General features: G+C 61.3%; 52 protein-coding genes (2 of these 52 running past the window's edge). 15 read left to right on the plus strand and 37 right to left on the minus strand.

The features are described 5' to 3' along the window. The 3 genes in view from uvrA to EFB14_RS04760 are tightly spaced (at most 24 nt apart) and all read left to right on the plus strand, a layout consistent with a single transcriptional unit that may run on beyond the window. Positions 1-1,854, plus strand: partial view of an excinuclease ABC subunit UvrA gene (gene uvrA / locus EFB14_RS04750; RefSeq protein WP_126823162.1) — the 3' portion only. 1,068 nt of this gene lie to the left of the window's left edge; only the last 1,854 of its 2,922 coding nucleotides appear in the window; its start codon lies off the left edge, out of view; the stop codon is at positions 1,852-1,854. Then, complete coding sequence (locus EFB14_RS04755) at positions 1,851-2,312, plus strand: GNAT family N-acetyltransferase (RefSeq protein ID WP_126823164.1); 462 nt, start codon at positions 1,851-1,853, stop codon at positions 2,310-2,312. The genes uvrA and EFB14_RS04755 overlap by 4 nt, the downstream gene beginning before the upstream one ends. 24 nt (positions 2,313-2,336) lie before the next feature. Beyond that, positions 2,337-3,143, plus strand: coding sequence for a DUF72 domain-containing protein (locus EFB14_RS04760; RefSeq protein WP_126823166.1), 807 nt, complete (start codon positions 2,337-2,339; stop codon positions 3,141-3,143). 40 nt (positions 3,144-3,183) lie between these two features. Here the strand turns inward: EFB14_RS04760 and EFB14_RS04765 are convergent, their stop codons facing one another. Next, positions 3,184-4,653, minus strand: coding sequence for an NAD(P)H-hydrate dehydratase (locus EFB14_RS04765; RefSeq protein WP_210302728.1), 1,470 nt, complete (start codon positions 4,651-4,653; stop codon positions 3,184-3,186). 343 nt (positions 4,654-4,996) lie between these two features. Here EFB14_RS04765 and EFB14_RS04770 point away from each other — a divergent pair, with 343 nt between their 5' ends. From EFB14_RS04770 to hspQ, 3 genes are all read left to right on the plus strand, one after another. Beyond that, on the plus strand, positions 4,997-5,335 hold the full coding sequence (locus tag EFB14_RS04770) for a P-II family nitrogen regulator (RefSeq protein WP_003579240.1): 339 nt from the start codon (positions 4,997-4,999) through the stop codon (positions 5,333-5,335). An 88-nt stretch (positions 5,336-5,423) separates the two neighbouring features. Continuing rightward, positions 5,424-6,833, plus strand: coding sequence for a type I glutamate--ammonia ligase (glnA, locus tag EFB14_RS04775; RefSeq protein ID WP_008526560.1), 1,410 nt, complete (start codon positions 5,424-5,426; stop codon positions 6,831-6,833). A gap of 158 nt (positions 6,834-6,991) precedes the next feature. Beyond that, positions 6,992-7,321 carry a heat shock protein HspQ gene (gene hspQ / locus EFB14_RS04780; protein WP_126823168.1) on the plus strand — a complete coding sequence of 110 codons (330 nt, stop codon included), beginning with the start codon at positions 6,992-6,994 and terminating at the stop codon, positions 7,319-7,321. A gap of 114 nt (positions 7,322-7,435) precedes the next feature. Here the strand turns inward: hspQ and EFB14_RS04785 are convergent, their stop codons facing one another. Further along, positions 7,436-8,095 (minus strand): invasion associated locus B family protein, encoded by a 660-nt coding sequence (locus EFB14_RS04785; RefSeq protein ID WP_125850008.1) that lies wholly within the window; start codon positions 8,093-8,095, stop codon positions 7,436-7,438. A gap of 286 nt (positions 8,096-8,381) precedes the next feature. Here EFB14_RS04785 and EFB14_RS04790 point away from each other — a divergent pair, with 286 nt between their 5' ends. Together EFB14_RS04790 and EFB14_RS04795 are read left to right on the plus strand one after the other, a co-directional pair. Beyond that, entirely contained in the window at positions 8,382-10,184 is a 1,803-nt protein-coding gene (locus EFB14_RS04790) for an extracellular solute-binding protein (protein ID WP_126823170.1), read from the plus strand. Positions 10,185-10,238: 54 nt separating this feature from the next. Beyond that, a complete protein-coding gene (locus EFB14_RS04795; protein ID WP_126823172.1) occupies positions 10,239-10,910 on the plus strand; it encodes a DsbA family oxidoreductase in 672 nt (223 codons plus the stop codon). Positions 10,911-10,941: 31 nt separating this feature from the next. Here EFB14_RS04795 and EFB14_RS04800 read toward each other — a convergent pair whose 3' ends face one another. Genes EFB14_RS04800 through EFB14_RS04810 form a run of 3 tightly spaced genes read right to left on the minus strand, consistent with a single transcriptional unit; the run spans position 10,942 to position 15,231 of the window. Further along, positions 10,942-11,409, minus strand: coding sequence for an OsmC family protein (locus EFB14_RS04800; protein ID WP_126823174.1), 468 nt, complete (start codon positions 11,407-11,409; stop codon positions 10,942-10,944). 16 nt (positions 11,410-11,425) lie between these two features. Further along, complete coding sequence (gene mfd / locus EFB14_RS04805) at positions 11,426-14,929, minus strand: transcription-repair coupling factor (RefSeq protein WP_126823176.1); 3,504 nt, start codon at positions 14,927-14,929, stop codon at positions 11,426-11,428. Continuing rightward, positions 14,926-15,231, minus strand: coding sequence for an FAD assembly factor SdhE (locus EFB14_RS04810; protein ID WP_126823178.1), 306 nt, complete (start codon positions 15,229-15,231; stop codon positions 14,926-14,928). Before EFB14_RS04810 ends, mfd begins: the two co-directional genes overlap by 4 nt. Before the next feature lie 92 nt (positions 15,232-15,323). Between EFB14_RS04810 and recG the strand changes: the two genes are divergently transcribed. Further along, positions 15,324-17,429: an ATP-dependent DNA helicase RecG gene (gene recG / locus EFB14_RS04815; RefSeq protein WP_126823180.1), complete on the plus strand. Its 2,106-nt coding sequence runs from the start codon at positions 15,324-15,326 to the stop codon at positions 17,427-17,429. A gap of 81 nt (positions 17,430-17,510) precedes the next feature. Here recG and EFB14_RS04820 read toward each other — a convergent pair whose 3' ends face one another. The 14 genes from EFB14_RS04820 to pcsA all read right to left on the minus strand — a co-directional run bounded on the left by EFB14_RS04820 (position 17,511) and on the right by pcsA (position 33,785). Further along, entirely contained in the window at positions 17,511-18,218 is a 708-nt protein-coding gene (locus EFB14_RS04820; protein ID WP_126823182.1) for a DUF502 domain-containing protein, read from the minus strand. Between the two features lie 135 nt (positions 18,219-18,353). Next, the gene (gene glmS, locus EFB14_RS04825; RefSeq protein ID WP_126823184.1) at positions 18,354-20,180 is read right to left on the minus strand and encodes a glutamine--fructose-6-phosphate transaminase (isomerizing); all 1,827 of its coding nucleotides are present in this window, start codon (positions 20,178-20,180) and stop codon (positions 18,354-18,356) included. Positions 20,181-20,289: 109 nt separating this feature from the next. Beyond that, positions 20,290-21,651 carry a bifunctional UDP-N-acetylglucosamine diphosphorylase/glucosamine-1-phosphate N-acetyltransferase GlmU gene (glmU, locus tag EFB14_RS04830; RefSeq protein WP_126823186.1) on the minus strand — a complete coding sequence of 454 codons (1,362 nt, stop codon included), beginning with the start codon at positions 21,649-21,651 and terminating at the stop codon, positions 20,290-20,292. 163 nt (positions 21,652-21,814) lie between these two features. Next, a complete protein-coding gene (locus EFB14_RS04835) occupies positions 21,815-22,600 on the minus strand; it encodes a FadR/GntR family transcriptional regulator (protein ID WP_126823188.1) in 786 nt (261 codons plus the stop codon). A 13-nt stretch (positions 22,601-22,613) separates the two neighbouring features. Further along, positions 22,614-23,582 carry a galactofuranose ABC transporter, permease protein YjfF gene (gene yjfF / locus EFB14_RS04840; RefSeq protein ID WP_126823190.1) on the minus strand — a complete coding sequence of 323 codons (969 nt, stop codon included), beginning with the start codon at positions 23,580-23,582 and terminating at the stop codon, positions 22,614-22,616. After that, positions 23,579-24,592: an ABC transporter permease gene (locus EFB14_RS04845; RefSeq protein ID WP_126823192.1), complete on the minus strand. Its 1,014-nt coding sequence runs from the start codon at positions 24,590-24,592 to the stop codon at positions 23,579-23,581. Before EFB14_RS04845 ends, yjfF begins: the two co-directional genes overlap by 4 nt. Then, positions 24,589-26,112 (minus strand): galactofuranose ABC transporter, ATP-binding protein YtfR, encoded by a 1,524-nt coding sequence (gene ytfR, locus EFB14_RS04850; protein ID WP_126823194.1) that lies wholly within the window; start codon positions 26,110-26,112, stop codon positions 24,589-24,591. The genes EFB14_RS04845 and ytfR overlap by 4 nt, the downstream gene beginning before the upstream one ends. Positions 26,113-26,230: 118 nt before the next feature. Further along, positions 26,231-27,193: a galactofuranose ABC transporter, galactofuranose-binding protein YtfQ gene (ytfQ, locus tag EFB14_RS04855; protein ID WP_126823195.1), complete on the minus strand. Its 963-nt coding sequence runs from the start codon at positions 27,191-27,193 to the stop codon at positions 26,231-26,233. 142 nt (positions 27,194-27,335) lie between these two features. Continuing rightward, positions 27,336-28,412, minus strand: coding sequence for a BMP family ABC transporter substrate-binding protein (locus EFB14_RS04860; protein WP_126823197.1), 1,077 nt, complete (start codon positions 28,410-28,412; stop codon positions 27,336-27,338). A gap of 53 nt (positions 28,413-28,465) precedes the next feature. Continuing rightward, the gene (locus EFB14_RS04865) at positions 28,466-29,386 is read right to left on the minus strand and encodes an ABC transporter permease (protein WP_126823199.1); all 921 of its coding nucleotides are present in this window, start codon (positions 29,384-29,386) and stop codon (positions 28,466-28,468) included. Continuing rightward, positions 29,383-30,468 (minus strand): ABC transporter permease, encoded by a 1,086-nt coding sequence (locus EFB14_RS04870; protein WP_126823201.1) that lies wholly within the window; start codon positions 30,466-30,468, stop codon positions 29,383-29,385. The genes EFB14_RS04865 and EFB14_RS04870 overlap by 4 nt, the downstream gene beginning before the upstream one ends. Then, complete coding sequence (locus EFB14_RS04875; RefSeq protein WP_126823203.1) at positions 30,458-32,026, minus strand: ABC transporter ATP-binding protein; 1,569 nt, start codon at positions 32,024-32,026, stop codon at positions 30,458-30,460. Before EFB14_RS04875 ends, EFB14_RS04870 begins: the two co-directional genes overlap by 11 nt. Before the next feature lie 39 nt (positions 32,027-32,065). Next, the gene (locus EFB14_RS04880; RefSeq protein WP_126823205.1) at positions 32,066-33,046 is read right to left on the minus strand and encodes a quinone oxidoreductase family protein; all 981 of its coding nucleotides are present in this window, start codon (positions 33,044-33,046) and stop codon (positions 32,066-32,068) included. Positions 33,047-33,056: 10 nt separating this feature from the next. Next, positions 33,057-33,785: a phosphatidylcholine synthase gene (gene pcsA / locus EFB14_RS04885; RefSeq protein ID WP_126823207.1), complete on the minus strand. Its 729-nt coding sequence runs from the start codon at positions 33,783-33,785 to the stop codon at positions 33,057-33,059. Positions 33,786-34,128: 343 nt separating this feature from the next. Between pcsA and EFB14_RS04890 the strand changes: the two genes are divergently transcribed. Beyond that, positions 34,129-34,941, plus strand: coding sequence for a ferredoxin--NADP reductase (locus EFB14_RS04890; RefSeq protein WP_125844647.1), 813 nt, complete (start codon positions 34,129-34,131; stop codon positions 34,939-34,941). Between the two features lie 50 nt (positions 34,942-34,991). On the opposite strand, the gene EFB14_RS04895 is transcribed toward EFB14_RS04890, so the two are convergent. The 12 genes from EFB14_RS04895 to EFB14_RS04950 form a co-directional block, all read right to left on the minus strand. Continuing rightward, positions 34,992-35,606: a GntR family transcriptional regulator gene (locus tag EFB14_RS04895; protein WP_126823209.1), complete on the minus strand. Its 615-nt coding sequence runs from the start codon at positions 35,604-35,606 to the stop codon at positions 34,992-34,994. 111 nt (positions 35,607-35,717) lie between these two features. Continuing rightward, positions 35,718-36,089 carry a VOC family protein gene (locus EFB14_RS04900; protein WP_126823211.1) on the minus strand — a complete coding sequence of 124 codons (372 nt, stop codon included), beginning with the start codon at positions 36,087-36,089 and terminating at the stop codon, positions 35,718-35,720. A gap of 82 nt (positions 36,090-36,171) precedes the next feature. Next, positions 36,172-37,374, minus strand: coding sequence for an ABC transporter permease (locus tag EFB14_RS04905; RefSeq protein WP_126823213.1), 1,203 nt, complete (start codon positions 37,372-37,374; stop codon positions 36,172-36,174). After that, on the minus strand, positions 37,364-38,080 hold the full coding sequence (locus tag EFB14_RS04910) for an ABC transporter ATP-binding protein (RefSeq protein ID WP_126823215.1): 717 nt from the start codon (positions 38,078-38,080) through the stop codon (positions 37,364-37,366). The genes EFB14_RS04905 and EFB14_RS04910 overlap by 11 nt, the downstream gene beginning before the upstream one ends. 12 nt (positions 38,081-38,092) lie before the next feature. Continuing rightward, the gene (locus EFB14_RS04915; protein WP_126823217.1) at positions 38,093-39,382 is read right to left on the minus strand and encodes an efflux RND transporter periplasmic adaptor subunit; all 1,290 of its coding nucleotides are present in this window, start codon (positions 39,380-39,382) and stop codon (positions 38,093-38,095) included. Positions 39,383-39,605: 223 nt separating this feature from the next. Beyond that, positions 39,606-39,980, minus strand: coding sequence for a GFA family protein (locus tag EFB14_RS04920; protein ID WP_126823219.1), 375 nt, complete (start codon positions 39,978-39,980; stop codon positions 39,606-39,608). A gap of 9 nt (positions 39,981-39,989) precedes the next feature. Next, positions 39,990-40,199, minus strand: a complete 210-nt coding sequence (locus EFB14_RS04925) for a hypothetical protein (RefSeq protein WP_008526691.1) — start codon at positions 40,197-40,199, stop codon at positions 39,990-39,992. Between the two features lie 296 nt (positions 40,200-40,495). Further along, the gene (locus EFB14_RS04930; RefSeq protein WP_126823221.1) at positions 40,496-41,575 is read right to left on the minus strand and encodes an ABC transporter ATP-binding protein; all 1,080 of its coding nucleotides are present in this window, start codon (positions 41,573-41,575) and stop codon (positions 40,496-40,498) included. 30 nt (positions 41,576-41,605) lie between these two features. Then, complete coding sequence (locus EFB14_RS04935) at positions 41,606-42,655, minus strand: carbohydrate ABC transporter permease (RefSeq protein ID WP_126823223.1); 1,050 nt, start codon at positions 42,653-42,655, stop codon at positions 41,606-41,608. After that, positions 42,652-43,689, minus strand: coding sequence for a carbohydrate ABC transporter permease (locus EFB14_RS04940; RefSeq protein WP_126823225.1), 1,038 nt, complete (start codon positions 43,687-43,689; stop codon positions 42,652-42,654). Before EFB14_RS04940 ends, EFB14_RS04935 begins: the two co-directional genes overlap by 4 nt. An 11-nt stretch (positions 43,690-43,700) precedes the next feature. Further along, on the minus strand, positions 43,701-44,960 hold the full coding sequence (locus tag EFB14_RS04945; protein ID WP_126823227.1) for an ABC transporter substrate-binding protein: 1,260 nt from the start codon (positions 44,958-44,960) through the stop codon (positions 43,701-43,703). Positions 44,961-45,025: 65 nt separating this feature from the next. Then, positions 45,026-47,542 carry a hypothetical protein gene (locus EFB14_RS04950; protein ID WP_126823229.1) on the minus strand — a complete coding sequence of 839 codons (2,517 nt, stop codon included), beginning with the start codon at positions 47,540-47,542 and terminating at the stop codon, positions 45,026-45,028. A gap of 188 nt (positions 47,543-47,730) precedes the next feature. Between EFB14_RS04950 and EFB14_RS04955 the strand changes: the two genes are divergently transcribed. Continuing rightward, positions 47,731-48,783: a LacI family DNA-binding transcriptional regulator gene (locus tag EFB14_RS04955; protein WP_126823231.1), complete on the plus strand. Its 1,053-nt coding sequence runs from the start codon at positions 47,731-47,733 to the stop codon at positions 48,781-48,783. Between the two features lie 35 nt (positions 48,784-48,818). Further along, positions 48,819-49,349 (plus strand): NADPH-dependent FMN reductase, encoded by a 531-nt coding sequence (locus tag EFB14_RS04960; protein ID WP_126823233.1) that lies wholly within the window; start codon positions 48,819-48,821, stop codon positions 49,347-49,349. A gap of 21 nt (positions 49,350-49,370) precedes the next feature. Here EFB14_RS04960 and EFB14_RS04965 read toward each other — a convergent pair whose 3' ends face one another. Genes EFB14_RS04965 through EFB14_RS04985 form a run of 5 tightly spaced genes read right to left on the minus strand, consistent with a single transcriptional unit; the run spans position 49,371 to position 54,486 of the window. After that, positions 49,371-50,114: an ABC transporter ATP-binding protein gene (locus EFB14_RS04965; protein WP_126823235.1), complete on the minus strand. Its 744-nt coding sequence runs from the start codon at positions 50,112-50,114 to the stop codon at positions 49,371-49,373. Further along, positions 50,111-50,956, minus strand: coding sequence for an ABC transporter ATP-binding protein (locus EFB14_RS04970; RefSeq protein ID WP_126823237.1), 846 nt, complete (start codon positions 50,954-50,956; stop codon positions 50,111-50,113). The genes EFB14_RS04965 and EFB14_RS04970 overlap by 4 nt, the downstream gene beginning before the upstream one ends. Further along, positions 50,943-51,845: an ABC transporter permease gene (locus EFB14_RS04975; protein WP_126823239.1), complete on the minus strand. Its 903-nt coding sequence runs from the start codon at positions 51,843-51,845 to the stop codon at positions 50,943-50,945. The genes EFB14_RS04970 and EFB14_RS04975 overlap by 14 nt, the downstream gene beginning before the upstream one ends. Beyond that, positions 51,842-52,870 carry an ABC transporter permease gene (locus tag EFB14_RS04980; RefSeq protein WP_126823241.1) on the minus strand — a complete coding sequence of 343 codons (1,029 nt, stop codon included), beginning with the start codon at positions 52,868-52,870 and terminating at the stop codon, positions 51,842-51,844. Before EFB14_RS04980 ends, EFB14_RS04975 begins: the two co-directional genes overlap by 4 nt. A 20-nt stretch (positions 52,871-52,890) precedes the next feature. Then, the gene (locus EFB14_RS04985; RefSeq protein WP_126823243.1) at positions 52,891-54,486 is read right to left on the minus strand and encodes an ABC transporter substrate-binding protein; all 1,596 of its coding nucleotides are present in this window, start codon (positions 54,484-54,486) and stop codon (positions 52,891-52,893) included. 131 nt (positions 54,487-54,617) lie between these two features. Between EFB14_RS04985 and EFB14_RS04990 the strand changes: the two genes are divergently transcribed. From EFB14_RS04990 to kdgD, 3 genes are all read left to right on the plus strand, one after another. Then, positions 54,618-55,328 (plus strand): FadR/GntR family transcriptional regulator, encoded by a 711-nt coding sequence (locus EFB14_RS04990; RefSeq protein ID WP_126823245.1) that lies wholly within the window; start codon positions 54,618-54,620, stop codon positions 55,326-55,328. Positions 55,329-55,393: 65 nt separating this feature from the next. Continuing rightward, the gene (locus tag EFB14_RS04995) at positions 55,394-56,368 is read left to right on the plus strand and encodes a mannonate dehydratase (protein ID WP_126823247.1); all 975 of its coding nucleotides are present in this window, start codon (positions 55,394-55,396) and stop codon (positions 56,366-56,368) included. Between the two features lie 36 nt (positions 56,369-56,404). After that, the gene (gene kdgD, locus EFB14_RS05000; protein WP_126823249.1) at positions 56,405-57,331 is read left to right on the plus strand and encodes a 5-dehydro-4-deoxyglucarate dehydratase; all 927 of its coding nucleotides are present in this window, start codon (positions 56,405-56,407) and stop codon (positions 57,329-57,331) included. 62 nt (positions 57,332-57,393) lie between these two features. Here the strand turns inward: kdgD and EFB14_RS05005 are convergent, their stop codons facing one another. Then, a protein-coding gene (locus EFB14_RS05005) for an ABC transporter ATP-binding protein (RefSeq protein WP_425375424.1) crosses the window boundary here: on the minus strand, positions 57,394-57,545 show its end. Its footprint extends 1,057 nt past the window's final position; only the last 152 of its 1,209 coding nucleotides appear in the window; its start codon lies beyond the right edge, outside the window — the gene reads right to left on this strand; the stop codon is at positions 57,394-57,396.

Raw genomic sequence — 57,545 nt, forward strand, 5'->3', positions numbered from 1 at the left:
CGATGGAACGATCTGTCCGACGAGGTAAAAGACGTCATCCTCAAGGGCACCGATGACAAGATCGAGTTCCACTATGCCGACGGCGCCCGCTCTTATACGACCCACAAGAATTTCGAAGGCATCATCACCAATCTCGAGCGTCGCTGGAAGGAGACGGATTCGGCCTGGGCACGCGAGGATATCGAGCGGTTCATGTCGGCCGCCCCCTGCCCGGCCTGCAACGGCTATCGCCTGAAGCCGGAAGCGCTCGCCGTGAAGATCAATAGGTTGCATATCGGCGAAGTGACGGAGATGTCGATCCGCATCGCGCGCGACTGGTTCGAGGCGCTGCCGGCAAGCTTCAACGCCAAGCAGAACGAAATTGCCGTCCGGATCCTCAAGGAAATCCGCGACCGTTTGCGCTTCCTCAACGATGTCGGCCTGGAATATCTTAGCCTGTCGCGCAACTCAGGTACCTTGTCGGGCGGCGAGAGCCAGCGCATCCGTCTTGCCTCGCAAATCGGCTCGGGTCTGACGGGCGTGCTCTACGTACTCGACGAGCCTTCGATCGGCCTACATCAGAGGGACAATGCCCGGCTGCTCGACACGCTGAAGCACCTGCGTGACATCGGCAATACCGTCATCGTCGTCGAACATGACGAGGATGCGATCCTGACGGCCGACGACGTGGTCGATATCGGCCCGGCGGCCGGCATTCACGGCGGTCAGGTCATCGCGCACGGCACGCCGCAGGACATCATGGCCAATCCGAAGTCGCTGACGGGCAAATACCTCTCCGGCGAACTCGGCGTGCCGGTTCCCGATGAGCGCCGGAAGCCGAAGAAGGGCCGCGAGATCAAGGTGATCGGCGCGCGCGGCAACAATCTGAAGAACGTCACGGCATCGATCCCGCTCGGGGTGTTTACGGCGGTGACGGGCGTTTCCGGCGGCGGCAAATCCACCTTCCTGATCGAGACGCTCTATAAATCGGCGGCAAGGCGCGTCATGGGCGCGCGCGAGAACCCGGCCGATCACGACCGCATCGACGGTTTCGAGCATATCGACAAGGTGATCGACATCGACCAATCGCCGATCGGCCGCACGCCGCGCTCGAACCCGGCGACCTATACCGGCGCCTTCACGCCGATCCGCGACTGGTTCGCCGGTCTGCCGGAAGCCAAGGCGCGCGGCTACCAGCCGGGCCGCTTCTCTTTCAACGTCAAGGGCGGACGCTGCGAGGCCTGCCAAGGCGACGGCGTTATCAAGATCGAGATGCACTTCCTGCCGGATGTCTACGTCACCTGCGACGTCTGCCACGGCAAGCGCTATAATAGAGAAACGCTCGACGTCACCTTCAAGCAGAAGTCGATCGCCGACGTGCTCGACATGACGGTGGAGGAAGGCGTCGATTTCTTCGCGGCGGTGCCTGCCGTGCGCGACAAGCTGCAATCGCTGAAGGATGTCGGCCTCGGCTACATCAAGGTCGGTCAGCAGGCCAATACGCTTTCGGGCGGCGAAGCGCAGCGCGTCAAGCTCGCCAAGGAGCTGTCGAAACGCTCGACGGGACGCACGCTTTATATTCTCGACGAACCGACGACCGGCCTGCATTTCCACGATGTCGCCAAGTTGCTCGAAATGCTGCACGAGCTGGTGAACCAGGGCAATTCCGTGGTGGTTATCGAGCACAATCTGGAGGTCATCAAGACGGCTGACTGGATCCTCGACTTCGGGCCCGAAGGCGGCGACGGTGGCGGCGAGATCGTGGCAGTCGGCACGCCGGAGACGATCGTCAGGGAGAAGCGTTCCTATACCGGACAGTTCCTGAAGGAATTGCTGGAACGACGGCCGGCGAAGAAGGCGGTTGCGGCGGAATGACGATGAGGCCGGCGTCGCCCGATGATCTGGAAACGATCGCGACGCTGACAACAGCCGCCTATCGGCCCTATACCGAGCTTCTCGGCGCTCCGCCGATCCCGGTGACGGAAGATTATGCGCCGCGGATTGAACGCGGCGAGGTCTGGCTTCGCGAGGTCGACGGCGAAACGGCGGGCCTTCTGGTCGTCGAGCGGCATTCCGATCACCTCATGCTGTTCAGCGTCGCGGTCTCGCCGGCCTTTCAGGGTGCCGGACATGGGCTTTCGATGCTGCGCTGGCTGGAGGAGAGGGCGCGGGAATGGGCCATGCCGGAGATCCGGCTCTATACGAATGCCCTGATGGAACGGAATATCGCGCTCTATCGCGCCTTCGGGTTTCAGGAAACGGGTCGCCGGCCGAACCCTTATCGGCCAGGGTGGACGCTCGTCGACATGACGAAAGAGATCAATGCGGCCTGAGCGGCTGCCAATAGGGAGGACGACATGACGAAATCCGGCACTATCCGCACCGGCATCGGCGGCTGGACCTTCGAGCCCTGGCGCGGGCATTTTTTTCCTGATGACCTGAAACAGAAGGACGAGCTGAATTATGCCAGCCGCCAGCTGAAGGTCATCGAGGTCAACGGCACCTATTACAGCACGCAAAAGCCTGCGGTCTTTGCGAAATGGGCAGCGGATGTTCCCGACGGCTTCATCTTTTCGCTGAAGGCGACGCGTTTCGTCACCAACAGGCGGGTGCTTGCCGAGGCTGGTGAATCGATGGAACGCTTCCTTTCGTCGGGCATCAGCGAACTCGGCGACCATCTCGGGCCGCTGCTTTGGCAGTTCGCGCCGACCAAGAAGTTCGATGCGGAAGACTTCGAGGCCTTCCTGAAACTGCTGCCGGAAAGGCAGGACGGGCTGAAGCTCCGGCACGTCGTCGAGGTGCGGCACGATTCCTTCAAGGTGCCGGAATTCGTCGCGCTGCTGGCCAAATATGGGGTAGCCCCGGTTTGCGCCGAACATTTCGAATATCCGATGATTGCCGACGTCACGGCCGACTTCGTCTATGCCAGGCTGCAGAAGGGATCGGACGATATTCCGACCTGCTACCCGGAAAAAGGCCTGAAGGCCTGGGCAGATCGGCTTGAGACCTGGGCAGAAGGCAAGGTCCCCGATGATCTGCCGCTGATCGATAAGGATCGCAAAGTAAAGGCCGAACCGCGCGACGTCTTTGCCTTCATGATCCATGAGGGTAAGGTCAATGCGCCGCACGGGGCAATCGCCCTGCAGCAGACGCTGAAGAAATAAGCCAGAGGCTGAACCTTGAGCCGGCCAAGCGCCGATTAGCCTAAAGCGGCGCTACCGCAGCCGCGAGATCCTCCGCCGTCAGCCCCTTGCCGACGCGGTGGCCTGCCTCTCCATGCAGCCAGACGCCGGCGGCGGCGGCCTCGAAGGCCGGCAGGCCCTGGGCGAGCAATCCGCCGATGATGCCGGCGAGCACATCGCCGGAACCGGCGGTGGCAAGCCAGGCAGGTGCATTGGTATTGATGAGCGCGCGGCCATCCGGCGAAGCGATGACGGTATCGGCCCCCTTGTAGACGATTGCGGCATTGGCGCGACGGGCAGCGGCCACGGCCTTATCCACCTTGCCGAGCGCGCCGTCGCCGGCGATATCGGGAAAGAGCCGTGAAAATTCGCCCTCGTGCGGCGTCAGCACCAGACGTGGTTCACCCTGGAAAAGGTCGTAGAGCTGTTGCGGCTCATCCTTGAACGAGGAGATGCCGTCGGCATCGAGCACGAGCCGGCGCTTTGCGAGAGCCGAGACGAAACCGTGTGCCCTGGCGCCGATGCCGAAACCGGGACCGAGGACGAAGGTCTGCAGCCGCTTGTCGGAGAGCCAGCTTTGCAGTTCGGCCTCGTCGTCGATTGCATGCAGCATGATCGCGGTCAGATGCGCGGCATTGGCGGCCATCGCCGCGCGCGGGGCGGCGATCGTCACCAGACCCGCGCCGACCTTCAGGCCTGAGATCGCCGACATGCGCGCAGCCCCCGTCTTGTCGGCATCGCCCGAGAAGACGACCAGATGGCCGCGCTTGTATTTGTGAGTTTCCAGCAGCTCGGCCGGCAGCACGCCTTTCCAGGCCTCGGGCGTGTTCTCGGCGATGACGCCGCTCGCCCCGGCCCTGACGATGCGAGCGGGAATGCCGATGTCGAAGACCTCCAATCGACCGCAAAGCTCCCTGCCCGGCATCAAGAGATGGCCCGGCTTGCGCGTCATGAAAGTGATGGTGTTATGCGCCCGGAAGGCTGCGCCCAGCACCTTGCCGGTGCGGCCATCAAGGCCGGAGGGCAGATCGATGGCGAGTACCGGGATAGCCGCCTCGGTGACACGGCCGATCAGCGCGCGCACCTCCTCCGACACCTCGCGGCCAAGTCCCGCCCCGAACAGGCCGTCGATGACGACGTCGCCGGCTTCGGGCCGATAATGCCCGAGTTCCTGCTCTTTGAGTGCGCAGCCGGCGCGAGCGCGGGCGGCATCGCCTTTCAACCTGGAGGGATCACCGAGATGAAAAAGCGTGACCGCCGCTCCGCTCTGCTGCAGATGTCTTGCCGCGACATAGGCGTCACCGCCATTATTGCCGGGGCCGCAGAGCACGATGAACCGCTGAGCACCGGGATGCAGTCGCAAGGAGGCTGCGGCGGTGGCAGAACCCGCCCTTTCCATCAGGCTGAGAGAATCAATCCCTGATGCTGCAGCGGCCGCATCGACGGCGGCCATTTCAGCAGGCGTGAGAAGAAGGTTTGACAGATCGCTCATCACCCTATTCAATTCAAAAAACGCCTAAAAAACAACCGCTCAGCATGAGAAAGCTGGGCTTTAAATTTAGGCATTCGCCTATATTTTCATCGACTCGAGATGTATTTTCGCAAGTGCGAATACACGCGATTTTTTCGGATTTCGATGCAATTTCGATCTGGCGACGATGTTTTTGCATTTATCCGTCACCAAAACGACTTAGATTTTCCCGCAAACGCACCGGTTTCGACAAAATCGGCGCCTTTTTTCGATAAGATGGATTTCAAACTGGCACGATATCTGCATCATATCCCGCGAGCGGGAAAATTCCTGCCATAACGGAGAAGCGGAGAGACATTTTCTCATGAAAAAGATCGAAGCGATCATTAAGCCCTTCAAGCTCGACGAAGTGAAGGAAGCCCTTCAGGAAGTCGGCCTGCAGGGTATCACTGTGACGGAAGCCAAGGGCTTCGGTCGTCAGAAGGGCCATACGGAACTCTACCGCGGAGCCGAATACGTCGTCGACTTTCTGCCGAAGGTAAAGGTGGAGGTCGTATTGGCCGACGAGAACGCGGAGGCCGTCATCGACGCGATCCGCAAGGCGGCGCAGACCGGCCGCATCGGCGATGGAAAGATCTTCGTGTCCAACATCGAAGAGGTTATCCGCATTCGTACCGGCGAGACCGGCATCGACGCCATCTGACCACTTTGCCAACCGCGCAAAGTCCGATACCGTCACCGCACAATCGAACACCCACCTATTGTCATCGCAAATCGGAGGAACGTATTTAATGGCGACCGCAAGCGAAATTCTGAAGCAGATCAAGGAAAACGACGTGAAGTTCGTCGATCTGCGTTTCACCGATCCGAAGGGCAAGCTGCAGCACGTGACGATGGACGTTGCCTGCGTCGATGAAGATATGTTCGCTGACGGCGTCATGTTCGACGGCTCCTCGATCGGCGGCTGGAAGGCCATCAACGAGTCCGACATGGTGCTGATGCCCGATACCGAAACGGTGCATATGGACCCGTTCTTCGCTCAGTCGACCATGGTTATCGTCTGCGACATCCTCGATCCGGTGTCCGGCGAGGCCTATAACCGCGATCCACGCGGCACCGCCAAGAAGGCCGAAGCCTACCTGAAGGCATCCGGCATCGGCGATACGATCTTCGTCGGCCCGGAAGCCGAATTCTTCGTCTTCGACGACGTCAAGTATAAGGCCGATCCCTACAATACCGGCTTCAAGCTCGATTCGACCGAACTGCCGTCGAACGACGACACCGACTATGAGACCGGCAACCTCGGCCACCGCCCGCGCGTCAAGGGCGGCTATTTCCCGGTTCCTCCGGTCGACAGCGCTCAGGACATGCGTTCGGAAATGCTGACGGTGCTCTCCGAGATGGGCGTCGTCGTCGAAAAGCATCACCATGAAGTTGCGGCTGCCCAGCACGAACTCGGCATCAAGTTCGACACGCTGGTGCGCAACGCCGACAAGATGCAGATCTACAAATACGTCGTGCACCAGGTGGCGAACGCCTACGGCAAGACGGCGACTTTCATGCCGAAGCCGATCTTCGGCGACAACGGCTCGGGCATGCATGTGCATCAGTCGATCTGGAAGGGCGGCAAGCCGACCTTCGCCGGCGACGAATATGCAGGCCTTTCCGAAAGCTGCCTGTTCTACATCGGCGGCATCATCAAGCATGCCAAAGCGATCAACGCCTTCACCAACCCGTCGACGAATTCCTACAAGCGTCTCGTCCCGGGCTATGAAGCACCGGTTCTGCTGGCATACTCCGCCCGCAACCGCTCGGCCTCCTGCCGCATTCCGTTCGGCTCCAATCCGAAGGCCAAGCGCGTCGAAGTCCGCTTCCCGGATCCGACCGCCAACCCCTACCTCGCCTTCGCCGCCATGCTGATGGCAGGCCTCGACGGCATCAAGAACAAGATCCATCCCGGCAAGGCCATGGACAAGGACCTCTACGACCTGCCGCCGAAGGAACTGAAGAAGATCCCGACCGTCTGCGGTAGCTTGCGCGAAGCGCTTGAAAGCCTCGACAAGGACCGCAAGTTCCTGACAGCAGGCGGCGTCTTCGACGACGACCAGATCGATGCCTTCATCGAGCTGAAGATGGCTGAGGTGATGCGTTTCGAAATGACGCCGCATCCGGTCGAATACGACATGTACTATTCGGCCTAAGCGGCTGATAACACGGAAAGCCCCGGTGCGCCGGGGCTTTCGCCTCCCAGGTCATGGACGCCACTAGGAGGATATGACGTTCATGTGACGAACTCGCGCAAAAATCTTGATTTGCGCGGCACCAATCACCAAATTTGGTGATGAAAGGAAGTCGTACCATGAAAGAAAGACTAGCAAAGTTCAGTATCGGCGAAGTGGTTCGGCACAAGGTATTTCCGTTTCGCGGCGTCATCTTCGACGTTGATCCTGAGTTCGCGAATACGGAAGAATGGTGGAATTCCATTCCGGCCGAGGTGCGCCCCAGCAAGGACCAGCCCTTCTATCACCTGCTCGCCGAAAATGACGAAAGCGAATATGTGGCCTACGTCTCCGAGCAGAACCTGGTGAACGACGAAAGCGGCACACCGCTTCGAAACCCGCAGATCTACCAGATTTTCGATCGGGCCCCGTCAGGGCAGTTCAAACCCAAGGTGAGCTTCGCCCACTAGATCGGGTATCCCACAGCATGCAACAAGGCCCCGTCTCTCTCAGCGGGGCCTTTTCTTTGGGCAATAAAAAACCCGGTGCGAAGCCGGGTTTCTTTATCAAATATGATGGCAGGATTACTGCGCCTTGGCTGCCTTCTGGGCGTCTTCCAGCTTCTTGCGGGCTTCCTCGGCCTTCTTCTGCATGCCCTCCTGCAGGCTGCGCTGGCTTTCAGCGAGCTTGGATTCGGAAACCGGTTCGCCGTCATAAGCGCCGGTAAAGCCTTCGAGCGAGATCTTGATCGGGTTCGGGGCGCGGCGGAAATTGATCGAGGTGAAGATCACGTCGCTGCCCTTCTTGAGGCTGGCGATCATCGCGTCGGTCAGCGGAATTTCCGCGGTGCACTTATCCGGCAGGCAGACGGCGTAGTCGAGCTTCTGGCCCTTGCCGCCGTCGATCTGCATGATGATGCCCGGGGGGATCAGGCGCGCGGTGGGAACCGAGACCTGCAGGAGCTTGCGGTTGATCTTGCCGGTGACCGAGATCAGGCCGACTGCCGTGACGAGCTGGCCGCCATTGGCAAGGATCAGGTTCTGGACAACACATATGTCGTTGTCTTCCTGCTTGCTGCAGGTCTTGTACCAGCCGAGCTTCGGCGCGCCGGCTGCCTGCGCGTCGGCCGGAGCCTGTGCCGCTGCATCCTGTGCAAAGGAGGAGACCGGAGCCGAAGCGGCGCCGAACATCACTGCCAGAACGGACAGTGCTGCCCGCATTTTCTTTTCAGACTTGAACATCATAACGAATTCCGTCTCCTGATATCCGTTCGGGGCAGCGACTTTGCCGCCCCAACCATCGGGTCGTTCGGCACTCCACCTCATGGAAAAATAAGGCAAATGCATGACCCCAAAACTTCGGGTTCACCTGTTACATCGCAGCGTTCAAGATATCCAGCATTTCTTTGGCAAATTGAGCGGCAATTTCGCAGCCGTGCCAAAGAAATCCCCGCTTAGTGTTGGAATCGGTCGACCCCATGATAATCTCCGCGGTGAATCATGCCCGTTTTTGCGGATCAAGGATTGCCGAATGCTCCGGATCGTCGTCCCCCTCGTCCTGTCGCTGCTGTGCGGCACTGTTGCTGCAGAACCGCTGCACGGCATAGCGATGCATGGCGAGCCGGCATTGCCGCCCGATTACAAACACTTCCCTTACGTCAACCCGGATGTGAAAAAGGGCGGCAAGATCACCTACGGTGTCGTCGGCACCTTCGACAGCCTCAACCCGTTCATCCTGAAAAGCATGCGCACGACGGCGCGCGGCATGTGGGATCCGGACTATGGCAATCTCATCTACGAATCGCTGATGCAGCGATCGAGGGATGAGCCCTTCACGCTCTACGGCCTGCTGGCCGAGACGGTGGAGTGGGACGACGACAGGACCTTCGTCCAGTTCAACCTCAATCCGAAGGCGAAATGGTCGGATGGCCAGCCGGTGACGCCCGAAGACGTGATGTTCACCTTCGAATTGATGCGCGACAAGGGCCGCGTCCCCTTCTCCAACCGACTTAACGTCGTCGCCAAGATGGAGAAGGTCGGCGAGCATAGCGTGCGCTTCACCTTCAACGACAAGGCCGACCGCGAGACGCCGCTGATCTTCGGCCTTTTCCCGGTGCTGCCAAAACATGCGATCGATCCCGAAACCTTCGACCGCACCTCGCTGACGCCGCCGGTCGGATCCGGTCCCTACAAGGTGAAGACGGTGAAGCCCGGTGAGAGCATCACCTATGAACGCGACCCGAATTACTGGGGCAAGGACATTCCCGCCAAGGTCGGCACCGATAATTACGATCAGATCACCGTGCAGTATTTCCTGCAGGACACGACGCTGTTCGAAGCCTTCAAGAAAGGCGATGTCGACATCTATCCAGACGGCAATCCCGGCCATTGGGCCAATGCCTACAATTTCCCCGCCGTCACCTCGGGCGCCGCGGTCAAGGACGTGTTCACACCTAAACTGCCAAGCGGCATGCTCGGCTTCGTGTTCAACACGCGCCGGCCGATCTTTGCCGATCCCAAGCTACGTGAAGGGCTGTCGCTGGTGTTCGATTTCGAATGGGCGAACAAGAACCTCTATTCCGGCGCCTACAAGCGCACACAGAGCTTCTGGCAGAATTCCGAGCTGTCGAGTTTCGGCGTTCCCGCCAATGCAGCGGAGCTGGCTCTGCTCGGGCCGATCAAGGATAAAATCGCGCCCGATATTCTCGACGGCACCTATAAACTGCCTGTTACCGACGGCTCCGGTCGTGACCGCGATGTGCTGAAACAGGCGGTCGGGCTGTTGAAGCAGGGTGGCTATACGATCCAGGGCGGTAAAATGGCCGATGCCTCCGGCCGCCAGCTCGCCTTCGAGATCATGACGCAGAATGCCGACCAAGAGAAGCTCGCCGTTGCCTACCAGCGTTCGCTGCAGGCGATTGGCATCGCCGCGTCGATTCGCACCGTCGATGATTCGCAATATCAGAGCCGGACGAATAGCTTCGACTACGACATGATCATGAAGTCCTATACATCGTCGCTCTCTCCCGGAAACGAGCAGCTCGGCCGCTGGTCTTCGGCTGCGCGCACGCGCGAGGGTACGGACAGCTTTGCCGGCGCCAACGATCCCGATCTCGACACACTGATCGACCACGTATTGCGGGCGCGCTCGGCCGAGGATTTCACCGCGGCGGTGCGCTCCTACGACCGACTGCTGCTTTCCAGCCATTATGTGCTGCCACTCTATCATATGGACCAGCAATGGGTTGCCCGCAGCAAGCGCATCGGCCATCCCGACACAGTGCCACTCTACGGCTACCAGCTGCCGGTATGGTGGGATGCGAGCGCGCAGTAGCAGGTCGCCGAATTACCTCCCCTCGGAGGCACACCAAAAGCAAGGAAAATCATTATGGAGCGTATCACCGTCGACGTCGTCTCGGATGTCGTTTGCCCCTGGTGCTATCTCGGCAAGGCACGGCTGGAGCTCGCCATTGCCGAAGTGCAGGATGAGATCGGCGTCGACATCAACTGGCGGCCGTACCGACTCAACCCCGACTATCCCAAGGAAGGCGTCGACCAGAAAAAGGCGCTGGCGCAGAAACTCGGCGGCGAGGAACGCGTGGCGCAGGCGCACAAGATGCTTACTGACCTCGGCCGAGAGGTCGGTATCGCCTTCGATTTCGAAGCGATCAAGATCGGCCCGAACACGCTCGACGCCCATCGGCTGGTGCACTGGGCAATGATCGAGGGTCGCGAGAAGCAGGACACGGTCGTCACCGCGCTGTTCAAGGCGAATTTCGAGGAAGGCCGCAATGTCGGCGACCACGGGGTGCTGCTCGATATCGCCGAAAAGGCCGGCCTCGACCGCTCGGTCATCGCCTCGCTGCTTGCCTCCGATGCCGATAGCAATCTGATCGTCGCCGAGATCCAGGCAGCGCAGGAAATGGGCGTCAACGGCGTGCCGTTCTTCATCTTCGATCAGCAGTATGCCGTCAGCGGCGCTCAGACACCTGACGTGCTGGCGAACGCGTTACGCGACATCGCCAAGGCGAAGGCCGAGGCGCGATCGGGGCTTAACTGACGGACGGCAAGGCTCGATAACGGCCTCAGCTCTAACCCAGAACCGGAACGCAGCGCACCTCGGTTTTCACCGAATTGGCGATAAAACATTCCTCATGGGCGCGGTGATGCAGCGCTTCGAGCTCGCTCAGCGAGGGCTGCTTCTCACCACCGAAGACGACATGCGGCCTCAGCGTCACCACGGTCATGGCAAGACGCCCCTCGGCATTCTTCTCCATGATACCTTCGGCGGCATCGGTGTAGCTGTTGACGCAGAAGCCCAGTTTCGCGGCGATCGACAGGAACCAGAGCATGTGGCAGCTGGAGAGCGAGGCGACGAAGGCCTCTTCGGGATCGACTGCATCCTCGGCCGAATAAGGCAGCGGAACGACATGCGAGGAAGAGGATGCCCTCACCTCGACGCCGCCGTCGAAGGTCCAACGGTGGACGCGGCTGTAGCGGTTGTCGATGAAGGTCTCGCCGTGGCGCTGCCAGGCGATCGTTGCGCCGTATTTTGCCATCTCCCTCTCCTTCCCTCTATTTCGTCAATTCAGCCAGCTGCGTCATGATGACCGCGGCACCTTGCAGACGTTTTTCCGGCGTCGGCAGGTCGCGTGTCAGGAACAGGCTATGATCGGGGCGGATCTTTGCCATCGTGCCCTGTTTGCCGATATAACCGACGAGGTTGGCCGGGTTGGGGAATTCCTTGTTGCGGAACTGTACCACGACACCCTTCGGGCCTGCATCGAGCTTTTCGACATTGGCGGTGCGGCAGAGCGACTTGATGTAGACGATCTTCAAAAGATGCTGGACTTCGATCGGCATCGGGCCAAAGCGGTCGATCATCTCGGCGCCGAATCCGTCGATCTCCTTGAGCTCGGTGATTTCGCCGAGACGGCGGTAGAGCGCCATGCGCAGATGCAAGTCCGGCACGTAATTGTCGGGAATCATGACCGTCGTGCCGACCGAGATCTGCGGCGACCAGCCGGTATCGTGGATCTCGTCGACGCCCTTGACCTCAGCAACCGCCTCTTCCAGCATCTGCTGGTAGAGCTCGAAGCCGACTTCCTTGATATGGCCTGATTGCTCCTCGCCGAGCAGATTGCCGGCGCCACGGATATCAAGGTCGTGGCTCGCCAGCTGGAAACCGGCGCCGAGTGTATCCAACGACTGCAACACCTTGAGGCGGCGTTCAGCGGTTGAAGTCAGTACCTTGTTGACCGGCAGCGTGAAGAGCGCGAAGGCGCGCACCTTCGAGCGGCCGACGCGGCCGCGCAGCTGATAGAGCTGCGCAAGGCCGAACATGTCAGCGCGGTGGACGATCAGCGTATTGGCTGTGGGCACGTCGAGGCCGGATTCGACGATGGTTGTGGACAGCAGCACGTCGTAGCGGCCCTCATAGAAGGCATTCATGATGTCTTCGAGTTCGCCGGCCGGCATCTGGCCATGGGCGACGGCGACCTTCAGCTCAGGCACATCCGATTGCAGGAAGGCATGCACATCCTCCAGATCGGCAAGGCGCGGGCAGACGTAGAAGCTCTGGCCGCCGCGATAGTGCTCACGCATCAGGGTCTCGCGGATGACGAGGCTGTCGAAGGGCGAGATGAAGGTGCGCACCGCCATGCGATCGACCGGCGGTGTGGTGATCAGCGACAGTTCGCGCACGCCGGTCATGGCAAGCTGCAGCGTCCGCGGGATCGGCGTCGCCGACAGCGTCAGCACGTGGACGTCGCTCTTCAGCTCCTTCAGCCGCTCCTTGTGCTTGACGCCGAAATGCTGTTCCTCGTCGATGACGAGCAGGCCGAGATTGGCGAATTTGATGCCGGCGCCGAGCAAAGCATGGGTGCCGACGACGATATCGGTCTTGCCGTCCGCCACTTCCTTCTTGGTCAGCGCCAGCTCCTTGGCGCCCACGAGACGCGAGGCCTGCTGGATACGCACCGGCAGCCCCCGGAAACGCTCGGAAAAGGTCTTGAAATGCTGGCGGGCGAGCAATGTCGTCGGCACGACGACGGCGACCTGGGCGCCGTTCATCGCTGCGACGAATGCGGCGCGCAGTGCTACTTCGGTCTTGCCGAAGCCGACGTCGCCGCAGACGAGACGGTCCATCGGCCGGCCGGCGCCGAGATCGGAGCGCACCGCCTCGATGGCGTTATCTTGGTCTTCGGTCTCGTCATAAGGGAAACGGGCCGCAAATTCGTCATAAAGGCCTTCGGGCGTCGTCAGCATCGGCGCGTGGCGCGTCAGGCGCTCGGCGGCGATGCGGATCAGCGCATCGGCCATGTCGAGCAGGCGCTTCTTGAGCTTGGCCTTGCGCATCTGCCAGGCGCCACCGCCGAGCTTGTCGAGCTGGGCTTCAGTGCCCTCGCCGCCGTAGCGCGAGAGAAGGTCGATGTTTTCGACCGGCAGGAAAAGCTTGGCGTCGTCGGCATATTGCAGCTCGAGGCAGGCATGCGGGGCGCCTGCCGCCTCGATGGTCCTCAGCCCGATGAAGCGGCCGATGCCATGTTCGGCATGGACGACGATCGAGCCCTCGTCGAGGCCGGCAACCTCCGAGATGAAATCGGCGGCGCGTTTGCGGCGCTTGGAGCGGCGCACCATGCGGTCGCCTAATATATCCTGCTCGCCGATGACGACGAGGTCGCCGGCCTCGAAACCGGATTCGAGGCTGAACACGGCAGCGGCCGCCTCGCCTCTTGCCAGCGAGCCGACATCCTTCAGCGCCTCGACCGGCTTCACCTTTTCCAGGCCGTGCTCGTTCAGCACCTGCAGCAGGCGCTCCAGCGAACCTTCGGTCCAGGCGGTGACGAGCACCTTCGCCCCGGCGGCGCGACGATCGGCAATATGCTTGACGACGACGTCGAAGATATTGACGCGTTCGGCATCGCCGCCGCCCTCGGCATTGGAGCGGGCCCAACGCTGGCCCTGGCGGGCGTCGACATTGACGACCCGCCGCGCTTCGCCCTCGTGCTCGTTGAAGGGGCTGATGCGGATCGCGCCGAGCGCGTCGAGGGTTTTGACGAAAAGCTTGCTGTCGAGATAGAGCTGGCCCGGCGTCACCGGCTTGTAGGGCGTGCCCTGGTTCATCTGGCCCTTTGTCGGCTGGCCGGAATTCAGGCGGGCGTCGTAATAATCGAGGACGAGCTTGGAGCGCTCCTCCGCCGCCTCACGCACCGTATGGTCGGTGACGAGCCGAAAGCCGCTGAGATAATCGAAGACGGTATCGAGCTTCTCGTAGAAAAGCGGCAGCCAGTGCTCCATGCCGGGGTAACGGCGGCCCTCGGAGACGGCGAGGTAGAGCGCGTCGTCGCGAGTGGTAGCACCGAAGGCCGAGAGATAATTCTTGCGGAAGCGGCTGATCGTATCCGGTGTCAGCGTCACTTCGCTCATCGGGTTGAGATCGAGGGAACGTACCTGCCCCGTCGTGCGCTGGCTGGCGGGATCGAAGCTGCGGATGCTCTCCAGAGTATCGCCGAAGAAATCGAGGCGGACCGGCTCTTCCGAGCCCGGCACGAAGACATCGAGAATGCCGCCGCGCACGGCATATTCGCCGACTTCTCTGACGGTTGCGACGCGCTCGAAGCCATTACGCTCCAGGCGGCCGGCGAGATCGTCCATGCGCAGCTGGTTGCCGGGACGGGCCGAAAAGCTCAGGCTTTCGATGACATCCTGCGGAGCCACCTTTTGCAGCATTGCATTAGCGGTGACGAGCACGATTGCGGCATGTGGCTTCTTGCGATGGGCGATGAGGCCGCCAAGTGCCGCAAGCCGGCGGGCCGAGGTATCGGCGCTCGGCGAGACACGGTCATAGGGCAGGCAGTCCCAGGCCGGCAGGCTGAGAACCGGAATATCGGGAGCGACGAAGCCCAGCATCTGTTCGAGATCGGCCATGCGATGGCCGTCTGATATGATATAGGCGACCGGCTCTCCCGTGCGGGCAAGCTCGGCGAGCAGCAGCGTTTCGAGACCTGCCGGCACATTGCCGATCGTCAGCGGCTCGGCAATGGCCGCAAGCTTCTTCGCATCGAAACCAGGGATCATTCCGGCGTCCTGAGGGGCTTGTCGAAATCGGGCTTGTAGGCGGCGAGGCGTGCAAACATCGGCGTCTGGAAACGCTCGGGCACCGGCCATGTTCCCATGACCCAGCGGACGAGGTCATTGTCCTCTTCCGCCATGATCGTCTCGAACTCGTCGAGCTCGGCTTCCGAAAGCGTCGCGATCTCGGCCTCGGCGAACTGGCCGAAGACCAGATCCATCTCGCGGATGCCGCGATGCCAGCAGCGGAAAAGGATCCGGCGGCGGCGCGGGTCGAGACCGGCACTCGTGAGCGTGACACCTGTCATGGCATTACCTTCCTGTTGATGCGCCTCTATAGACCCTCGAAAGCGGCTTGTCAGCCTTGCCAAGGCCGCATTGTTCATCGCATTTTGCCCGCATGCGCCCCGCCATTCTCGATCCTTTGTTTTCCCCCATTTCGGGCCTTCCGGGCGTCGGCCCGAAGATCGCCGAACTGCTGGTCAAGCTGCTTGGGCGCGAGACGGCGGAAGATTGCCGGGTCATCGACCTGCTCTTTCACGCACCCTTCTCGCTGATCGACCGGCGCAACCAACCGGGAATCGCCCGCGCGCCGCAGGGCGCGATCGTGACGATCACGGCGCGTGTCGACCGGCACCAGGTGCCGCCACGCGGCAAAAGCAATATCCCCTACCGGGTCTTCCTGCATGACGAGACCGGCGAGCTGACGCTGGTCTTCTTCCGGGGACAGGCGGCTTGGCTGGAAAAGCAGCTGCCTGTTGACGCGGAGGTGACCGTCAGCGGCAAGATCGACTGGTTCAATGGACGCGCCTCGATGGTGCATCCCGACTATATCGTCAGGGCCGACGAGGCGGAGACCCTGCCGCTCGTCGAGCCGATCTATCCGCTGACAGCAGGGCTTTCACCGAAGACGCTGCGCAAGATCATCGACGCCGCCCTGCCGCGTTTTCCCGAACTGCCGGAATGGGTCGATGTCGCGCTGACGCAGAGAGAGGGCCTGCCGTCGATCCGCGACAGCTTCCATATGCTGCACGAGCCGCGCGACCCCACGGACATTGACCCGCAGGCCCCTGCCCGGAGACGGCTTGCCTATGATGAGTTCCTTGCCGGCCAGCTGTCGCTGAGCCTGGTGCGGCAGAGGCTGCGCAAGGTGGCGGGCCAGCCCGTGCATGCGACCGGCGCCCTCAGCAGCAAGATCCTGAAAACCTTGCCCTTCTCACTCACAACAAGCCAGAACGAAGCGATCGCCGAGATTTTGAAAGACATGGCCGGAACCGATCGCATGCTGCGGCTGCTGCAGGGCGACGTCGGCTCCGGCAAGACGCTGGTGGCGCTGATGGCGATGGCGGCGGTGATCGAGAGCGGCGGCCAGGCTGTGCTGATGGCGCCGACCGAAATCCTGGCGCGGCAGCATCACGCGACGATCTCGAAATTCGCCGCTTCCGCAGGGCTCGGCATCGAGGTGCTGACCGGGCGCACCAAGGGACGCGAACGGGAGGACATCCTGGAGCGCATCGCTTCCGGCGCGGCGCAAATCATCATCGGCACGCATGCCCTGTTCCAGGATAGCGTCGCCTATGCCAATCTGATGCTTGCCGTCGTCGACGAACAGCATCGCTTCGGCGTGCATCAGCGGCTGCGGCTGACTGCCAAGGGCATCTCGCCACATATGCTTGTCATGACGGCGACGCCAATCCCGCGCACACTGGTGCTTGCCGCCTTCGGCGACATGGATGTCTCCAAACTCACCGAGAAACCGGCCGGCCGCAAGCCGATCCAGACGATCACCGTGCCGATGGAGCGGACCGGCGAAATCGTCGGGCGGCTGCAGGGCGCGATCGCCGAGGGCAAGAAGGCCTACTGGATCTGCCCGCTGGTCGAAGAATCCGAAGAGCTTGACCTGATGTCGGCCGAGGAACGGCATGCGACACTCGTCTCCGCGCTCGGTCCCAATATCGGCCTGATCCACGGCCGCATGAACGGGCCGGAGAAGGACGCAGCGATGATGGCGTTCAAAAACGGCGAGACCCGGCTTCTCGTCGCCACGACAGTCGTCGAGGTCGGCGTCGACGTGCCGGATGCGACGATCATGGTGATCGAACATGCCGAACGCTTCGGCCTGGCGCAATTGCACCAGCTGCGCGGCCGCGTCGGGCGCGGCGACGAGGCCTCGACGTGCATCCTGCTCTACAAGGGGCCGCTCGGCGACACCGGCCATGCAAGGCTCTCGATCATGCGGGAGACGGAGGATGGCTTCCGCATCGCCGAGGAGGATCTGAAGCTGCGTGGCGAAGGCGAATTGCTCGGCACACGGCAATCCGGCACGCCAGGCTTCCGCATCGCCAGCTTGGAAGCACATGCTGATTTGCTTGAGATCGCCCGCAAGGATGCCGCCTATCTCATCGAGCGCGATCCCGAACTGACGAGTGAAAGAGGACAGGCGATTCGCACCCTGCTCTATCTCTTCCGCCGCGATGAGGCGATCCGGTTTCTGAGAGCGGGATAAAGCGCGCCGCGGCGCGCTTTAAGTCTTTGTTCTATGCATGTCGTTTCCCCAAAACCGCGGAACACTTTTGGGCGACATGCATCAGTCCGCCTTGGAAACCGCGACCGGCTTCGGCCGCGCCAGATGCTTCTGCTTCGGCCCGGCGTGCATGTGTTCCGGCGCCACGAGGCCGCCTGAAATCAGGAACTTGGCGGCATCTTCCGGCGACATGTCGAGCATGACGATCTTTTCGCGCGGCACGAAGACGAGAAAGCCCGCCGTCGGCACCGGCGTCGGCGGCAGGAAGACGGCGACCATATCCTGGCCCATGGCATTGAACTTCGAAGCGATCTCGCCCTTGGCGTCGGTGGCGATGAAGACCAGCGCCCAGAGGCCCGGACCCGGATATTCGATGAGGCCGACCTTCTTGAAGGAGTTCGCCTGCTCCTTCAGCACGGTCTCGAAAATCTGCTTCACGCTTCTGTAGATCGTGCGCACCAGCGGCATGCGCTGGACGACCGATTCGCCGAACCGGACGATGCTCTGGCCGATGAGGTTTTTGCCGAGAAAGCCGACAACGGTGATCAGCACCACTGCGATCAGCAGGCCGAAACCGGGAATGGCGAAATTGAGATAGCTTTCGGGGTTCCAACGCGCCGGAATATAAGGCCTGACCCAGCTGTCCGACCAGTGGATGAAGGTCCATGTCAGCCAGATCGTGATCGCGATCGGTGCGCAGATAATCAGGCCCGCGAGAAAATTATTCCTCAGCCGAGTCGCGACCGGCATTCTGGGGGTGTTGTTGGTCATCGTTTCCTGATGAGCTCCATCTCAGTCGTGGACAGGCCGGAACGCCGGCCCTTCCCCCTTGTCCGCAGACCAAAATTGCCAGAATTCGGCGCGCCGCACAACACGTTTCGGCGCGCCCATTCCAGCCCAGGAGGCTTATTCCACCGTTACGGATTTCGCCAGGTTACGGGGCTGATCGACATCGGTGCCCATGAAGACGGCCGTGTGATAGGCGAGCAGCTGGATCGGCAGCGAGAAGATCATCGGCGCGATAATTTCATCGACGACAGGCAGGATGATCGTTGCCATGGTCGGCAGTTTCGAGGCTGCCGCGCCGGCTTCATCGGTGATGAAAATGATGCGGCCGCCGCGGGCTGCGACCTCCTGCATGTTCGAGACGGTCTTGTCAAAGAAACGGTCGAAGGGAGCGATGACGATGACAGGCATGTTCTCGTCGATCAGTGCGATCGGGCCGTGCTTCAATTCGCCGGCGGCATAACCTTCGGCATGGATATAGGAAATTTCCTTGAGCTTCAGCGCGCCTTCCATCGCAAGCGGGAAGCTGGTGCCGCGGCCGAGATAGAGCACGTCCTTGCACTTGGATAGCTCGCGCGACAGGCTTTCCATCTGCGGCTGGATAAGGTTCAGCACACGGCTCATGATGCGCGGCATTTCGGCGAGATGCCGCACCAGCGCCCTCTCCTCATCGGCGCTCACTGTACCGCGCGCCTTGCCGGCGCCGATCGCCAGCGATGCCAGCACGGCAAGCTGGCAAGTGAAGGCCTTGGTCGAGGCGACACCGATCTCAGGCCCGGCCATGATCGGGAAGATGGCATCGGATTCGCGGGCGATCGTCGATTCACGGACATTGACGACGGCGCCGATCTTCAGGCCGTTCTCGCGGCAATAGCGCAACGATGCCAGCGTATCGGCGGTCTCGCCCGACTGCGAGATGAAGAGTGCGGCCTGCGACGGCGAGAGCGGCATTTCGCGATAGCGGAATTCGGAGGCGACATCGATCTCAACAGGCAGGCGGGCATAACGCTCGAACCAGTATTTGCCGACGAGGCCGGCGAGATAGGCAGTGCCGCAAGCCGAGATCGCCAGGCCGCTCGCCGCCTTGAAGTCGATCGCGGCGGCATTCGTGCTGATCGTGTTCTCGGCGAAATCGACATAGTGGCTGAGCGCGTGGGAGATCACCTCCGGCTGCTCATAGATTTCCTTTTCCATGAAATGGCGATGGTTGCCCTTGTCGACGACATAGGCGGTCGCCTGCGAGATCTGGCGGGCGCGCTTGACCGGCTTTCCGGTAAAATCGAGCACTGAGACCCCATCGCGGTTGATGACGGCGCAATCGCCGTCGACGAGATAGGTGATCTCGTTGGTGAAGGGCGAAAGCGCGATCGCATCCGAGCCAAGGAACATCTCGCCGCGACCGTAGCCAACAGCGAGCGGCGGGCCGGAACGGGCGGCCATAATCGTGCCCGGATCGGCCTTGAGCATGACGGCGAGCGCGTAGGCGCCGGTCACCCGGTTCAGCATCTTCAGCATGGCGGCGCGCGGTTCCAGGCCTTCACGCAGGTATTTCGCCATCAGATGGGCGACGACCTCGGTGTCGGTCTGGGTCTCGAAGACCGATCCCTCCTCCGTCAATTCGTCGCGCAACTCGGAGAAATTCTCGATGATGCCGTTGTGGACGACTGCCACACCTTCGACGAAATGCGGATGGGCATTGGTCTCATTGGGAATGCCGTGGGTCGCCCAGCGCGTGTGGGCAATGCCGATGGTGCCGGGCAATGGTTCGGCGTCGAGGCGCTTCTCCAGATTGAAGAGCTTGCCCTCGGCACGGCGGCGATCCATCACGCCGTCATGGATGGTGGCGACGCCGGCGGAATCGTAGCCTCGATATTCAAGACGCTTCAGCGCATCGACCAAGCGCCCGGCAACAGGCGCAGTTCCGATGATCCCGACAATGCCGCACATGCAATTTCCTCATAAAGGCTTCGATAACGAGGCCAGTCCTAACGATTCCCGCTTATTTCTCAATCACCTCGGCGGTCACTTTCAATTTCCGCCGGTTACGCAAGGCCGGTCAGGCTTTCGCCTTCTTCGCCGCCTTGATGGCGAGCGCGCGTTCGCGCAGCAGCGTCGCACGTCCCGGTTTGATTTCCTGACGGGCGCGCCCGAGCGCCAGCGCATCGGCCGGTACGTCGACGGTTATGACGCTGCCGGAGGCGATATAGGCGCCGTCGCCGATGGTCACTGGCGCGACCAGCGAAGAGTTCGAACCGATGAAGGCGTTTTCGCCGATGACTGTCTCGCTCTTGTTGACCCCGTCATAATTGCAGGTGATCGTGCCGGCGCCGATATTGCTGCCGGCGCCGATGACGGCATCACCGATATAGGTCAGGTGGTTGACCTTCGCGCCCTCGCCGAGCCGGCCGTTCTTGACCTCGCAGAAATTGCCGACCTTCGAGCCGTTGCCGAGATCGGCACCCGGCCGCAGCCGCGCGAAGGGGCCGACAGTCGCGCCCCCACTGACATGGGCGCCCTCGATATGCGAGAAGGCATGGATGACCGCGCCGCTGTCGATCACTGCGCCAGGACCGAAGACGACATTCGGCTCGATCAGCGCATCCTGGCCGATGACGGTGTCGTAGGAAAGAAAAACCGTTTCCGGGGCGATCATGCTGACGCCTGAAAGCATCATCTCGTGGCGGCGGCGCTCCTGCCAGAAGCGCTCTATGACGGCAAGTTCGGCGCGGTTGTTGCAGCCGGTCATCTCGATCTCAGGGGCATCGACGGCGGTGACGCGCCCACCGAGCGAACGGGCGATCTCGACGAGATCGGTCAGATAATATTCGCCCTTGGCATTGGCATTGCCGATGCGCTGGAGAAGATCGAGCGCCTTGCGGCCGTTGATCGCCATCAGCCCGCTGTTGCACCAGGTGACGGTGCGCTCGGCGTCGGTCGCGTCCTTCTCCTCGCGGATGGCGATGAGTTCACCGTTCTTGACGAGCAGGCGCCCATAGCCTGTCGGACGGTCGGTGTGGAAGCCGATGACCACGATATCACTACCATCGGCAAGACCCTGGCGGGCAGCCTTCAGCGGTCCATCGGTCTGGAGCGGCACGTCGCCATAGGTGACGAGGATGTCGTCATAGCCCTTGGCGATCGCTTCACGCGCCGCGAGCACCGCATGGCCGGTGCCGAGACGCTCCTTCTGCAGATAGGATTCAATCCCGACGCCGCCGATATCGGCCGCCTTCGCCACATCCTCGGCATCACGGCCAACGACGAGTGCGACGGACGAGATGCCGGCGGAGGCCACCGCCTCGACCACATGGGCGATCATCGGCCTTCCGGCGATCGGATGCAGCACTTTCGATTTCGAGGATTTCATCCGCGTGCTGTCACCGGCGGCAAGAATGACGGCAAGACAAGTGCGTTCCATGATTTGCTCCGCGAATCCGCGCCATGAGGCGGCTTTTCTGCCTCATACTGCATAATTTCGTAAATCGGAATCGATTTGAGGATTAAATTATGCGGCAATTCAAAGTGCTACAGCGTCCTTTGCGTGTGTAAGAGACACACAGCGCGGCAGATAAGCACAGCTTTTACAAAGGGGAAATTGCGGCCGAAATCGACCCTATGACCGCCTGGGAACCGCGGGCCGCGAAGGCCTCGCGCACATGATCGCGGCCGTCCACGATCACAACTTCCATGGCGCGGCGCGCGGCGGCGCTGTCGCCTGCAACAATCGCATCGACGATGCGCATGTGGGTGTCGGCGATATTGGCGAAACCATTTTCCGAGGGCGGCGTGCTCATGCGGAACATGCCGACAAGCGCCGCCTCGATGAGGCTGCCGAGTGTGCGCATGAAGGGATTATGCGAGGCTTCAGCGAGCGCCAGGTGAAAGCGCAGGTCGGCGAGCGCCAGGCTGTCGGCGGTATGACCGGCCGCCGCCATCTCAAGCGCCAGCTCGCGCAGCATTTCTATATCTTCCTCATTCGCCCGTTCGGCGACCAGACCGGCGGCGAAGGGCTCGACGGCGAGACGGATATCGTAAAGCTGCAGCAGGAACTCTTCTGTCACACCGTTGTCGAAATGCCAGGCGATGATCTCGCTGTCGAACATGTTCCAGAGGTTCTTCTCGGTCACGCGCGTGCCGACCCTCGCCTTGGCGACCACCATGCCCTTGGCGGCGAGCGTCTTCATCGTCTCACGCAGCACCGTGCGGGACACCTTGAAGCGTTGCGCCAGTTCGGTATCGCCCGGCAGGATCGAGCCGACGGGATAGGTGCCGGCGACGATCGCTTTGCCGAGTTCGTCGACCACTTGAGCGTGGCTCGTCCGGGTTCTGCGCCCTGTCTTGCGTGTCTCGATCAGTTTGTTGCGCAAGCGACCCGTCTCCTCAGGCATACCTCTTGTTCAGGCTGGAAAGGAACAGGATGGCTTTCTGCATCAGGATGAATGCAAACAGCAGAAGGCCGATCAGGATCTTGGTCCACCAGCTCGACAGCGTGCCGTCGAAGGTGATGTAGGTCTGAATAAGCCCCTGGATCAGGATACCGATCAACGTTCCCGCCACAAATCCCGCTCCTCCGGTCAGCAGCGTTCCTCCGATAACGACTGCCGCGATGGCGTCGAGCTCGACGCCGACTGCTGCAAGCGAATATCCGGCAGAAGTGTAGAGCGAAAATACGATTCCGGATAGGCCCGCCAGAAAACCCGACAGAGCATAGATCTGGATCGTCGTGCGACCGACCGGCACGCCCATCAGCCGCGCCGTCTGCGGGCCGCCGCCGAGTGCATAGACGTTTGTGCCGAAGCGGGTGCGGTGGGCGATGAAGACACCGGCGGCAAAGACCAGAAGCATGATGCCGCCGATCAGCGTCAGCCGTCCGCCGCCGGGAAGACGATAGTAGAGGCTCGTCAGCGTCGAATAATATTCGTGGTCGATCGGAATGCTGTCGATGGAGAGCACGAAGGCCATGCCACGCGCCAGGAACATGCCCGCAAGCGTGACGATGAAGGCCGGCATTTCGAGATAGTGGATGATCGCGCCCATGATGGCGCCGAAGGTGGTGGTGATGACGAGGACAAGTGCGAAGGCAAGCAGCGGATGGATCGACGTTTTCTGAAGGATGACCGCCAGGAAGACCCCGGTGAAGGCGATGACCGAACCGATCGACAGGTCGATGCCGCCTGAGATGATGACGAAAGTCATACCGACGGCAGCAATGCCGAGAAAGGCGTTGTCGGTCAAAAGATTGCCGATGACGCGCGTCGACAGCATGTTCGGATATTGCAGCGTGCAGCCGGCATAGGCGAGCACGAAGATGACAATGGTCGCAAGCAGCGGCAGATATTTGGAGTTCATTTCGGCTGCTCCATAACGCCCTGCCGGCGGCTGGCGAAGACGGCGAGCGATTGGACCGCCGGAGACTGGATGACGAGGATCACGATGATGATGACCGCCTTGATGATCAGGTTGAATTCGGGCGGGAAACCGGATGACAGGATGCCGGTATTCACCGCCTGGATGATCATTGCGCCAATCAGCGATCCGAGAATGCTGAAGCGACCGCCGAGCAATGAATTGCCACCGACGACGACGGCCAGGATAGCGTCGAGTTCAAGCCAGAGGCCGGCATTGTTGGCGTCGGCGCCCTTGATATCGGCTGCGACGATGATGCCTGCAATCGAGGCGCAGAGGCCACTCAGCATATAGACGGCCATCAGCAGCACCGGCGTCTGAATGCCCGAGAGCGTGCTGGCGCGGCGATTGATGCCGACGGCCTCGATCAGCATGCCGAGCGCCGTGCGGCGAACAAGCAAGATGACGAGCAGGCCGACGAGCAACCAGATGACGACGGGCATCGGCAAGAGGGCCATGGAGCCGCTGCCGAAGAAGGTCAGGCCGTCATTGTTGAAGGTCAGGATGGCGCCTTCGGTGATGAGCTGTGCGATGCCGCGGCCGGCGACCATCAGCACCAGCGTGGCGATGATCGGCTGGATATTGAGGACAGCCACCAGGAAACCGTTCCAGACTCCGCAGGCAAGTCCGATCGCCAAGGTCAGGAAAATTGTGTAAGAGACTGAACTTCCTGCGACAATTGACGATGCAGCGACGGCGCCGCAGATGGCGATGACTGCGCCGACGGAAAGGTCGATGCCCTTGGTGGCGATCACCAGCGTCATGCCGATCGCCAAGAGCGCCACCGGCGCGCCGCGATTCAGCACGTCGATCAGGCTGCCGTAGAGGCGTCCGTTTTGAACCACAACATTAAAAAACTGGGGCGACGTTATGAAATTCAACAAAAGAATGACAACGAGCGCGATCAATTGCGGCGCCAGGCGATAGGCCAGCGCGTTCAGCGAGGACCTCATGCCTCCTCCATCTTATGCTCGGCGGCGGCGATGGCTTCGACGATGCCGGCGGCCGTGATACGTTCGCCTGTGAGTTCGGCGATATGTTGCCTGTCGCGAAGTACGATGACACGTGAACTATAGGCGACAAGCTCTTCAAGTTCCGATGAAATCACGATCAGCGACATTCCATCGGCGCAGAGTTTTTCGATCAGCCGGATGATCTCGGCATGGGCGCCGACATCGATGCCGCGGGTCGGTTCGTCGAGGATCAGAAACTCCGGATTGGTCGCCAGCCAGCGGGCGAGGATCGCCTTCTGCTGGTTGCCGCCGGAGAGCAGCCGGATCGGCTTCTCGCGATCGGTGGTGCGGATATCGAGCGCCTTGATGTAACGATCGGCGAGCGCATTCTGCTCCGCGCGCGAGAGCGGCCGTGTCCAGCCACGGCGGGCCTGCAGGGCGAGCGCAATGTTTTCCCGGATCGACAGGTCGCCGATGATGCCATCGGTCTTCCGGTCTTCGGGGCAGAAGCCAAAGCCTTTTTCGATTGCTGCGCGCGGACTTGAAAGCGTCACAGCCTGGCCGTCGATCGTGGCACTGCCGCTATCGGCATGTTCGATGCCAAAAAGGAGTTCGGCGGTTTCCGTGCGGCCGGAGCCGAGCAGCCCAGCGACGCCGACCACCTCTCCGGCGCGCACCTCAAGATCGAAGGGCTTGACCTTGCCGCGTTTGCCGTAGCCTGCGAAACGGTATCGGACATCGCCCGCAGCAACGCTGCGTTCCCTGGCGGCCTCTTCGACATGCGCCAGTTCGCGGCCGAGCATCATGGCAATCAGGCCCTGGCGCGGCAGATCGGCGGCATCGCGGGTGCCGACAAGCTTGCCGTTGCGCAGCACGGTTATGCGATCGCTGATCGCATAAACCTGCTCGAGAAAATGGGTAATGAAGACGATGCCGAGCCCGCGTTTCTTCAGATCCTCGATAATGCGGAAAAGCAGCTCCACTTCGTGGCTGTCAAGGCTTGCCGTGGGCTCGTCGAGGATTAGCACCTTGCCGGAGAGATCGACGGCACGAGCGATGGCCACCACCTGCTGGACGGCGACGGAGAAACGGCTGAGTTCGGCTGTGACGTCGATATCGATGCCATAGCCGGCAAGCAGATCGCGCGCCTTGCGGTTCATCGCGCGGATGTCGGTCATGCCGAAGCGTCTCGGCTGGCGTCCGAGAAAGAGGTTCTCGGCGACGCTCAGATTGGAAAGGAGGTTGACCTCCTGGTAGACCGTGCCAATGCCGAGCTTCTGGGCGGCAAGCGTATTGGCCGGATTGATTTCCTGGCCGTCCAGCGTCAGGCTGCCGCCGTCACGATGGTAGGCGCCTGTAATGCACTTGATCAGCGTCGACTTGCCGGCTCCGTTCTCGCCGAGCAATGCATGAACCTCACCACGGCGCAGCGTGAAATCCACCTTGTCCAGGGCGACGGCGCCGGGGAAGAATTTCGATATGCCGGAGGCTGCGAGAATATTCTCGAAATTTTGAACCATGAGGGCTGCGGTTTCCTGATATTGCGCCTTACGCCTGTGCCAAAAAAGGGCATGACGCCCTGATGGTACCGGCAGTTCCGCACCGGCCCATGATGGACCGGTGCGGTTCCAGGTTTAATCAGTAGCCCTGGCCCTTCTTCTCTTCATAGACCTTCATCGGGTCGTCAGCAGGCGTGTAGAGCTTGGACTCGGTCTGGATCCACTTCGGCGGAGCCTTCTTGTCCTTCAGATAGGCGTCGAGCGCATCGAAGGCCGGGCCTGACATGTTCGGCGTCAGCTCGACCGTGGCATTGGACTCGCCTTCGGACATAGCCTTGAAAATGTCCGGCACGGCGTCGATGGAGACGACGAGGATATCCTTGCCGGGCTTCAGACCGGCTTCCTTGATCGCCTGGATGGCGCCGACGGCCATATCGTCGTTATGGGCATAGAGCGCGCAGATATCCTTGCCGCCATTCTCGGCCTTCAGGAAGCTTTCCATGACTTCCTTGCCCTTGGTGCGGGTGAAGTCACCGGTCTGGCTGCGAACGATCTTAAGGTTGTCGTGGCCGGCAAGAGCCTCTTCGAAGCCCTTCTTGCGGGCGATGGCCGGCGACGAACCGGTCGTGCCCTGCAGCTCGACGACATTGCACTTCTTGTCGCCAACGGCCTTGACCAGGAAGTCGCCAGCGACCTTGCCTTCGTGGACCAGGTCCGACGTAACCGCCGTCAGGTAGAGATCATCGGGAGCCTTGATGGTACGGTCGAGAAGGATGACCGGAATCTTGGCTTCCTTGGCTTCCTTGAGAACGTCGTCCCAGCCGGTTTCAACAACAGGAGCAATGAGAATGGCATCGACGCCCTGAGCAATGAAGGAGCGCAGAGCCTTGATCTGATTTTCCTGCTTCTGCTGCGCATCGGCAAACTTCAGATCAATGCCACGCTTCTTGGCCTGCTCCTTGGTTACGGTCGTTTCAGCCGCACGCCAGCCCGATTCCGAGCCGATCTGCGAGAAGCCGACGGTCAAGCCGCCAGCCGAAGCCGAACCGAACATGCAGGCAGCAAGAATCGTGGCACTCAAAAGTGCAGTCTTCAATTTCATGATTTCCTCCCAATGCCGCATCTCGCGGCGCAGGGTCAAAAAATCATATAGTATTACTTTTGTAAATCGGAATCTTCGCAAGCACCGGGAAAAAAAGAGCGCCCACAAGGGGCGCTCTTCGCAACTGCGAATTGAGTGCTATTTATTGTGCCGGCAGCTTGTCGTCGACGCCTTCGACATAGAAATTCATGCCGAGAAGCGTGCCGTCATCGGCCTTCTCGCCGGCCTTCAGCCAGGGCGTTCCGTCCTGCTTGTTGATCGGGCCGGTGAAGGGATGCAGTTCGCCTGATTTGATATTGGCTTCGGTTTCCTCGGCCATTTTCTTCACGTCGTCGGGCATGTTGGTATAGGGCGCCATCTTCAGAATGCCGTCCTTCAGGCCGTCCCAGCTCTGCTCGGACTTCCAGGTGCCGTCCAGAAGCGCGTGAACACGCTTGGAGTAGTAGTTACCCCAGGTATCGACGATCGCCGTCAGCTGAGCCTTCGGGCCGGCTGCAATCATGTCGGAGGCCTGGCCGAAAGCATGGATGCCGCGTTCTTCGGCGACCTGCATCGGCGCTGTCGTGTCGGTATGCTGCGTCAGCACGTCGACACCCTGGTCGATCATCGCCTTGGCGGCATCGGCTTCCTTGCCGGGATCGAACCAGGTGTTGACCCAGATGACCTTCAGCTTGAAGCTCGGGTCGATCGACCTTGCGCCCTGCTCGAAGGAGTTGATGCCCATCACGACCTCGGGAATCGGGAAAGAAGCGATGTAAGCAGCGCCATGGTTCTTCGAGGTCTTGGCGGCGATCTGGCCGAGGATGTAGCGGCCTTCATAGAAACGCGAGTTGTAGGTCGCAAGGTTCGGGCCGGACTTGTAGCCGGTGCCGTGCTCGAACTTGACCTTCGGGAACTTGGCGGCGACCTTCACCGTCGCATCCATGAAGCCGAACGAGGTCGTGAAGATCAGCTTGCAGCCGGAACGGGCAAGGCGCTCGATGGCGCGCTCGGCATCCGGGCCTTCCGGTACGTTTTCGAGGTAAGGCGTGTCGATCTTGTCGCCGAACTCCGCCTGGACCTGCTGGCGGCCGAGATCGTGCGCCTGCGAATAACCGCCGTCGGTATGCGAGCCGACATAGACAAAGCAGACCTTCGTCTTGTCCGCGGCCCCAGCGGCGGAGGAGATGCCGATCACGGCGGCAGCCGATGCGGCTAGGGTGAATGCTAACTTCTTCATGGTGACCCCTGTTGGTTTGAAGTTATTCCGGAAACCCGTCTTATGTTCTTGTTCTATCGCTCCGGTACGAAGGCTTTTCCAAGCGACGCGGGCGTATTGATCAACGTCGTGCGCCGATTATGGGAAATGATGATGAGAACCACAATAGTCGCGGCATAGGGCAGCATCGAGAGGAACTGTGAGGGAATGCCGAGACCGAAGGCCTGCGCGTGAAGCTGCAGGATCGTGACCGCGCCGAAGAGATAACCGCCGGCGAAAACCCGCCACGGCCGCCAGGACGCGAAGACCACCAGCGCCAACGTGATCCAGCCGCGACCGGCCGACATGTTTTCCACCCATTGCGGTGTATAGACGAGTGAAAGCTGCGCGCCGGCAAGACCGGCACAGGCGCCGCCGAACATCACCGCTAGATAGCGCGTGCGGATGACATGAATGCCGAGCGCATGGGCCGAACCGTGATTGTCGCCGATCGCCCTGAGCTTGAGCCCCGTCCGGCTGCGGAACAGGAACCAGCTGACGGCGAACACCAGCGCGATCGACAGATAGAAGATCAGATCCTGCTTGAAAAGAACCTGACCGATGACCGGAATATCGGACAGAACGGGAATGACGATCTCTTCGAGCCGGATACCGGGCACGCTGACGAAGGGTTCGCCCAACTGGCCGGATGCGCCAAGACCGAGAAGGGTCAGCGCCAGACCGGTTGCCACCTGGTTCGCCACCAAGGTCAGCGTCAAGAAAGCGAAGAGCAGCGAGAAAAGCGCGCCGGCGACGATGCCGCAGATAATGCCGACATAGGGCGAGCCCGATATCTGCGCGCCGGCGAAAGCGGCGACCGCGCCCATGATCATCATGCCTTCGACGCCGAGATTGAGGACGCCGGAGCGTTCCGTCACCAATTCGCCAAGCGCCGCGATGACGAGCGGCGTGGAGGCGGTAATGACCGTCAGGAGAATGGCTTCGAAGATGCTCATGCGGCACCGCCCCTTACCCGCGACCAGATGATGCGGATTTTGTAATAGATCAGCGTATCGCAGGAGAGCACGAAGAACAGCAGCAGACCTTGGAAGACGCGCGTGACCTTGTCCGAAACGCCGATCGAAAGCTGCGCCGCCTCACCGCCGAGATAGGTCAGCGCCAGCACCAGGCCCGAGGCGATGATGCCGAGCGGATTGAGGCGGCCGAGGAAGGCCACGATGATGGCGCTGAAACCATAGCCCGGCGAGATCGCCGGCTGCAGGTGGCCGATCGAGCCGGAGACCTCGCAAATGCCGGCGAGACCGGCGAGCGCGCCGGAGAAGAGGAAGCTGAACCAGATCATCTTCTTCGAAGAGAAGCCGGCGAAGCGCCCTGCCCGCTCCGACTGGCCGAGCACGACGATCTCGAAGCCCTTCAGCGTATACCGCAGCATAAACCACACACCGATCGCCGCGACGATGGCAAAGGTGAAGGCCCAATGAGCCCGGCCCGATTCTTCCCAGATCGCCGGCAGCACCGCCTCCGGCGCGAAATCGCGAGAGACGGGAAAGTTGAAACCCTTCGGGTCGCGCCAGGCGCCGCGAATCAGCCAATCGAGGAAGAGCTGGGCGATATAGACCAGCATCAGCGACGTCAGGATCTCGTTGGTGTTGAAATGCGCTTTCAAAAGCGCCGGAACGGCCGCGAAAAGCGCGCCGCCGAGTGCACCAGCGATCAGCATCAGCGGCAGCACGAGCGGCGAATGCCAGTCGTAGAAGACGATCGGCAGATAGGAGCCGGTAATGGCGCCGATGGTGAACTGGCCTTCGGCGCCGATATTCCAGTTGTTCGAGCGATAACAGACGGCAAGGCCGACGGCGATCAGGATCAGGGGTGCGGCCTTGATCGCCAGTTCGTGCAGCGACCAGACCTCGAGCAGCGGCTCGACGAAGAAGGCATCCAGCGCCTCGACCGGATCCTTGCCAAGCATGGCGAACATGATGGCGCCGAATATCAGCGTCAGGACGAGGGCAAGGAGCGGCGAGACGACGCCGAAGAGCTTCGAGACGTCGGGGCGTTTTTCAAGTTCAATGCGCATGGACTGCCTCCGCGGCAGAACCGCTCTCATGCAAGCCGCCCATCAGCAGGCCGATCTTTTCACGCGTCAGTTCGCTCGCCGGGAACGGCCTGGAAAGGCGGCCTTCGGAGATGACGGCGATATCGGTCGCCACTTCGAAGATCTCGTCCAGGTCCTGGCTGATGACGACGACGGCCGAACCGCTTCTTGCAAGATCGACCAGGGCCTGGCGGATGCGGCTTGCCGCCCCGGCATCCACACCCCAGGTCGGCTGGTTGACGACCAATACCGCCGGCTGGCGGTCGAGTTCACGGCCGACGATGAATTTCTGCAAATTGCCGCCGGAGAGCGAACCGGCGGCCGGATCATCACCGCTCTTGCGGACATCCATGGCCTCGGAAATGCGCCTTGCGGCGGACTTCACCGCGCCGTGGCGGATGATGCCGAGCAGGCCGAGAAACGCCTTGCGGTCCGACTGGCTGCGGGCAAGGACGAGATTGTCCGACAGTTTCATGGCCGAGACGGCGGCATGGCCATGACGCTCCTCCGGCACGAAACCGGCGCCGAGAAGGCGGCGGGCGGTAATTCCCTGATTGCCCACCTGCCTTTTGCGGATGACGATCGCCTCTGCCGAGGCGACCGGATATTCGCCGGAGAGAGCATCGAAGAGTTCGCTCTGCCCGTTGCCCGCGACACCAGCGATGGCAAGGATTTCGCCCGAGCACACCGTCATCGACACATCACGCAGCGGCATGGCGAAAGGCGTGCGCGCCGCGACGGAAAGGTTCGCGACGGCAAGTTGCACGTCACCCTTGTCGCTGCGCTCCGGATGGGTAACGGCCGCCACCTCGCTGCCAACCATCATGCGGGCAAGCGAGGCCGGCGTTTCCCGCTTCGGATCGCAGGCTCCGGTCACCCGGCCGTGGCGCAGAACGGTCGCCCGGTCGCAGATGCGCTGCACCTCTTCCAGGCGATGGCTGATATAAAGCACGGAACGTCCCTCGGAGCGGAGCTTGAACAGTGTCTCAAACAGCCTGTCGGCCTCCTGCGGCGTCAGCACCGAGGTCGGCTCGTCGAGGATAATCAGCTTCGGGTTCTGCAGCAGCGCGCGGACGATCTCGATGCGCTGACGCTCGCCGACCGAGAGATCGGCGACATGGGCATGAGGATCAAGCGGCAGGCCGTAGGCGACGGACAGAGCCCTCGCCTCCTCGGCGATCCTGTCGATCGGGATGGCGTCATCGAGCGACAGCGCGATATTTTCGGCAACCGTCAGCGCCTCGAATAGAGAAAAATGCTGGAAAACCATGCCGATGCCGAGCTTGCGGGCTTCGCCTGGCGAAGTGATCGAGACCGGCTCGCCGTGCCAGAGGATTTGTCCGGCCGTCGGTTCCAGCACACCAAACAGCATCTTTACCAGCGTGGATTTGCCTGCGCCGTTTTCGCCGAGAAGCGCATGAATTTCGCCCGGCGCAATATCAAGATCGATTTCATTGCAGGCAGCAAAGCTGCCGAAAAATTTGGTCAACTTCTGGACCGATAACAACGCACCGGAATCCGGTACATTCAATGGCGACACGTTCCCCTCATTTCTTCTGCCAACCGGTCCGTTCGGATCTCATGGAATCAGCAGCGTCGTTCCTGTTGTTTTTCTTGCTTCCAGATCCGCGTGAGCCCGCCCAACCTCACGCAGCGGATAGGTTTGATTGACATTGATACGCACTTTGTTGCTTTGCACAACATCAAATAGCGCGTTTGCACTGTCGATCAGTTCCTGGCGGGCGGCGATATAGGTGAAGAGGGTTGGCCGCGTTGCAAAGAGCGAGCCCCTCTGCGCCAGCGCCGAAAGGGTGAAATTCTCGATCGGCCCGGAGGATTGGCCGAATGAGGCAAAAAGACCGCGCGGCTTCAGGCAGTCGAGCGACTGTGGAAAAGTGTCGCGGCCGATCGAATCGTAGACGACATCCACGCCCTTGCCGCCTGATATCTCGCGGACACGGCCGACGAAATCTTCACTCTTGTAGTTGATCACATGGTCGTATCCATGAGCAAGCGCCAGCTCGACCTTGTCCTCAGAGCCCGCAGTGCCGATGACAGTGGCGCCAAGCGCCTTTGCCCATTGGCCGGCGATCAGCCCGACGCCGCCGGCCGCGGCATGGAACAGGAGGACGGTTTCCGGACCGACTTTGAAGGTGCGGTTGAGCAGATATTCGGCGGTCATGCCCTTCAGCATCATCGCGGCCGCCGTTTCGAGCTTTATGCCGTCCGGCACATGGACGAGATGCCGGGTCTCGATGTTGCGTTCGCTGCTATAGGCACCATCGGCGCTCGCATAGGCGACACGGTCGCCGACCTTGAAATCCTCGACGCCAGGACCGACCGCCGTCACGGTGCCGGCGCCCTCCTTGCCGGTGACGAAGGGCAGTTGCGGTGCCTTGTAGGTGCCGTTGCGGAAATAGACGTCGATGAAATTGAGGCCGACCGCCGCCTGCCTGATCTGCACCTCACCCACAGACGGTGGCGGAAGATCGACATCGACATAGTCGAACACCTCCGGCCCGCCCGTCCTCGAGAATGAAACCGCCTGTGTTTTCGTCATCTTGCCTGTCCTAAGCTTCGCGTCCAAGGGTCGGGAAGAATTGCAGCACCGCGCCGATGACGTAAAGATAGATTCCGGTCACGATGAAGAGAATGAGCGCCCATTCAGGCGTGTCGAAATGCATCAGCAACGAATAGATGCCGAGCGCCGACCACAGGAAAAAGACGCCGAGATTGAGCGGGCGCAGCCTCTTGACGCGGACCGGATGCAGGAAATTGATTGGCAGGAAGGTCAGCACCACCGAAACGGTGACGACGGCGAGCGCCGTCGTCGCGCTGGCATCGATGACGAACAGCGTGAAGACGATCATGTTCCAGACGACGGGGAAGCCGGAGAAGAAATACTCCTCCGTCTTCATGCCCATATCGGCATAATAGATGGCGCTGGAGACGACAATCATGCCGGCGGCGACGAAGGACCAGGGTTCGCCGATCATGCCGCTCTGATAGAGCGCGAAAGCCGGCAGAAGCACATAGGTGACATAATCGATGATATTGTCGAGCGTATCGCCCGACCAGTTCGGCAGCACTTCCTTGACACGTACCTTGCGGGCGATCGGACCGTCGATGCCGTCGACGAGAAGGGCAAGCCCCAGCCACCAGAACATGTCGATAAAGCGGTGCTCGGCAGCCGCGACGACGCCGAGAAATGCAAGGAAAGAGCCGGAAGCCGTCAGGATATGGACGGAAAAGGCGCGCATTTCCGCATAAGGAACACGCTTGTAGTTGAAAATCTTCATATTCCCCCGACCGCCCTATCGCGCTCGCTCCGGCAAGCGTCTTTTTTCGCCATCATCACCGGTCCTGTTCCTGTACAGGTTCGGCGCCTAGGTCTTTGTTGTCGCACCGTTTTTGCCGAAAGCCGGCGTCCATAGCAAGGCGCGCCGCTCTAATATGCATCCTTTGCCGGGCTTCGCCAGCGCGAAATATAACATTCCCCGCCCGCCATTGAATCCTGACAGTAACACGCATATTTCCTTTCATGAGCGCTGGATGGAATGGAATGCCTTTAATTCCGGCCCGATATGTAATATCTGCCTCGCATCCGATAGTTCATCCGACGAAACGGGATCCTCTACCGCAATGAACGCGCCTGCAAAGACCGAAGACTTCGCCTCGTCCATCCCCGCCGGTGTTTACGCCGAGACGGTGCTTGCCGTGACGCATTATACCGACCGGCTCTTCCGCTTCACGATGACCCGGCCGCAGGGCTTCCGTTTCCGTTCCGGTGAATTCGCGATGATCGGCCTGATGGTCGAGGGCAAGCCGGTCTTCCGCGCCTATTCGATCGCCAGCCCTGCCTGGGCCGAAGAACTTGAATTCTTTTCTATCAAGGTGCCGGACGGCCCGCTGACTTCGCATCTGCAGGCGATCAAACCAGGCGACCAGGTGCTGATGCGCAAGAAGCCGACCGGCACGCTGGTGCTCGACGCGCTGACACCCGGCCGTCGTCTCTACATGTTCTCGACGGGAACGGGCATTGCGCCTTTCGCCAGCCTGATCCGTGATCCCGAGACCTATGAGAAGTTCGAGGAAGTCATCCTCACCCATACGACCCGCGATGTCGCCGAGCTGAAATACGGCTTCGATCTCGTGCACGAGATCCAGAACGATGAGTTGTTGAAGGAAGTCGTCGGCGACAAGCTGCGGCATTATCCGACGGTCACGCGCGAGGATTTCGCATATCGCGGCCGCATCACCGATCTGATCTCCTCCGGCAAGCTGTTCACCGATCTCGGCGTGCCGCCGCTCGACCCGGCAATCGACCGCGGCATGATCTGCGGTTCCTCGGCAATGCTGAAGGATACCAAGGAACTGCTCGAAAAGGCCGGCCTCGATGAAGGTGCCAACAGCAAGCCCGCCGAGTTCGTCATCGAGCGCGCGTTCGTCGGCTGACGCTCTACTAACAACCAGATCTGACAGCGGCTCCTGAAACGGGGCCGTTTCTATATGTGGGCGAGATAGTCGATCAGCGCCGTCATGGCGGCGCGCGCCTCATCCGGCTTGCCCGCATGGATGGCGCGGATGACGGCGACATGCAGCGAGATCGAGCGATCCATGCGTTCCGGGCTTGCGGTGGAGTACCAGAGACGGCGCGAATGGGTCTGCACCGGGCCAAGCGCTGCCATGATGAAGCCATTCGGACAGGCATCCTCAAGGATTTCGTCGAAAGCCTTGTCGGCGGAGAAGAAGCCGGCGAGATCTCCCGTGACGGCGCATTCCTCCATCGCGCGGGCGCATTCGACGAGGCGCGCGCGCTGTTCGTCGGTCGCATGTTCGGCGGCAAGGCCTGCCGCGATCGGCTCCAGTTCGCGGCGCACCTGCATGACATTGCCATGGTCCTCAGGCGCGATCTCGGCAACCTGCAGCCCGACACGCGCCTTCACCAGGATCAACCCCTGCCAGGCGAGCTTCTGAATTGCCTCGCGAACCGGCGTACGCCCGTGACCCGCCATATCGATCAGCTGCTTTTCGGTGACAAGTGCGCCAGGTTTCAGCGCCAGCGTTACGATCAGATGCTCCAGCGCGAGATAGGCAAGATGGCTCTGTGAAGTCTGCATGCCGAAAATCCGACTCCCAAATTGATATTTCACGCGCGGACAAGCCGAGAATTGAAGGCAAGTCTCACTGATATATCATAATGGAGACAGATAGATAACAAGGCTTCGAGGTCAAGCGCTTTCCGCACGCTTTCGAAAAGCCCGGCTGGAAACCGAGATCGAATTTTGACATGGGTCCTTGGCGTTGGCGAACATATAGCCGTCAGCCTTGTGAATAGCCCCGAACTCCAGGCCATTCTCCGCGCATCGCCTGCAAAAGCCCTCGACATCCTCCACGTCGAATACGAGCTTGACGGTGGATTGGCCGCTCCGCTGACCCTTAGCGGCCTGATGAAGCATTATATTCGCGCCGCCGTCCTGAGAAGCCAGTTCGACGATCCTGTCGCCGGGCAGGCCAATCGCCTTGAAACCGAAATGCTTCTCATAAAACCGCGCCGTTTCCTCGACGTTTTTGGCGTAGATCAGCAGTCTGTTGAGCGGCACGATGCTGCCCTCCGATAGCGGTTATATTCGGTTCATAGGAGTAGAGGGGCGAGATATGTTTTGCCATGCCTGAGCGGCTTTTTTATTCGTGCCGCAGCGCCTCGATGGGGTTCAACTGCGCCGCCCTTCTCGCTGGGAAATAGCCGAAGATCATGCCGATCGCCGCGGAGAAGACGAAGGCGACGGCGACCATGAGGGGGCTGAAGACGAAGGGCACTTTCAGCAGCGTCACTGCGCCGAAACCGAGGCTCAAGCCGAGCACGATGCCGGTGATGCCGCCGAACAGCGACAGCGCCACGGCTTCGACCAGGAACTGAGTGAGCACTTGGTTTTCGAGCGCGCCGATTGCCAGGCGGATGCCGATCTCACGGGTGCGCTCGGTGACCGAGACCAGCATGATGTTCATGATGCCGATGCCGCCGACGAGCAGGCTGATTGCGGCGACCGCACCGAGCAGGCCGGTCAGCAGTGTCGTCGTGCCGGTCATCGCCTCGGCGATCTGCGTCATGTCGTTGACGTTGAAATCGTCCTGCCGGCCGGGAATGATCTTACGGCGCTCGCGCAGAAGATTTTCGACATCGGACTGCACCTTGGCAGTGGAAAAACCGTCGCGCGCCGAGATGATGATCTGCGGAACGTTGCTGTTGCCGCTGATGCGCCGCTGGAACACCTTGACCGGCATGATGACGACATCGTCCTGATCGGTACCCATGCCGGACTGGCCGCGCTTGGCAAGCACACCGATGACGGGGCACGAGACCTTGCCGACGCGGATCTGCTGGCCGGTGGGGTCGGCGCTGCCGAAGAGTTGCGAGCGCACCGTCTCGCCGATGATGCAGCGCGCCTGGCCGCGTTCCTCGGAGGGCAGGAAATTGCGGCCGAGCGCCAGATCCCAGTCCTGCGCGACGAAATAATCGTTGGTGGTGCCGGAGACGCTGGTCGAATGGTTCTGGCCGCCGAAAATCACGGTCGCTGTGGATTGGTTGAGCGGCGCCACCGCCCTGAGACCGCCGATCTGGTCGCGAATGGCCGCGACGTCCTTGATGCTGAAACGCTTGGCCTCGGAGCTCGCCCGGCCGGGACCGAACTGGCCGGGACGGACGAACAGCATGTTGGTGCCGAGCCGTGACAGCTCGGTCGAGACTTGTGCGGTCGTGCCGTTGCCGATCGTCACCAGCGCGATGACGGCGGCGACGCCGATGACGACGCCGAGCACGGTCAGGAAAGAGCGCAGCATGTTGCGGCTGATGGCGCGCAGCGCGAGCTTCAGCGTCTCAAAGAACATGATCCGCTCTCCTGCGGTGCTCGACCTCAGTCTCGAGCTTACCGTCGACGAACCGCAGCAGCCGCTGCGCATAGGCGGCGATATCGGGCTCGTGCGTGACCATGACGATGGTGATGCCCTGCTCGCGGTTCAGCCGCGTCATCAGGTCCATGATCTCGACGCTGGTCTTCGTGTCGAGATTGCCTGTGGGCTCGTCGGCCAAAAGCAGCGCCGGTTCGGTGACGATGGCCCGCGCGATCGCAACGCGCTGCTGCTGGCCGCCTGACAGTTCCTGCGTCTTGTGATGTTCACGGCCGGACAGGCCGACCAGCGCCAGGGCTTCGTGGGCTCGGTCACGCCGCTCGCGCACCGCCATGCCGCGATAAATCAGCGGCAGCTCGACATTTTCGACGGCCGAGGTGCGCGACAAGAGGTTGAAGCCCTGGAAGACGAAGCCGAGCATGTGACGGCGCAGCAGTGTCAACTGGCCGCGGTCGAAGCCACTGGTCGGGATGCCCTGGAAGATGTAGTCGCCGCCGCTCGGCACGTCGAGGCAGCCGAGGATGTTCATCGCCGTCGATTTTCCAGAGCCAGATGGCCCCATGATCGCGACGAATTCATGGGCGTTGATCGCAAGGTCGACATGGTCGAGCGCGCGGATCGCCGCCTCGCCCTGGCCGTAGACTTTCGAGACCTGCCTGAATTCGATGAGCGGCGAGCTTGTCATGCGTCCCCTCGCCTAATTCGTCCGCAACGTGGCGTCGGTCACCAGCGCGTCGTTCTCCTTGATGTCGCCGGAGACGACCTGGGTGAACTGGCCGTCGGATGAGCCGACCTGGATGACGACGGGCGTCGGGCGGCCATCGCGCAGCACCCAGACGCGGCGCTCGGCGCCCGTCAGCGCCGGACCGGAATCGCGGCGCTGGCGCGGCGGACCGAAGAGGCCGAAAATGCCGCGACCGCGCCGTTCCGCCTGCGCCGGGGCGTAGCGCAGCGCGGCGTTCGGCACCATCAGCGTATCCTTGACGGCCTCGACGGTGACATCGGCCGTCGCCGTCATGCCGGGGCGCAGCAGCAGGTCGGCATTATCGACTGACAGTACCGCCTTATAGGTCACGACGTTGTTGACCACTTCGGAGGCGAAGCGGATCTGCTCGATCTCGGCCGGAAAAGTCCGATCGGGATAGGCGTCCACGGTAAACTTCGCCTTCTGGCCAACGGCGATATGGCCGACATCGGCCTCGTCAACATCGACCTGCAGCTCCATCTTCTTCAGATCGCCGGCGATGGTGAAGAGGATCGGCGCCGAAAGCGAGGCTGCGACCGTGGCGCCCGGATTGACGGAGCGGGTGAGGATCACCCCGTCGATCGGCGAGACGATCTTCGCCTTGGCGAGGTTGACCTCGGCAAGCTGCAGATCGGCCTCCGAGGCCAGCACCTCGGCTTCGTTGATCTGTTTGGCGGCAACGGCGGAATCATATTTGTAGGTGGCGTCGTCGAGACTCTGCTGGGTGGAGACGTTGCTCTTGACCAGGCTCTTCAACCGCTCGAGCGAGGTTCCTGCCGATTGCATGTCGGCATTGGCCTTGACAACGTTCGCCTTGGCTGAGTTGAGTTTGGCGCGCGAGCTCTTCACATCCGCCTCGAGCTTGTTGGTGTCGAGGAGGGCAAGCACATCGCCCGCTTTAATCGTGCTGTTATAATCGACGTTGACGTCGCGGACCGTGCCGGAAAGCTCGCTCGATATATCCACCTGCTCAGTCGGCTGCACCGAGCCGGTGGCGGTGACGAGCACCGTCAGGTCGCCGCGTTTAGCCGGCTGGCTGGAATAGCTCATTTCACTGCGCCCGCGGCCCATATAGACATAGGCGGCGATAGCGGCGGCGGCGATGACGACGAGAAGGACGATCAGGCGCCCGCGCCAACGGCGGCCCTTGCCTTGCCTTCCCGACGCGGCGAGAACCGCTGCGAGGTCGGGCGTTGCGCCAGCCTTTGCTCCGGTTTCGTTGCCGCTTACGATTTTGTTCATATCGTCCTCGATCAGTCAGTGGCCGTCCCGGCCCTACAGCGAAATAATCACAATGCAGATGAACCGACGATTAGCGTCGCGCCGAACTGGCACGGAATTGCGGATAGGTGAAATGAAATATTGGTAAGGAAAGTCAAGTTTCTGTGCGCTTGAGCATGGGGCGCAAACTGTGCGGCGGTTTTGCGATCAAGGCATGCGGCAAACCAAAGACAAAAAGCGCCCGTCAGTGCGCATCCTCGGCAAATTGGTCCGCGCCGGACAACGGATGCAGCCACGGTTCGCGTCGCTTGATCCAGACCTCAAAGCTGGGCGCAAGGTCGGTCGGCGGACTGTCGAGAGAGCCTAAGCGAATTTCCGCCTCATCGTCCCTGAGGCAGAAAAGCCTGCTGCCGCAGACGGGGCAGAAGCTACGGCCGGCGAAGCTGGCGATCTCGCCGCTATGGGAGAAAGCCGGGCGCGGCCAGACCGCAAAGAAAACGAAGGCGGAGCCGCTCGATTTGCGGCAATCGGCGCAGTGGCAGAGGCCGACACGAAGCGGTTCGCCTTCCACCTGATAGGCGACCGCCCCGCAAAGGCAGCTTCCGGTTCGGATCTTCATGATGGGGCGTCAGGCATCGAGACTGGTCGGCAGGCCCGGCGGGCGTCGCTTTGCCGCCATCAACAGGTCGAGCTCCGTGGCGGATGGACCGAACTTTTCGTAAAGCCGCTTCGCCTCCTTGTCGTCGAGCCGGTATTTCCTGGCAAATTCGCTGATGCTGTAGGGGCGGCCACGCAACACTCTTCGCGCCGGGGTCGCCGTATTCGGTGCGTCGGTCATGGTTTTCTCCTTTCATCAGATACTCTGTAAGCTAGAGCGATAGGACGAATAGGGAAGAGCCGATGGACTGCACCGGCTCTTCCAGCATGGTGGATCGGGTTCGTTTCCGGAACCTTCTTGCCGATATGCGCATTTTCAGATCGAGGTTGCGGGCCGCGCCAAGCGGACGCGGTGGTGCCGGAGAACATCGGGATTTTTCCGCTTTCTCCCGATGGCCAACGAAACGGCAGACGAGCTCCCTACCCGCCCGGTCCGCTTCCCCATCCCGTCTCGTTGCGCATTTTTTGCGATATGCTTTAGGAGAGGCGCTGGCCATCCTCGCCGAAGAGGTGCAGCACAGCGGGATCGAGATTGAGCGGCAGGCTATCGCCCGATCTCATCCGCTGCTGGCCGGCAAAGACCGCAATCAGCTTCTTTCCGGCGGCGTCGGCATGAACGACCGTCTCGGAGCCCAGTTCCTCGACGAGGATGACGCGGGTGTCCAGCCGCGTCGCGGCAGCCGCATCGGCAAGGGTGATGTGTTGCGGCCGGATGCCAATGCTGATCCTTTCGCCGACCGGACGAGTTTCACGCGCGATGGCGGAAAGGCGGTGGCCACCGACAGTTTCGACCTGGGTGAACCCGCCCTCGTGACCGATGATTGCGCCCTCCAGGAAATTCATATGCGGCGCGCCGATGAAGCCGGCGACGAAGCGGTTCGCCGGCTTGTTGTAAAGTTCGAGCGGCGTTCCGACCTGCTCAATCCTGCCGCCTCTCAGCACGACAATGCGATCGGCAAGCGTCATCGCCTCGACCTGATCATGGGTGACGTAGATCATCGTCGCCTTCAGGCGGGCGTGGAGGGCCGCGAGTTCGGCGCGCATGGTGACCCGGAGCTCGGCGTCGAGATTGGACAGCGGCTCGTCAAGCAGGAAGGCATCCGGCCGGCGGACGATAGCACGGCCGATGGCGACACGCTGGCGCTGGCCGCCGGAGAGCTGGCCCGGCCGGCGCTGCAGGAAGGGTTCGATCTCCAGCATGCGTGCGGCATCGGCGATGCGCGCTTCGATCTCGGCCTTCGCCACCTTGGTGTTTTCGAGGCCGAAGGCGAGATTTTCCCGCACGCTCATATGCGGGTAGAGCGCATAGGACTGGAAGACCATGGCAAGGCCGCGGTCGGCGGCGGTGATACCGGTGACATCCTTGCCGTCGATAGCGATGCTGCCGCCGGTTGGCTTATCGAGGCCGGCGATCAGGCGCAGCAGCGTCGATTTCCCGCAACCGGACGGGCCAACAAAAGCGACGAACTCACCGTCGTTGACGGCAAGCGAGACATCGCGAATGACTTCGACGGCGCCGAAATTCTTGACGATGTTCCTGAGTTCGAGCCCGCTCATGCGCTCTCCTGTTTCATATTATGAGCCCGCCTATTTCAGTCCGGAACCGGCAATACCAGTTGTGATGAAGCGCTGCAGGAAGACGAAGATCAGAACCACCGGGATCATCGAGACGACGGTCATGGCGAGGATGTAGTGCCATTGCACGTTGAGTTCACCGGCATAGACGTTGAGGCCGACCTGCAACGTGTAGAGTTCCTTGCGTGAGAGCACGATCAGCGGCCAGAGGAAATCGTTCCAGCGCCAGACGACCGAGAAGATCGCCAGCACCGCCAGCGCCGGCGCCGACAACGGCAGGATGATGCGCCAGTAGATCTGCCACTCGCTGGCCTTGTCCATGCGGGCGGCGTCGATCAGCTCGTCGGGGATCGTCAGCATGTATTGCCTGAGCAGGAAAACGCCGGTCGGGGTCGCGACCGTCGGCAGGATGACGCCCCAAAGGCTGTCAAAGAGGTTCAACGTGCCGATGACGGAATAGAGCGGCACGACGATGACCGAGAGCGGCACCATCAGCGTCGCCAGGATCATCAGCATGACGGCGGTGCGGCCGGGGAATTGGTATTTCGAGAGCGCGAAGGCGGCCATGGAATTGACGAGCAGCGTAATGGCCGTCGCAGCGACCGTCACGAAGACGGAATTGCGCAAGAACAGGAAGAAATCGAAGCGCTGGAATGGTTCGGTGTAGTTGCCGCCGGCGAATTCGACCTTACGCACCGGCGTGCGGTCCTTGATGTTGGCCTTGACGATCTCACCGGGCTGCTTCGGATCGACCATCTGGCCGATGATACCGATGCGGCGGACTTCGGCAAGCACGCGGGTGCTACCATCAGGCATGATGACATTATAGAGCGGCAGCGGCTTGTCGTAGCCCGATACATCAGCCTGTTCAGTAACATAGGGCAAGAAGGACGGCGGGAATTCGGCAAGTGCTGCCGGCGTCTTGAACGAGGAGAAGACCAGCCAGACGGCCGGACCGAACATCAAAAAGACGCCCGATATCAGCCAGATCCAGGTGACCACATCCGTCCAGTGCCAGCCACGCCCGCGGCGGCGAAGGAGGAAGGCGCCGACAGCGCTCATTGGCGTGTTCTCTTCTTCTCGTTGCGGGCGCTGACACCGAGCTGGATCAGCGTCAGGATAACAAGCACGATGCCCATCAGGATCGACGCGGCCGATGCAAGCCCCGGATTGCGCAATGAACTCGCAAAGCCGGTCTCGTAAATATACTGGGTGATGTACATGGTGCTGGTGCCCGGCCCGCCGCCGGTCAGCACGAAGACCTCGTCGAAGATCTGCACAGCGCGGATCAGCGCCAGTACCAGGACGACGATGAGGTTCGGCATCAACAGCGGCAGGGTGATGCGCCGAAAGATGCGGGTCGGGCTCGCCTTATCCATCGCCGCCGCCTCGTAGAGATCCCTGGGGATCGCCTGCAGGCCGGCGAGCAGGATCAGCGCGTAAAAGCCCATATGCGCCCAGACCGAGACGAAGACGGCGAAGAAGAAGGACCAGAACCGGTCGCTGAGCCAGGAGAACGGCTCGAAGCCGAAGGGGCTCAGCGCATAGTTCAGCAGACCCTCGCGCTGCAATATCCATTTCCAGATCAGGCCGACGACAACGGGCGACAGAAGCACCGGAAAGAAGAAGACGGCGCGCCAGAAGCCGCGATTGGAAAGCGCTCGATTGAGGATCAGCGCCGTTGCCAGCGCTGCGACCAGCATCAATGTCACCTGGAAGACGACGAAGACAGCCGTGTTGCGCACGGCCGCCCAGAAGGTGTCGGCGGCACAGGTCGAGGGGTCGAGATAAGAGCCGCAATCGAAGAGGATCCGGTACTGGTCGGCGCCGACATAGGTCCTGTTCTGCAGGAAGATGGCGCTGCCGCTCGTCGTCGAATAGATGAAGTTGATGACCAGCGGCAGGAGCACGAAGACGGTGAAGATCAGCATGTTGGGCGCCAGGAAAACGCCCGCCATGCCGTTCAGCCCCGTCAGCTTCTGCCAGGCGCGCATGGGAATATCGACGAGCCCCATGGCAAGCCGGACAGGCGCAAGGAGCGCCTGCCGCAGACCGGTTTTGACAGGTGGTTCTGAAGAAACCATCTTCGCCGCTATCTATTCTTCCGTCAGTTGCCGGCGACCTTCGCCTTGATGTCCTCGTCGATGCGGGCATAGGCGTCGTCGAGCTTCATTTCGCCGGCGATCACCTGGCTGATGCGGGCGACGATGGCGCTGTAATAAGCGTCCGACCACTTCCAGCCCGGCAGCTTCATGGCGGGTGCCGCCGTCTGGCCGGAGGCATCGACGAAGGCCTTCAGCGCCGCCTTCACATGCGGATTGTCGGTCTTGAAGTCCAACTGGCCGGAGGCGACGCCCTTATGAGCCGGAATGAACAGGCTGCGCTCGGCGAACTCCTTCTGCACGTCGGCGCTCGCCAGGTAATCCATCACCTTGGCGACGTCCTTCGGGTTTTTGGTGTACTTGACGGCGACGAGACCGGCGCCGCCCTGCATGCCTGAGCATGCAACGGGCCCGCATGGGCTTCCGGTCACGACCCAGTCGAAATTATCGCCAATCTTCTGGGCGAAGCCCGAAACCTGCCAGCTGCCGGAATAAAGATAGGCAAGGCCGCCATTGATGAAGTCCTCGGCAGCGGAGCGGTAGGTAGAGCCGGCGGCGCTGACCCAGACGTCCTTGTTGATGGTGCCGTCCTCGTTCCACTTAACGAAACGGCCGAGGAAGTCCTTGGCGCCTTGATCGATCGGCGCAGGCTTGCCGTCGGCGGCGATGTAGTTGGCGCCGTAGGAGATGTTCGGGCCGGAGACGCGATGGCCGGAGCGGTCAATCGCCATGGCGAAGACCTTCTGGCTGTCGGCGACCTTCTTGGCAGCCGCCGCCCAATCGTCCCAGGTGGCTTTCGGGCCGGGGATCTCGACACCGGCCTGATCGAACAGCGTCTTGTTGGCGAAGCCGCCGGTCAGCGTCAGCTGCGTCATGAAGCCGGTGATGGCGTTCGAACCGTCAGGGCGCATCCAATCGGCCTGGGCGCCGAAATTGTCGTCCCAGTATTTCGCGTCGGTGAGATAGGGGCGAAGGTCGAGCCAGTGCTGCGCAGGCGCCTTCAAATTGGTGACACGGGCGATATCCGGCCCCTGCCCGGCTTCCAGCTGCACCGGCAACTGTTCCTTGACGACGTTGTAGGAGACCTCGTCGAGAATGATGTTGATGTCGGGATTGGCCTTCGAGAAGCGCGACAGCAGGTCCTTGATCACATCGCCTTCGCCGCCGTCGGAATACCACATGATACGCACGTCGCCGGCGTGGGCCGCAACGGAACTCAAAAGAACCGCAGCGAAAGCCGCGCCGATCGATTTCATTCTGGTCATTTTGTCCTCCTCCTGACCGATGAATTCCTATGTCCGGCTGGTCCTCCTCCTGCCGGACACCTCGCTTACGAGGCCGCGCGCCTAGGCTGCCTGCCCGGTACCTCCAAATGTACCGCGTCTCCCCGCACCGACCAGTCCGAAGGACGAAGAATACGGCCTTCGGCGCGCACGGTACCGTCCTCTTCGAAGACGACCTGGCCATAATCCGGATCGATGACGATCAGTGCGCCCTCGTCGTCCCGGCGGGCCGAAAGCCTGGCGAAACGCGCCTGCATGCCGTCAAGGCCGCCGTCGCGCTCGAGATCGGAGAGACGAACGATCCAGCGGCTTTTTCGGCCGGCGAGCCGCAGCTCCATACCGGTCGTCGGGCCCTCCTTCACCGGCGTCAATGCTCCGCTGCCGATCAGCATCGTTAGACCGTTGCCGGAGCGGGCAAGCGCCAGATTGCCGTCAACTGCGGTTTCGTCGAAGGCCTCGACAGGGAACCAGGCATGGGTGAAATTCGGCTGGCCTTCATGGATCTCGAAATCGAGGATCGCCAGATCGCGATACTGGTGCACGCGCGGCAGCGTTCCGCAGCCGCCCCAGAAGCTCGGACGCCCGTAACCGAACTGGATGGTTTCTCCGGGATGGTTGATCCAGATCTGTGCTTCCGGCCGGTCGCCCAGGCGCAAATGCAGCACCGTCTCCTGATAGCCCCAGGCGCCGGGTCGATAGTGCGCAATGGTGCCGAGCGCGGTGTCGCGCGTCTTGTAATGATAGAGCGCGGCGAAGCGGTTCTCGCCCTGGGAAAAGGTCCATTCCTGCGCGTCGTCGGATTGGTGCGCGGCAATATCGGCCAGCGACTCGGGGAAACGCAATCCATGATCGCGGATGCAGACGGCAAGCTGCGGCAAGGCGTGGACGCGCCGGCCATACCAGCCACGGCCCCAGAGAAGGCGGGCGATGGCTGACAGTTCGACCGAGCGGCCGGGGCGCAGCGTGTGTTCGTAGGAACGGCCCTGGCTGCCGGTCAGCATGCCGTGATGGGCCGAGCGAGCGACGATCTCCATCAGGCGGACGATGCTGGCACTCGCCCGAGCACGGATCGTCTCGTCAGGCGCGCAGGCGGCCAGCGCCGTCAGGCCCTTAAGGTCGATCGGGAAATAGGGAACGGAATTCCACTCGGCCATTTCCCAGCGCTCGAAGTGATCGAGCCAGGCCCGCACGCGCTCCTCGCCGACTTTCATCTGCTCGACGCCGGTGCGGCCGGAACGGACGAAGACGGCGTTGGGGAAAAGCCTGCCGCCGAGATAGGCGGCGGTATGGAAAAGAAGCGCGTGGTTTTCCGAAAAATACCACTGAACGTCGTTGCCCGGCTCGTCCATCCAATAGCGATAGCGGAGAACGGCCTGCTCGATCCTTTCCCGCAGACCCGGCGACAGTAGATCGCTCCAGCGCGTATAGGCAAACAGCAGCGGCACGAGCACGAAATCGGCACAGTCGTGACAGTCCTCGATGACCGGCAACATGGCCGAGATCATCGCCTCGGTCTCCTCGCCGCCCTGCCCCAGCGCCAGGCGCGCAAAGGCGCAGACCGTGTCAGGCTCGGAATGCGCCGCGACCTCGGCAAGCGCCTCGGCGACGCGGTCATCCAGCGCGGCGGGCGCTTCCCCCTGGGGGTGACAGATCTCGACGCCGAGCGTGCGGCCGATGGAAAACTCGCCGGCCTTGAAGGCGATTCGGAAATGGCGGAAATCAGCCGGCATCCGCTCTGACGTGCCGAGATCAAGCCTCGTCGCCCCTTTCTCCAGTTCGAAATCATAGTCGAAACGTTCGGTCGACATGAAGTCGCCTTCGATCTCGACATGACAGGTCAGCGCCACCGGCAGCGGCTTGGGGAAAAGGATCGTTACATCCTCGCCGAAATAAGCGGTGCGGTCGAACCTGATCCCTTCGAGGATCGCTTCAAGCGCATCCGCATCACCGGCCGCGACGGGAACGGGAACCGACGTTTCGACCTCCGGCCCTTCGAGATAATCCAGCTGGAAATAGAAACGGGCGTCGCGCTCGGCGAGATCGTCGAAATAGATGAGGATCTCATTGAGGCCAGCCGCCAGCTCGACCTCGAAGACCTGTTGGGCCTCGAGGTTGCGCTCGTAGGGCGCCATGAAACCCCGTTCGTCACCGTTGACGAAGAGGATTGCGCCGCCACAGGTCGACAGGCGAAGCGTCGCAGGCCCCGCCGACCGGGCATCCAGGAAGGTGCGTGCACAGCAGCCGATGCGCGTCGGGCGAAACCAGAAGCCGGACAGGTCAACGCGCGGGGACCCGAAGGGAAGCCACCAGCGGGTGGCCTCGAATTCGGCGGCCGGCTGCGGCCGCCGTCCGGAGAATGCTTGCTTGAATTCAGTGCGGCAGGGATATTCATGAGGAATGAAGTTCTTCGTCTTGGTGACGAAGAAGAAGGGATCCATCCTGCCTTCCATCGGACGGTCGTCGACGTCATAACGCTCCTGCCACAGATGGGCGAGCTGCCAATAGACGATCGGGTTATTCTTCGCCGTTGCACGGCGGAAATAGGCTTGCTGCTCGGCGGCCATGCTTAGCCCACGCGAACCTTGAAATGCCGGACAAAACGCCGACGGATGGACTGGCCGTCAAACCGCATCTTCAAAGCCTCCCTGCTCTGTTGCTTGTCGCGGACTCCTCGCGACAATTGTGCATAGGCATTCCATTTGCGCAATCTGAAAGATTTTTGCATAAAGGGAGAGGGAGCGAGGAGATGCCTATGACGGCGGACCAGAAAAAAGGCAGGCGCACGCGCCTCGACGACATTGCCGCCAGATGCGGCGTCTCGATCAGCACGGTGTCGCGAGCGCTGGCAGGTGAAAAAGGCGTAAGGCCGGAAATTCGCAAACTGGTGCTGGAAACGGCGAGCGCCGTCAGCTATGCCTTGCCGGCAAGTGTTGCGGGCAAGAAGGTGATGCTCGTCGCCTCCGGCGCCGCGATGATCGACTATGTCCGCAACCAGTTCACGCTTTACGTTCTTGAAGGGCTGAATGCGCGTGCATCCGCCCTCGGCATCGAGGTGGCGATGCGCCCCGTCGCCGACAAAGGGGATGAAGCGCGCGTCATCGCCGAAATGCGTGACGACGTGAGCTTCGGCGGCATGCTGATCCTGACCGTCGACGAGGAAGATATGCTTGCAGCAGCCGCAAATCTTGGGAAACCCGTCGTGCTCGTCAACAGTGACGATCCCTATATGCGGCTTTCGAGCGTGACGCCCTGCAACCGCTCGGCCGCCTTCATCGCCGCCGAGCGGCTGATCAAGGCTGGGCACGAACGCATCCTGTTCATGCTGCGGCCGGGGCGACGGACGATCGAGCGGCGTCTGGAGGGCTGGCGCGATGCCCTGCAGCATCACGGGCTGAAAGCCGGTGCCGATCTGGTGCTCGAAGTCGACGACTGGCTGCCGGAACTCGGTGCAGAGGCGATCACCCGGCTCGTCCGCCAGAAGGGCCTGTTCTTCACTGCCGTCCTGACGGCGGGCGACAGTCTTGCCGACGGCGCCGTGCGCGGATTGCAGGCGGCGGGTTATGCCGTGCCGCGGGACATCTCGGTCATGGGCATAGACGACCTGCCGCAATCAGCCTTTCTCAATCCGCCGCTCTCGACGGTGCATATTCCGATGCGCGAACTCGGCGCCACCGCGCTCGATCTGCTGCGTGACATGATGCTCGGCCTTGCGACTCCGCGGCGGCGCGTCGAGCTTTCCTGTCATCTCGTCGAAAGGGGCAGCGTCGCCGTCGCCAGCCGCCCGACTGCCGCTGACCAGATTTGAGCCGATCGCACGAGGCCGGAGGTTATACCGACACCATGAAATTCTTGGCAATTTCCGGCAGCGCTCGCAGAGCCTCTACCAATACGGCCCTGCTGCATGCGCTGCAGTCGGCTGCCGGTTCGACGCATACGGTCTCGGTCTATGACCGCGTGGGGGAACTTCCGGTCTTTTCGCCCGATCTGGAGTTTCCGGAGCCTCCGCTTGAAGTGGCGGCGCTTGCAAGAGCTATAGCGGATGCAGATGGACTGATCCTGGCCAGTCCCGAATATATCAGGTCAATTCCTGGCGGGTTGAAGAACGCCATCGACTGGCTTGTCTCCCGTGACGAGGCGATCGGCAAACCGATCGTGCTTGCGCACGCATCCCATAGAGGGGATGACATGCTGCACCAGCTACGCGTCGTTCTCGCCACGCTCAGCGATCGATTCAACGAGGAGCTCTTCCTTCGGTTCCACCTGATGAAGCTTTCCCCGGACGAGATTGGCAAGCATCTTTCCGAGCCTCGGCATCAGGACGAGATGCGCCGTTTCCTCGACGCTTTCGCAAGCTATTGCAAAGCAGCCTGACGTTTTGTGGGTCGATCCCCATCAAGCTTCGATGAAGCTTGCCTCAAAGAGCTCTCGCGCATAGGCATCATGCGTGATGCCGGCCTGCAGATCTTCCTTGGTAAGCTCATCCACGAAGCCGCCGTTCTTCATGATCAACACCCGGTCGCACATATGCGCGATGACAGCGAGGTCGTGACTGACGAGCAGATAGGTCAGTCCCTTCTCTTCGCGCTGATCGGCAAGCAGGTTCAGAATTTCGGCCTGGATGGAGACATCGAGCGCCGAAGTCGGCTCGTCGAGCAACAGGATCGGCGGTGACAGGATGAGTGCCCGGGCGATGGCGACGCGCTGCCTCTGGCCACCGGAAAGCTCGTGCGGAAAACGGCTTGCAAAACTCGCGGGTAAACCGACCTGGACCAGGGCCTTTTCGACCTTTGACCAGATATCGGAATGCCGCATTGCGCGTAGCGGTTCCGCCAATGCGGTGCCGATGCGATGACGGGGATGGAGGGATCCATAAGGGTCCTGAAACACCATCTGGGCGATGGTCAGTTCCTCGCGGGAGCGCTTCTTTCCGATCGGCTTTCCGCCGAGCTCGATCTGGCCCGTCCAGCTACCTTCCATTCCGGCGAGGCAACGCAGCACCGTCGATTTGCCGCATCCGGATTCGCCGACGATGCCCAGGGTCTCCCCCCGGTTGACCTGAAAGCTGACGCCTCTGACGACATGATTCCTGTTCTTGCCCGACGCAAAGGTGACATCGAGATCCTGCACATTGATCATTGCGCTGTCTCCAGATCGAGTTTCGCCCTGTCGAGAACCGCGAGCCGGCGAACCGGGTTCTTCGGGTCGGGCAGCGCTGATATCAGGCCGCGGGTATAGGGATGGCGAGCCTCTTCCAGGCTGGTCAGGGTTTCCACGATCCTGCCGGCATACATGACGATGATCCGCTCGCAGAAGGCTGCCACCATGCGAATGTCGTGGCTGATCAGCAGCAATCCCGAATTATTCTCTCGCACCAGCTCATCGAGCAGCAGGAGCACGTCCTTGCGGACGCTGACGTCGAGAGCCGAGGTCGGCTCGTCGGCGATCACCAGTTTCGGCCGGGCCACCAGCATCATCGCGATCATCACGCGCTGGCCCATGCCGCCTGATATCTGGTGGGGATAGAGCGCCATGACCCGATCCGGATCACTGATGCGCACGCGCGCCAGCATGGCGTGGGCAGCATCCTGCGCCTGGCTTCCGCGAAGGCCGAGATGAAGGCGCGCGGATTCGGCGATCTGCTTGCCGATCGAAAGCACCGGATTCAACGAATAGCGCGGGTCCTGCATGATCAGGGCGATATCCTTGCCCCGAAGCGCGCCCATCTGACGCTCGGTCTTCGAAAGCAAGGAACTGCCGGCAAGATCCAGGCGCTCGGCGGATTGCATGGCGGCCGGCGGCAAAAGGCGCATGATGGCACGGCCCGTCGTCGATTTGCCGGAGCCGGATTCTCCGACAATGCCGACACGTTCGCGTCCGACGTCGAAACTGACATTGGAGACGGCGGGCACGGCGCCCCTTCCGAAACGAACGCTCAATCCCTTGACTGACAGAACGGGCTGAAGATCACGATCTTGCATGGCGGGGATCCAGAATGTCGCGCAGAGCATCTCCGGCGATGTTGAAGGCAAGGCTCGTCAGCAGGATTGCGATACCCGGCATGACGGCGACCCACCAGTAATCGAGCATGAACTTGCGGCCGTTGGAGATCATCGCGCCCCATTCCGGCGCGGGCGGCTGGGCGCCGAGCCCGAGAAAGCCGAGAGAGGCCGCCGTCAGGATGATGCCCGCCATATTGAGCGTCAGGCGAACGATGACTGAAGGAATGCACATGGGCGCGATATAGAGAAGGAGGATGCGCATCGGCGAAGCGCCGTAAAGGCGGGCGGCGACTACATAGTCGGCGTTTCGGACGACGAGTGCCTCTGCCCGGGCAAGTCTTGCGATCGGCGGCCATGCGGTGAGCGAGATGGCGATGATCGCCGTGCCCAACCCCGCGTCGAGCGCGGCGGCAAAGGCAAGCGCCAGGATCAGCGACGGAAAGGAGAGGACAATATCGGTCGCGCGCATCAGAAACGCATCCGTATTGCCGCCGAAGAAACCCGCGACGACACCGATCAGGAGGCCGATCGGCCCGACGATCAGCGAGACCGCAAGCACGGTCTGAATGGTGATGCGCGTGCCGAAGATGAGGCGGCTAAGGATATCCCGGCCGAACTCGTCCGTGCCGGCCGGATGAGCGAGGCTTGGAGGCTGCAAAGCATCGCCAAGCGCCTGAATGGTCGGATCATAGGGCGCCAGAAGCGGCGCGAAAATCGCCACGACGCAGAGGATGCCGAGGACGGCGAAGCCGGCGAGACCAAGCGGCTCGTCGGCCAATTTACGGCCGGCGCGCGCAAAAGAGGCAGCAACACGGCTCGGCACGCTCGGAGGCCGGATGCGAATCTCGCTGTGGACGGCATCGCTCATCGGGTTGCCTCCCTCATACGCGGATCAAGCACGGCGTAGGCGACGTCGGCCAGGAAGTTCAGCAACATAAAGATGAATCCCACGATAATAGTGGCTGCGACGATGGCGTTCATATCGCCGATCATCAGCGCGTTGGTCATGTACTGGCCGATGCCCGGCCAGGAGAAGACGATCTCGGTCACGACAGCGCCTTCGAGCAGCCCGCCATAGGAAATTGCGAGAATGGTGATCAGCTGCACCGCGATATTCGGCAGGACGTGGCGCAAAATCGTGCCGGTCGGACTCACGCCTTTAGCGCGGGCGGCAATCACATAGTCCTGGCTCAACTGCTCCAGCGTGAAGCTGCGGGTCATGCGGGTGATATAGGCCATCGCCGCGTAAGCGAGGATGAAAGCCGGCAGGATGATATGGCCGAGCGCATTCCAGAAGATTTCAGTCTCGCCCTGCAGCAGGCTGTCGACCAGCAACAGCCCGGTCTGTGGCGTGACGAGGCCTTCGTAGAACACGTCGACCCTGCCCGGCCCGCCGACCCAGTTCAGACCCGCATAAAAGATGACGAGCCCGACGATGCCAAACCAGAAGACCGGCACCGAATGCCCGACGAGGGCGATCACGCGGGCAAGCTTATCGATCAGGCTGTCGCGGAAAAGGGCAGCAGTAAGCCCGAGCGGAACGCCGACGAATGTCGAAATGATCACGGCAAGCGTTGCAAGCTCGAACGTCGCCGGAAAGGCCTGGGCGAGGTCGGCAGAGACCGGATTGCCGGTCAGAGCGGCCGTGCCGAAATCACCGTGCGCCAGCCCGTAGAGATAGAGGTAGAACTGCTGGTAGATCGGGAGATCGAGGCCGAGACGCGCCCGCATCGCCGCATAGGCGGCGGGATCTGCGAGCTCGCCGACGATCGCGCCGACGGGGTCTGTGGGCAGGACGCGGCCGATCACGAAGGTCACACATAGGAGGATGAACAGGCTGACCAGCAGATGCGCCAAGCGTCGGCCAAATTCGGCTGCGGAGAGTTCCTTCATGATCGGCTGCCTCGGGGGTATTACTGGGTTTCAGACTTTGTGACGTCCTCGAGGCGAGTCAGCTGGGTCGGATGTCCCACATATCCCTGTACCTTGCTTGACAGGACGATCGGCTCGAAGCGCTCGAAGAGCGGAAGCACCGCCGGCTTCTGTTCCACGAACATCTTCTGCATCTGAACGTAGAGTTCGCCGCGCTTCTTCGGGTCTGGCTCCATTGATGCCTTGGCGGTCAAGGCCGTCAGTTCGGGAATGTCCCAGGCCGAGCGCCAGACGAAATTGCCGGCATTGTTGGCCTCTTTCGAATTGTCAGGGTTGGAGGAGAACTGCTCCATCGATCCGAGGACATTCGGCATGTAGGCGCTGGTCTGCGGGATCAGCAGGTCAAAATCCCTGGCGCGATGGGCGGCGATGATTTCCGAGCCGTTGCCCTGCTGGATATCGATTTTGATACCGACCTGAGCGAGCGATGCCTGGATCGCCGTGGCAAGATCGATGCGCGGTGTCTGGGCGATGGTCTTCAGCGAAAGCGAAAAACCGTCCTTGAACCCGGCCTCGCTCAAGAGCTGCTTGGACTTTTCGACGTCGAGATGCCAATCGGGATTGGGGATCGCATATTCGAAATTCTCCGGGACGGGAACGTTTCTGGCCCGTCCGTAAGGCCCCATGATCGTCTTCTCTATGCCCTTGTAGTCGATGCCGTAGGCAATGGCCTCGCGAACTTTCGGGTTGGAGAGGTACTGATTGCCGGCATTCATCGACAGCACGTAGAAGCCGCCGGTGGGAATCCGCTGAATGGCGAAGCCCTGCTTGTCCTTGAATGTCGCAAGATCCGATGCCGTCAGAGCGCTGGCAATATCGATATCCCCGCGCTCCAGCATCAATCGCTCGACCTGGCTTTCGGGAACGTGCCGGACGATGACGCGACGCATCTTCGGAACGCCGGCCACATAATCCTTATTGGCGTCGAGGATCACCAGTTCGTTCGGAGACCAGCGATTGAGGGTGAAGGGACCGGAGCCGGCCGAGTGCGTCCGCATCCAGGCGTTTCCCCAGTCATTTTCGGCGACATGCTTCTGCACTTCGACGCTGTCGACCACGCTGGTGGTCGAGGTCGTGAGCCGGTAGAGCAGCATTTCGGCCGTCACCTGACCGGAAAAATCGATGCGCACAGTCTTGTCGTCGACTGCCGTGACGAGCTTGTCGACATTGTCCTTGTCATAGCCGATGCGCTTGAGGTTTGCGGCAGCGGCCTGATCGAGCTTCAGGAGGCGTCCCAGCGAATAGACGACATCTTTAGCGGTCACCGGATTGCCGGTGGCGAATTTGGCCTGGCGCAGCGTGAAGGTGATGCCCTTGTCGTCAACCTTCCAGCTTTCGGCCAACTGCGGCACGATCTTGCCGTCAGGGGTGCTGTTCACCAGCCGATCGTAAAGGTTCGACATGATCTCGACCGCTTTTCCCTCGGTCGCCTGATGCGGATCGAGGGATAGAACCTGCGCCAGGGATGTCCCTATCACCAACTGGTCCTTCGGCGTGGCGGCATGCAATTGCGGCGCGGCGATCGTCAATGCGCCAATGACGGCGCCGGCGAACAGGCCCTTAGAAAAATGCTTCATTGTAACTCCTCCCTGGATTACTATAGGAAACATATTATGTCGCCCGTATGTCGTATTATGATTTAACGAAGTCGGATATGATTTGCAAGACCCAGCGGGTGACCTTGATGCAAAGGGATTGGGAACAGGAAATGACAACACTCAGCCGCGGTCGGCAAAGACTGGCGCAGCAGGTTATCGATCAGTTGCGGGCGCAAATCGAGGCGGGGAAGCTGCGCGTCGGCGACCAGCTGCCGACCGAGCCGCAGCTTGAATCGACATTCGGCGTGAGCCGCACGGTGGTGCGTGAAGCCATTGCCGATCTAAGGGCAGCAGGCTTCGTCAAGCCGATACAGGGCAAAGGCGTCTTCGTCGCCGATCCCAAGGCTCATTCGGTATTGTCACTGACGCCGGTGGAAATCAAAAGCATTCCGGAAACCCTGGAATTGCTGGAGTTTCGGATGGCGGCAGAGGGCGAAGCGGCAGCAATCGCCGCCTATCGCCGCACCGCCGAGCAGGAGGCGGCCATCCGCGAAGCCAACCGCAGAATGGCAAGCCTCATCGAAACCGGGCAGCAAACGGTGGAGGCGGATTATGCCTTCCACATGGCGATCGCCGCCGCCACGAACAACCGGTTCTATGTCGATGTTCTGCGCCATTTTGGCCCGAGAGCCATCCCCCGCGGCCAGTTTCCGACACTGCCCGAAGCCAACGATCGCGACTATCTCCAGAAGGTTTATGCCGAACATGTGGAAATCCTGTCGGCCATCGCCGACCAGGATCCGGAGCGCGCCCGCCAGGCAATGCGTGCGCATATGATGGCAAGCCAGCGTCGCTACCGCATGCTCGCCGAGCAGCAATAAGGCTCGACTCTCTCAAAAATTCATATTATGTCATATGACATTATGAAGATTTGAGAGGGACTCTGATGTATCTGGGAACACAGGTGGCAGCGCGAGATGACGACGATTATCGCATCTTCGCGCAATTGGGTGTGAAGCATATCAGCGCCGACCCGCCGGGAAAGCCGAGCAGTTGGACGCTTTCCGATATCGAGCGCCATCGCGACAAAGTCGAAAGCTTCGGCCTGATCCTCGACATGATCCAGCTGCCCCTGCCCTCGCAGCCGATAGAGAAAGCTTCCTATCCCGACATCCTGCTCGCCGGCCCCGAACGCGACAGGCAGATCGATGCGGTCTGCCGGATGATCGAGAATGTCGCCGCGGCAGGTATTCCCGCGGTAAAATATAATCTCAACCTGATCGGCATTCCCCGCACGCCCGATGAACCAGGACGCGGCGGATCGCTGAATGCCAGCTTCCGCTGGGACAGGACGGACCAGCAGGCCGCGCCCGGTCTTGCCGGCGTTCTCTCAGAGGATGAAAACTGGGAACGGATCGACTATTTCCTCGAACGTGTCGTTCCTGTTGCCGAGAGTAACCGCGTCAGGCTCGCCTGCCATCCGCACGATCCCTATACGCCGCCGGGGTACCGAGGCGTCACGCGTGTCTTAGGCACGGTGGAAGGCCTGAAGAAATTCGTGCTGATGCGCGAAAACCCTTATCACGGCCTCAATTTCTGCCAGGGCTCGATCGGCGAGATGCTCGAAAATCCCGGCGAAGAGATCGACGACGTCATTCGCTGGTTCGGTCGGCGCGACAAGATCTTCAACGTTCACTTCCGCAACATTCGCGGCGGCAAGCTTTCCTTCATGGAGACCTTCCCCGACGAGGGCGACATGGACATGGTCCGCTCGGCCAAGATCTACAAGGAGGTCGGCTTCAAATACATGCTGATGCCCGACCATGTGCCGACCGTCAGCGGCAAGGACCCGTCCGCGACCGCCTTTGCCTTCTGTTACGGCTATATCGCCGCACTTCTGCAGATGCTCGAGAGCGCCTGACACGGTCAATTTTCAACACGTAAGGAATAGGACTTGATGATGAACCCGATTGAATTGAAGAAGGCCGTCGGCAGTGGTCTCCTCTCGTTCCCGGTTACGCATTTCGACGATCAGCTCAAATTTGACGAAGCGAAATACCGCCGTCATGTCGAATGGCTTTCGGGTTATGATGCGGCTGCGCTGTTTGCCGCCGGTGGCACCGGGGAGTTTTTCTCCCTCAATCCCAGCGAGATCCCGCAGGTCATCAGGGCCGCCAAGGCGTCGGCGGGCAAGACGCCGATCATCTCGGGAACCGGCTACGGCACGTCGCTGGCAATCGAGATCGCTATCGCGGCCGAGAAGGCGGGAGCGGACGGGCTTTTATTGCTGCCGCCCTACCTGATGTTTGCCGAACAGGTCGGCCTGGTCGCCCACGTCAAGGCCGTCTGCCAATCGGTCGGCATCGGCGTCATCGTCTATAACCGCGACAACGCCGTCCTGACCGCCGAAAGCATCGCGCGCCTGGCGGAGGAATGCCCGAACCTTATCGGTTTCAAGGACGGCGTCGGCGATGTCGACAAGGTCATCGAGATCACCACCCTGCTCGGCGACCGTCTCGTTTATGTCGGCGGCATGCCCACCCATGAGGTCTATGCACAGGCCTATTTTGCTGCTGGTGTGACGACCTATTCATCCGCCGTCTTCAACTTCGTACCCGCCCTCGCCCAGCGCTTCTATACCGCCCTGCGCGGGGGCGATCAGGCAACCGTCGACGAGATCCTCAAGAGCTTCTTTTTCCCCTTCGTCGCCTTGCGCAATCGGAAAAGAGGTTACGCCGTCTCCATCATCAAGGCCGGCCTTCGTGTCCTTGGGCAGAATCCAGGGCCTGTCCGCCCGCCTCTGACGGATCTTACCCAGGAAGAACTCGCGCTCTTGGAAAAGATCGTGGAGGCAAATGGCGTCCAACGGATTGCGGCTGAATAATACGTTGGCCGTCCGGGCCGCCGGGCTGCCCAGCGGTTTTGCCATTGGCGGGCTGCCCGCTCCTACAGCGCCACCCCAGTGCCGCGGTCGAAGACATGCACCTGGTCGCTCGTAATACTCGCCTCGAAGACGGCGCCGTAGCGGGCGGGATATTCGCCGTCGACGATGGCGGTTACCTGCTGTCCGGCGAGATCGAAGACCACATGGGTCTGGG

It is taken from the genome of Rhizobium fabae (assembly GCF_003985135.1).
Taxonomy (GTDB): Bacteria; Pseudomonadota; Alphaproteobacteria; order Rhizobiales; family Rhizobiaceae; genus Rhizobium; species Rhizobium pisi.

Bases quoted from the DNA above. Each gene is read 5' to 3' on its own strand.
- mfd (WP_126823176.1), bottom strand. From the start codon at position 14,929: ATGATCCCTGGTTTCGATGCGAAGAAGCTTGCGGCCATTGCCGAGCCG.
- EFB14_RS04785 (WP_125850008.1), bottom strand. From the start codon at position 8,095: ATGATGTTCAAGTCTGAAAAGAAAATGCGGGCAGCACTGTCCGTTCTG.
- EFB14_RS04910 (WP_126823215.1), bottom strand. From the start codon at position 38,080: ATGACAAGCTCGCCGCTCATCGAATTCAGGCAGGTCTCGAAAGTCTAC.
- EFB14_RS04845 (WP_126823192.1), bottom strand. From the start codon at position 24,592: ATGAGGTCCTCGCTGAACGCGCTGGCCTATCGCCTGGCGCCGCAATTG.
- EFB14_RS04755 (WP_126823164.1), top strand. From the start codon at position 1,851: ATGACGATGAGGCCGGCGTCGCCCGATGATCTGGAAACGATCGCGACG.
- pcsA (WP_126823207.1), bottom strand. From the start codon at position 33,785: ATGAAGATTTTCAACTACAAGCGTGTTCCTTATGCGGAAATGCGCGCC.
- EFB14_RS04905 (WP_126823213.1), bottom strand. From the start codon at position 37,374: ATGTTCTTTGAGACGCTGAAGCTCGCGCTGCGCGCCATCAGCCGCAAC.
- EFB14_RS04930 (WP_126823221.1), bottom strand. From the start codon at position 41,575: ATGAGCGGGCTCGAACTCAGGAACATCGTCAAGAATTTCGGCGCCGTC.
- glmS (WP_126823184.1), bottom strand. From the start codon at position 20,180: ATGTGCGGCATTGTCGGGATCATCGGAACTGCGCCTGTTGCCGGGCGC.
- EFB14_RS04955 (WP_126823231.1), top strand. From the start codon at position 47,731: ATGACGGCGGACCAGAAAAAAGGCAGGCGCACGCGCCTCGACGACATT.
- EFB14_RS04765 (WP_210302728.1), bottom strand. From the start codon at position 4,653: ATGAGCGATCTGTCAAACCTTCTTCTCACGCCTGCTGAAATGGCCGCC.
- EFB14_RS04950 (WP_126823229.1), bottom strand. From the start codon at position 47,542: ATGGCCGCCGAGCAGCAAGCCTATTTCCGCCGTGCAACGGCGAAGAAT.
- EFB14_RS04975 (WP_126823239.1), bottom strand. From the start codon at position 51,845: ATGAGCGATGCCGTCCACAGCGAGATTCGCATCCGGCCTCCGAGCGTG.
- EFB14_RS04985 (WP_126823243.1), bottom strand. From the start codon at position 54,486: ATGAAGCATTTTTCTAAGGGCCTGTTCGCCGGCGCCGTCATTGGCGCA.
- EFB14_RS04945 (WP_126823227.1), bottom strand. From the start codon at position 44,960: ATGACCAGAATGAAATCGATCGGCGCGGCTTTCGCTGCGGTTCTTTTG.
- ytfR (WP_126823194.1), bottom strand. From the start codon at position 26,112: ATGGTTCAAAATTTCGAGAATATTCTCGCAGCCTCCGGCATATCGAAA.
- EFB14_RS04870 (WP_126823201.1), bottom strand. From the start codon at position 30,468: ATGCGCATTGAACTTGAAAAACGCCCCGACGTCTCGAAGCTCTTCGGC.
- kdgD (WP_126823249.1), top strand. From the start codon at position 56,405: ATGATGAACCCGATTGAATTGAAGAAGGCCGTCGGCAGTGGTCTCCTC.
- EFB14_RS04990 (WP_126823245.1), top strand. From the start codon at position 54,618: ATGACAACACTCAGCCGCGGTCGGCAAAGACTGGCGCAGCAGGTTATC.
- EFB14_RS04760 (WP_126823166.1), top strand. From the start codon at position 2,337: ATGACGAAATCCGGCACTATCCGCACCGGCATCGGCGGCTGGACCTTC.
- EFB14_RS04820 (WP_126823182.1), bottom strand. From the start codon at position 18,218: ATGACCAACAACACCCCCAGAATGCCGGTCGCGACTCGGCTGAGGAAT.
- EFB14_RS04980 (WP_126823241.1), bottom strand. From the start codon at position 52,870: ATGAAGGAACTCTCCGCAGCCGAATTTGGCCGACGCTTGGCGCATCTG.
- EFB14_RS04865 (WP_126823199.1), bottom strand. From the start codon at position 29,386: ATGAGCATCTTCGAAGCCATTCTCCTGACGGTCATTACCGCCTCCACG.
- EFB14_RS04960 (WP_126823233.1), top strand. From the start codon at position 48,819: ATGAAATTCTTGGCAATTTCCGGCAGCGCTCGCAGAGCCTCTACCAAT.
- EFB14_RS04890 (WP_125844647.1), top strand. From the start codon at position 34,129: ATGAACGCGCCTGCAAAGACCGAAGACTTCGCCTCGTCCATCCCCGCC.
- EFB14_RS04965 (WP_126823235.1), bottom strand. From the start codon at position 50,114: ATGATCAATGTGCAGGATCTCGATGTCACCTTTGCGTCGGGCAAGAAC.
- EFB14_RS04970 (WP_126823237.1), bottom strand. From the start codon at position 50,956: ATGCAAGATCGTGATCTTCAGCCCGTTCTGTCAGTCAAGGGATTGAGC.
- EFB14_RS04915 (WP_126823217.1), bottom strand. From the start codon at position 39,382: ATGAACAAAATCGTAAGCGGCAACGAAACCGGAGCAAAGGCTGGCGCA.
- EFB14_RS04925 (WP_008526691.1), bottom strand. From the start codon at position 40,199: ATGACCGACGCACCGAATACGGCGACCCCGGCGCGAAGAGTGTTGCGT.
- yjfF (WP_126823190.1), bottom strand. From the start codon at position 23,582: ATGAACTCCAAATATCTGCCGCTGCTTGCGACCATTGTCATCTTCGTG.
- EFB14_RS04810 (WP_126823178.1), bottom strand. From the start codon at position 15,231: ATGACAGGTGTCACGCTCACGAGTGCCGGTCTCGACCCGCGCCGCCGC.
- EFB14_RS04790 (WP_126823170.1), top strand. From the start codon at position 8,382: ATGCTCCGGATCGTCGTCCCCCTCGTCCTGTCGCTGCTGTGCGGCACT.
- EFB14_RS04935 (WP_126823223.1), bottom strand. From the start codon at position 42,655: ATGAGCGCTGTCGGCGCCTTCCTCCTTCGCCGCCGCGGGCGTGGCTGG.
- EFB14_RS04880 (WP_126823205.1), bottom strand. From the start codon at position 33,046: ATGACGAAAACACAGGCGGTTTCATTCTCGAGGACGGGCGGGCCGGAG.
- EFB14_RS04920 (WP_126823219.1), bottom strand. From the start codon at position 39,980: ATGAAGATCCGAACCGGAAGCTGCCTTTGCGGGGCGGTCGCCTATCAG.
- EFB14_RS04895 (WP_126823209.1), bottom strand. From the start codon at position 35,606: ATGCAGACTTCACAGAGCCATCTTGCCTATCTCGCGCTGGAGCATCTG.
- ytfQ (WP_126823195.1), bottom strand. From the start codon at position 27,193: ATGAAATTGAAGACTGCACTTTTGAGTGCCACGATTCTTGCTGCCTGC.
- EFB14_RS04995 (WP_126823247.1), top strand. From the start codon at position 55,394: ATGTATCTGGGAACACAGGTGGCAGCGCGAGATGACGACGATTATCGC.
- recG (WP_126823180.1), top strand. From the start codon at position 15,324: ATGCGCCCCGCCATTCTCGATCCTTTGTTTTCCCCCATTTCGGGCCTT.
- EFB14_RS04800 (WP_126823174.1), bottom strand. From the start codon at position 11,409: ATGGCAAAATACGGCGCAACGATCGCCTGGCAGCGCCACGGCGAGACC.
- glmU (WP_126823186.1), bottom strand. From the start codon at position 21,651: ATGGAACGCACTTGTCTTGCCGTCATTCTTGCCGCCGGTGACAGCACG.
- glnA (WP_008526560.1), top strand. From the start codon at position 5,424: ATGGCGACCGCAAGCGAAATTCTGAAGCAGATCAAGGAAAACGACGTG.
- EFB14_RS04860 (WP_126823197.1), bottom strand. From the start codon at position 28,412: ATGAAGAAGTTAGCATTCACCCTAGCCGCATCGGCTGCCGCCGTGATC.
- EFB14_RS04770 (WP_003579240.1), top strand. From the start codon at position 4,997: ATGAAAAAGATCGAAGCGATCATTAAGCCCTTCAAGCTCGACGAAGTG.
- EFB14_RS04795 (WP_126823172.1), top strand. From the start codon at position 10,239: ATGGAGCGTATCACCGTCGACGTCGTCTCGGATGTCGTTTGCCCCTGG.
- hspQ (WP_126823168.1), top strand. From the start codon at position 6,992: ATGAAAGAAAGACTAGCAAAGTTCAGTATCGGCGAAGTGGTTCGGCAC.